At 73.4% G+C, this 43996-nt stretch carries 29 protein-coding genes (1 of these 29 cut by a window edge); 18 read left to right on the top strand and 11 right to left on the bottom strand.

Going from position 1 to position 43996, the window contains the following annotated elements; translation table 11 throughout:
- Positions 1-136: 136 nt before the first annotated feature.
- Entirely contained in the window at positions 137-1339 is a 1203-nt protein-coding gene (locus tag AB0O36_RS04560) for a cytochrome P450 (RefSeq protein WP_365103943.1), read from the bottom strand.
- 307 nt (positions 1340-1646) lie between these two features.
- Between AB0O36_RS04560 and AB0O36_RS04555 the strand changes: the two genes are divergently transcribed.
- Both AB0O36_RS04555 and AB0O36_RS04550 read left to right on the top strand, forming a co-directional pair.
- Positions 1647-1874 carry an MbtH family NRPS accessory protein gene (locus AB0O36_RS04555; protein ID WP_365103941.1) on the top strand — a complete coding sequence of 76 codons (228 nt, stop codon included), beginning with the start codon at positions 1647-1649 and terminating at the stop codon, positions 1872-1874.
- A gap of 95 nt (positions 1875-1969) precedes the next feature.
- Positions 1970-2371 (top strand): winged helix-turn-helix domain-containing protein, encoded by a 402-nt coding sequence (locus tag AB0O36_RS04550; RefSeq protein WP_365103938.1) that lies wholly within the window; start codon positions 1970-1972, stop codon positions 2369-2371.
- Positions 2372-2374: 3 nt separating this feature from the next.
- On the opposite strand, the gene AB0O36_RS04545 is transcribed toward AB0O36_RS04550, so the two are convergent.
- A complete protein-coding gene (locus AB0O36_RS04545; RefSeq protein WP_365103936.1) occupies positions 2375-3094 on the bottom strand; it encodes a tryptophan 2,3-dioxygenase family protein in 720 nt (239 codons plus the stop codon).
- Between the two features lie 151 nt (positions 3095-3245).
- Between AB0O36_RS04545 and AB0O36_RS04540 the strand changes: the two genes are divergently transcribed.
- From AB0O36_RS04540 to asnB, 8 genes are all read left to right on the top strand, one after another.
- Positions 3246-5096 (top strand): non-ribosomal peptide synthetase, encoded by a 1851-nt coding sequence (locus tag AB0O36_RS04540; RefSeq protein ID WP_365103933.1) that lies wholly within the window; start codon positions 3246-3248, stop codon positions 5094-5096.
- Positions 5097-5124: 28 nt separating this feature from the next.
- Positions 5125-9957, top strand: coding sequence for an amino acid adenylation domain-containing protein (locus tag AB0O36_RS04535; RefSeq protein ID WP_365103930.1), 4833 nt, complete (start codon positions 5125-5127; stop codon positions 9955-9957).
- Positions 9954-13994: an amino acid adenylation domain-containing protein gene (locus AB0O36_RS04530; RefSeq protein ID WP_365103927.1), complete on the top strand. Its 4041-nt coding sequence runs from the start codon at positions 9954-9956 to the stop codon at positions 13992-13994. The genes AB0O36_RS04535 and AB0O36_RS04530 overlap by 4 nt, the downstream gene beginning before the upstream one ends.
- A complete protein-coding gene (locus AB0O36_RS04525) occupies positions 13991-15103 on the top strand; it encodes a Gfo/Idh/MocA family oxidoreductase (protein ID WP_365103924.1) in 1113 nt (370 codons plus the stop codon). The genes AB0O36_RS04530 and AB0O36_RS04525 overlap by 4 nt, the downstream gene beginning before the upstream one ends.
- Before the next feature lie 178 nt (positions 15104-15281).
- Positions 15282-17042 (top strand): ABC transporter ATP-binding protein, encoded by a 1761-nt coding sequence (locus AB0O36_RS04520; RefSeq protein ID WP_365103922.1) that lies wholly within the window; start codon positions 15282-15284, stop codon positions 17040-17042.
- The gene (locus tag AB0O36_RS04515; protein ID WP_365103919.1) at positions 17039-18757 is read left to right on the top strand and encodes an ABC transporter ATP-binding protein; all 1719 of its coding nucleotides are present in this window, start codon (positions 17039-17041) and stop codon (positions 18755-18757) included. Before AB0O36_RS04520 ends, AB0O36_RS04515 begins: the two co-directional genes overlap by 4 nt.
- A gap of 5 nt (positions 18758-18762) precedes the next feature.
- On the top strand, positions 18763-19563 hold the full coding sequence (locus AB0O36_RS04510; protein ID WP_365103916.1) for an alpha/beta fold hydrolase: 801 nt from the start codon (positions 18763-18765) through the stop codon (positions 19561-19563).
- Positions 19564-19799: 236 nt separating this feature from the next.
- A complete protein-coding gene (asnB, locus tag AB0O36_RS04505; protein ID WP_365103914.1) occupies positions 19800-21644 on the top strand; it encodes an asparagine synthase (glutamine-hydrolyzing) in 1845 nt (614 codons plus the stop codon).
- 98 nt (positions 21645-21742) lie between these two features.
- Here asnB and AB0O36_RS04500 read toward each other — a convergent pair whose 3' ends face one another.
- From AB0O36_RS04500 to AB0O36_RS04485, 4 genes are all read right to left on the bottom strand, one after another.
- Positions 21743-22837 carry an extracellular solute-binding protein gene (locus AB0O36_RS04500; protein ID WP_365103982.1) on the bottom strand — a complete coding sequence of 365 codons (1095 nt, stop codon included), beginning with the start codon at positions 22835-22837 and terminating at the stop codon, positions 21743-21745.
- A 154-nt stretch (positions 22838-22991) separates the two neighbouring features.
- The gene (locus AB0O36_RS04495; protein WP_365103911.1) at positions 22992-25814 is read right to left on the bottom strand and encodes a SpoIIE family protein phosphatase; all 2823 of its coding nucleotides are present in this window, start codon (positions 25812-25814) and stop codon (positions 22992-22994) included.
- A gap of 81 nt (positions 25815-25895) precedes the next feature.
- Positions 25896-26969 carry a DUF1152 domain-containing protein gene (locus tag AB0O36_RS04490; RefSeq protein ID WP_365103908.1) on the bottom strand — a complete coding sequence of 358 codons (1074 nt, stop codon included), beginning with the start codon at positions 26967-26969 and terminating at the stop codon, positions 25896-25898.
- Positions 26966-28414 carry a radical SAM protein gene (locus AB0O36_RS04485; protein WP_365103905.1) on the bottom strand — a complete coding sequence of 483 codons (1449 nt, stop codon included), beginning with the start codon at positions 28412-28414 and terminating at the stop codon, positions 26966-26968. Before AB0O36_RS04485 ends, AB0O36_RS04490 begins: the two co-directional genes overlap by 4 nt.
- Before the next feature lie 204 nt (positions 28415-28618).
- Between AB0O36_RS04485 and AB0O36_RS04480 the strand changes: the two genes are divergently transcribed.
- The 6 genes from AB0O36_RS04480 to AB0O36_RS04455 all read left to right on the top strand — a co-directional run bounded on the left by AB0O36_RS04480 (position 28619) and on the right by AB0O36_RS04455 (position 36491).
- Complete coding sequence (locus AB0O36_RS04480; RefSeq protein ID WP_365103902.1) at positions 28619-29872, top strand: ATP-grasp domain-containing protein; 1254 nt, start codon at positions 28619-28621, stop codon at positions 29870-29872.
- 5 nt (positions 29873-29877) lie between these two features.
- Positions 29878-31125, top strand: coding sequence for an ATP-grasp domain-containing protein (locus AB0O36_RS04475; RefSeq protein ID WP_365103900.1), 1248 nt, complete (start codon positions 29878-29880; stop codon positions 31123-31125).
- A 2-nt stretch (positions 31126-31127) separates the two neighbouring features.
- Entirely contained in the window at positions 31128-32384 is a 1257-nt protein-coding gene (locus tag AB0O36_RS04470) for an MFS transporter (RefSeq protein WP_365103898.1), read from the top strand.
- A complete protein-coding gene (locus AB0O36_RS04465) occupies positions 32381-33415 on the top strand; it encodes a peptidogalycan biosysnthesis protein (protein ID WP_365103895.1) in 1035 nt (344 codons plus the stop codon). The genes AB0O36_RS04470 and AB0O36_RS04465 overlap by 4 nt, the downstream gene beginning before the upstream one ends.
- Before the next feature lie 98 nt (positions 33416-33513).
- A complete protein-coding gene (locus tag AB0O36_RS04460) occupies positions 33514-34149 on the top strand; it encodes a carbonic anhydrase (protein WP_365103893.1) in 636 nt (211 codons plus the stop codon).
- 863 nt (positions 34150-35012) lie between these two features.
- Entirely contained in the window at positions 35013-36491 is a 1479-nt protein-coding gene (locus AB0O36_RS04455; protein WP_365103890.1) for a nucleobase:cation symporter-2 family protein, read from the top strand.
- An 83-nt stretch (positions 36492-36574) separates the two neighbouring features.
- Here AB0O36_RS04455 and AB0O36_RS04450 read toward each other — a convergent pair whose 3' ends face one another.
- From AB0O36_RS04450 to AB0O36_RS04440, 3 genes are read right to left on the bottom strand one after another with little or no spacing between them, the layout of a single operon-like run.
- Positions 36575-37819 carry an FAD-dependent oxidoreductase gene (locus AB0O36_RS04450; RefSeq protein WP_365103888.1) on the bottom strand — a complete coding sequence of 415 codons (1245 nt, stop codon included), beginning with the start codon at positions 37817-37819 and terminating at the stop codon, positions 36575-36577.
- Positions 37816-39240 (bottom strand): FAD-dependent oxidoreductase, encoded by a 1425-nt coding sequence (locus AB0O36_RS04445; RefSeq protein WP_365103886.1) that lies wholly within the window; start codon positions 39238-39240, stop codon positions 37816-37818. Before AB0O36_RS04445 ends, AB0O36_RS04450 begins: the two co-directional genes overlap by 4 nt.
- The gene (locus tag AB0O36_RS04440) at positions 39237-40673 is read right to left on the bottom strand and encodes an FGGY family carbohydrate kinase (protein WP_365103883.1); all 1437 of its coding nucleotides are present in this window, start codon (positions 40671-40673) and stop codon (positions 39237-39239) included. The genes AB0O36_RS04445 and AB0O36_RS04440 overlap by 4 nt, the downstream gene beginning before the upstream one ends.
- A gap of 336 nt (positions 40674-41009) precedes the next feature.
- Here AB0O36_RS04440 and AB0O36_RS04435 point away from each other — a divergent pair, with 336 nt between their 5' ends.
- Both AB0O36_RS04435 and AB0O36_RS04430 read left to right on the top strand, forming a co-directional pair.
- Positions 41010-41990, top strand: coding sequence for a hypothetical protein (locus AB0O36_RS04435; RefSeq protein ID WP_365103880.1), 981 nt, complete (start codon positions 41010-41012; stop codon positions 41988-41990).
- 142 nt (positions 41991-42132) lie between these two features.
- Positions 42133-43665 (top strand): amino acid permease, encoded by a 1533-nt coding sequence (locus tag AB0O36_RS04430; RefSeq protein ID WP_365103878.1) that lies wholly within the window; start codon positions 42133-42135, stop codon positions 43663-43665.
- Here AB0O36_RS04430 and AB0O36_RS04425 read toward each other — a convergent pair.
- The gene (locus tag AB0O36_RS04425) at positions 43617-43862 is read right to left on the bottom strand and encodes a hypothetical protein (RefSeq protein ID WP_365103876.1); all 246 of its coding nucleotides are present in this window, start codon (positions 43860-43862) and stop codon (positions 43617-43619) included. The two genes, AB0O36_RS04430 and AB0O36_RS04425, sit on opposite strands and share 49 nt — an antisense overlap.
- 36 nt (positions 43863-43898) lie before the next feature.
- Positions 43899-43996 carry the 3' end of a hypothetical protein gene (locus AB0O36_RS04420; protein ID WP_365103873.1) on the bottom strand. 556 nt of this gene lie beyond the right edge of the window, so 98 of the gene's 654 nt are visible here — the last part of the coding sequence; its start codon lies beyond the right edge, outside the window; it ends in the stop codon at positions 43899-43901.

Here is a 43996-nt window from a genome sequence, read left to right as displayed (position 1 = left end):
AGGAGGCGTCGGCGGCCTCGTAGGTGTAGCCCTGGAGCTCCCGCTCCTTGACCCGCTCCACGACCCGGCCGATCAGCTCGCGGTCGCCCTTGAGGAGGGGCCGCCGGACGGCGGCCGCTGCCCCGCGGCCGTGTCTTCAGCGTCCTTCGAAGCGCACCGGCAGGCTCTCGTACCCGTTGAGGAAGTTGGAGTAGATGGGACGGGGCGTCCCGCAGAGCTCCATCCGCGCCACATGGGTCACCAACGCCTCCAGCAGCGACCGGAGTTCGGCCCGGCCCAGGAAGGCGCCCAGGCAGTAGTGCGGTCCGTGGCCGAAGGAGAGGTGCCGGTTGGGGGAGCGGGACAGGGTGAACCGCCGCGGGTCCTCGAAGACCGACTCGTCGTTGTTGGCGGAGATGTTCCACAGCGTGACGATGTCGCCCCGGCGGACCGTGTGCCCGCCGACCTCCAGGTCCGCGACGGCGGTCCGGGCCAGGTGCATCCCCGGGGTGGCCCAGCGGATGATCTCCTCCACCGCCGACTCGTGCGACACCCCGCCGGTCCGCAGTTCGTCCCACTGGCCGGGGTTCCGGATGAGCTCCAGTACGGCGCAGATGGCCGAGAGCCTGGAGGTCTCGTCGCCGCCGAGGATGAGGCTGTAGCAGTTGACGGCGATTTCCTCGACGGTGAGCGGACGGTCCTCCACCTCGGCGGTGGCCAGCATGCTGATGACGTCGTCGCCCGGGCGGTCGCGCCGCTCCTGGGCCAGATCCATGAAATACAGCACGATCTCGTTGCGGGCGCTCAGCGCGTCGAGCTCGGTGCCCTCCGCATGACCCGACGAAAGCGCCGTCTTGCTCCATTCCAGCAGGTCCTTCCGGTCCGCCGGAGGAATGGAGAGGAGGTCGCAGATCGTGTTCATCGGAATCTTCTCGGCGACTTCGGCGGCGAAGTCGAACGGGTCCGCCCCGACGGCCGCCGACACCAGGTCGTGCGCGCGCCGGCCGACCTTCTCCACGACCTCGCCGAGCACCCGCGGTGTGAAGGCGCTGAACATGAGGTTCCGCAGCCGGCGGTGACGCGGGCCGTCGGTGACCGCCAGCATGCTCCCGCCGGCGGAGTCGTCGCCGCGCAGCACGACGTCGAGGACGTTTCCCCGGACGGACGTCAGGGCGGCGTCGAGGTAAAGGGACTGGATGTCGTCATATCGGGAAACCACCCAGAATCCGGGGTTTCCGCCGGTGGGCTCGTGCCAGTGGACGGGACGTTCGGCACGTACGTCCCGCCAGAAGTCGTGGACGTCGTTCTCGACGAACGTGACGGGATCGGTGAGATCCAGGGAACGGACACGGGAAGTCATTGTCCGATCGTGGCAGGGCCCCCGCGGCGGCCGGGGAACTCTTGCCGGTTCCTTTCCGCGGCCCCGCCCGCGCCCGCACGCGTCACGGAATCCGGCCGTCCCGTTCAGCCGGCGGCGCCACCGGTCCCGTCAGTAGGGTCCGGCGGCGCCTTGTCAATATGCAGAACGCACGGCTTCGGGTGTGGAGTGAATCTGTCTGCCGTTATCTCGGACTGGTAACGTCGGCCGTGTTCCCGGGCCCGGCCCGGGCCATGGGAAATCGACTTGCAAAGCAGCGGCCTTTCTGCCCGATGAGGGGAATGTGAGCATGTCCGATCCGTTCGAGGACGACAGCCGGCACTATTTCGCGCTGCGTAACGATGAAGAGCAGTACTCGCTCTGGCCGCAGGACGTGGCAGTGCCCGACGGATGGTCCGTCGCCTACGGGCCGGAATCCCGGGACAATGCCATCGAATACATCGAGCGAACCTGGACCGACATGCGTCCGAAGAGCTTGAAGGATGCCATGTCCGGGCACTGTCGGGGGAACCAGTGAAGGCAGATGTGAAAAACCGGGTCACATTCGTCCGCTGGCCCGCCGAAAGCAGTATTCGCGAACAGTGCAAGGTCCGCGGACAGCTCTGTCTCCTCGTGGTCGAGCACGGAGCGGCTCCGCCGGAGCGCCTCAGCCTCCACGAGGACTGGGTGCGCCCCCCGATCGTCCGCGAAGACCTCCAGGCCCGTCTCCGTCAACTGGCGGACCGGGCCGTTCTCAAGTCGAAGCCCGTACTCGACCCGTCGGGGATCCTCTACTTCAAGGACTCCTCCGTCACGGTCTCCCTGACGCAGTGCGAGATGCTGGCACCGCTGGTCGCCGAATACGGGGAGATCGTCTACCGCACCGAACTGAGGGAGATCCTCGAGAGCTCCGGTGCCAGCTCGTCCAGCAACGCACTGGACCTGCACGTCATGCGGCTGCGCCGGCGCCTCCAGCTCGTCGGTCTCGCGGTGCGCAACGTCTGGGGGCGCGGTTTCGTCCTCGAACCCGTCTGACCGTCAGGTCGACGCCACGCTCAGCCCGATGTGCGCCTTGCTCCGCAGCTCGCGCAGCTCCGCGAAGGGCAGCGTGCAGTGGTTCACCAGGTGATCGGCCCCCGAGGTGCCGCCCGTACCGGCATGGTTGCCCATGATCCGCGTGATCAGACTGATGTGGCTGACCTGCCAGCGCCAGTACCCGTTGCCGATGTCCAGCAGGGCCTCGATGATGCGGTAGTAGACGTCCGCGCCGATGCCGCGCCGGGCGATGTCGGACACGGTGTGCCCCGACCGCGCCACCCAGGCGGCGAACGATTCGTAGAGCGGACCGTCCTGCTCGGCGTTCCCGATGAGCCTGGCCAGCCGGCGGAACTGCTCCGACTGGGCACCGCTCGCCGTCCCCAGCAATTGCCGGAAGACGGCGAAGTCACCCAGCGGCAGCCGGTCGAGCGCGGTCAGCTGGGTGTGCAGGACGCGCACCAGTTCGCCGGCCCGCTGCAGCAGGTCGACGACCCATTCCGCCTGGGACGTGTCGTCGCTCGTCGTGAACGCGTCGATGGCCGCTTCCAGATCGGCGATGATCTGGCGCAGCCAGAGTTCGCTGGCCTGGTGCGCGATGATGAAGAACTGCTCCGATAACACGGCCGACTTCAGGCCCGGGGATGCGGCCGCACGGGGCTTCTGGAGGGACAGCAAAGTATCCAATTCGAGGTAGTTCTGATACTTCAGTTCACCGGTCACTTCGATTCCCTCTCACCGTGACGAAGCCGAACGGGTACGGGCCCGGGCACCGGCCCATCATGGACGGACCGGAGGCCCCGCGTGCATCCGGGGAAAGAGTTCTTTCACGGCGCGGTCGCCCGGCAGAGCTCCGTGACATCGTCCATGGCTGATGGCCGTGTCGGCACTGTGCGCAGGAGGCGGAGCGGAGTTGAAGACTGTTTCGGACCTATTCGAGTCCGTGGTTGCCGGATCGGGTGATGCTCCGTCGGTTGTTTTCGGGGATACCGTCGTCGATTACGCCGAGTTGAACGCGAGCGCCAACCGACTGGCCAGACGGCTCGTCGCGGCCGGCGTCGGCCCCGACACCCTGGTCGCCGTCGCCGTCCCGCGGTCGACGCGCCTGATCGTCGCCGTGCTCGCCGTGCTCAAGGCGGGCGGTGCCTACCTCCCGCTGGACCCGGCGTATCCGGCCGACCGGCTGGCCCACATGGTCGTGGACGCGCGCCCGGTCCTGCTGCTGCGCACCGAGAGCGTGTCCTCGCTGGGACTGGACGTCACCGAAGTGGTCCTCGACGACCCGTCCTTCGAGGACGCGTGCGCGCGGGAGCGCGGCGAGAACGTCGCCGACGGCGAGCGCAGGGCACCGCTGCTGCCCGCCCACCTGATGTACGTCATCTACACTTCCGGCTCGACCGGCGTCCCCAAGGGCGTCGCCGTCAGCCACACCGGTGTGGCCGACCTGGTCTCCACCCAGCAGCGGCTGTACGCGACCGGCCGCGGCGACCGCGTCCTGCAGTGGGCCTCCTTCAGCTTCGACGCCTGGTTCTGGGACTTCGCCCTCGCCCTGCTGAACGGCGCGACCCTGGTGATGGCCGGCCAGGACGACCTGATGCCGGGGGAGTCACTGCGCGAGACCATGCTGAAGCACGAGGTCAACCACGCGGTCCTGCCGCCCGTGGCGCTGGGCATCACCGACAGCGAGGGCCTGCTGGCCGGCGGAACGATCACCTCCACCGGCGACGTCTGCACCCGGTCGCTGGCCGAGGAGTGGTCGAAGGGGCGGCGCCTCTACAACGCCTACGGTCCGACCGAGGTGACCGTGGGCGCCTCGATCGGCGGCCCGGTCCAGGGCGTCCAGGACGAGGTGACCGTGGGGACGCCGTGGGACGGCGGTGCCGTGTACGTCCTCGACGACCACCTGCGGGACCTGAGCGACGGAGGCGAGGGCGAACTGTTCCTGGCGGGCAGCGGAGTGGCCCGCGGCTACCTCAACCGGCCGGGGCTGACCGCGAGCAAGTTCGTCGCCGACCCCTACGGTCCGCCCGGGAGCCGCATGTACCGGTCGGGCGACCGCGGCCGGCACGGGGCCGACGGCCAGCTCTACTTCACCGGCCGGATCGACGGGCAGGTCAAGGTCCGCGGGTTCCGCATCGAACTCGGGGAGATCGAGGCCCGGCTCGAAAGCCACCCGGCCGTGGAGATCGTGGTCGCCGCCGTCGGCGGCGAGGAGGTCGCCACCCAGTACATCGTCGCCTACGTCAAGACCTCGGCCCGCCAGGACGTGTCCGAGGCGGAGCTCCGCGCCCACGCCCGCCTCGCCCTTCCCGAGCACATGGTCCCGTCGCGGATCGAGATGCCCGAGCGGTTCCCGACGATGCCGAACGGCAAGGTCGACCGGCAGGCACTGGCGGACCGGGCACGGCGCACCGAGCCCGCACCGTACGCCGCGTCCGGCGAGGGCGACACCGGCGCGGGCGAGGCGGGGGCAGCGGGCGACGGCGTGGACGGGGCCGGATCCACCGAGCGGATCCTGTGCCGGATGGCCGCCGAGACGCTGCAGGTGGCCGAGGTGACCCCGCAGGACAACTTCTTCGACCTGGGCGGCCATTCGGTGCTCGTCGCCAAGCTGGCGGGCCGGATCCGCAAGGAGCTCGGGGTGACCGTGCCGATGCGCGCGATGTTCGCTGCCGGGACCCTGGCCGAGCTGGCGGAGTTCGTGGCGCAGGGCAAGCAGGACTGAATCCGGAAGCGTGCAAGGGAGCTTGGGAATGTCAACGAACACCGGCATGCACCGGGACGCCCTCCGGGGCGCGGTGTCCGACCTGCTGGGCATCGAACTGACCGAGGCGGACGATGACGGCAACCTCTTCGAACTCGGTCTGCAGTCACTGGAGATGATGCGACTGGCGAACCGGCTCTCCCGGGCCGGCTCCGACGTCACCTTCGCCCAGCTGTCCGAGGACCCGAGGCTGTCCGCCTGGTTCGGCCTGCTCGCGCCCGGCACCGGGACCGGCACGGGAGCGGCACCGGACGCGGGTGCGGCCGAGGTCGCGGCACCGGCCACCGGACCGGAGCCGGGGACGGGCGGCACCCCGGCGGACCCCGCCGGCCGTCCGGACCTGCCCTTCCCGCTCACCCCGGTGCAGCAGGCGTACCTGATCGGCCGGGCCGACGACCAGCCCCTCGGCGGCGTCAGCTGTCACGCCTATCTGGAGTTCGACGCCGAGCAGGTCGACCCCGAGCGCCTGGAGCGGGCCGTCCGCGCCCTCATCGACCGGCACCCCATGCTGCGCGTCGCGTTCGCCGACGACGCCACCCAGCGCGTGCTGCCCGTATCGCCCTGGCCGGGCGTGACCGTCCACGACCACCGCGCACTCCCCGCCGAGCAGGCGGCCGAGCGGGCCGCGGCGCTCCGCGACCGGCTGTCCCACCGGCGCATGGAGGTCCACCGCGGCGAGGTCATCGACGTCCAGGTGACCCTGCTCCCCGGGGGCCGGGACCGCCTCCACTTCAACGTCGACCTCCTGGCATCCGACCTCGCCAGCATCCGGGTGCTGCTCGCCGACCTCGCCGCCCTCTACGACGACCCCGGCGCCCTCGAAGCCCTCGCCCCCACCTTCGCCCGCTACCTCGCGGACCAGGACGTGGTCCGCGGCGCGGAACGCGAACGGGCCCGCGCCTACTGGCAGGGCAGGATCCCCACGCTGCCCGGCGGCCCCAAGCTCCCGCTGGCGGCCGACCCCACCGCGGTGACCCCGCCCCGGTTCACCCGCCGCTCCTGCGGGCTCACCCCGGAGGAATGGGCGGTCATCGAGCGCCGGGCCGGCGAGGCGGGCCTGACGCCCTCGGTGGTCCTGGCCACCGCCTTCGCCCTGGTCCTCGGCCGGTGGAGCGGGGAGGACCGCTTCCTCCTCAACCTTCCGCTGTTCGACCGCGACCTCGACGCGCACCCCCAGATCGACCGGATCGTCGCCGACTTCACCGGACTGGTGCTCCTCGAAGTCGACCTGTCCGGCGACAGCTTCACCGACTGCGCCCGCGCCGTGCAGAAGCAGATGCACGAGGACATCGGCCACGCCGCCTACTCCGGCGTCGACGTGCTCCGCGACTTCGTCCGCAGCGACCTGGACACCCCCCGCACCGCGCCGGTCGTGTTCGCCTGCGACCTGTCGGCACCGCTCGTGCCGGACGGCTTCGCCGCCCGCTTCGGCGAGCCGGCCTGGATGCTCTCCCAGACCCCGCAGATCTGGCTCGACCACCAGGTCTACCGCAACCGCGACGGCGGCGTGCTGCTGGTGTGGGACGCCGTGGACGCACTCTTCCCCGACGGTGTGCTCGACACCATGCTGGCCGCCTACGAGGCCCTGGTCCGCGGTCTGCTCTCCGGCGACTGGGACACCGCGCTCCCCGCCATCCCCCTGCCCGGGGAGCAGCTGGAGCGCCGGCGCACGGTCAACTCCTCGGCCCGCGCGCTGACCGGGAACCTCCTGCACACGGAGTTCTTCGAGCGGGCCGACGAGCGTGCCGGCCGGCCGGCCCTGCTGTGGGGCGACGACGGGGCGATGGCGCACGACGAGCTGGCCCGGCGCGCCCTGGCCGTCGCGGGCGCCCTGGCCCGGCGCGGGGTCGGCCGCGGCGCGTACGTCGCCGTGACCGCCCCGAAGGGCGCCGGGCAGATCGCGGCCGTACTCGGCGTGCTCGCCGCCGGCGCCGCGTACGTCCCGATCGGGGTGGACCAGCCCGCCGAGCGGCGCAGCCGCATCCTCGAACTCAGCGGCGCCCGGCTGGTCCTCGACGGCACCGGCCTCCTGGAACCCGCCGGCACCGGTGTCGAGGTCCTGGACATCGACACGGTCATGAAGGGCCCGCCGCTGCACGCACCCGTGCTCGCCGACCCCGACGACCCCGCCTACGTGATCTTCACCTCGGGTTCCACCGGTCTGCCCAAGGGCGTGGAGCTCAGCCACCGGGCCGCGGTCAACACCGTCGAGGACGTCAACGAGCGCTTCGGCATCGGAGCGGACGACCGGGTCCTGGCGGTGTCCGCACTGGACTTCGACCTCTCGGTCTGGGACGTCTTCGGCTTCCTCGGCGCGGGCGGGGCTGCCGTCCTGGTGGCGGAGTCGGGCCGGCGCGACGCCGCCGAGTGGCTGGACCTGTGCCGGCGGCACGCGGTGACCGTCTGGAACACCGTCCCGGCCCTGCTGGACATGGCGCTGACCTCGTCCGGCGAAGAGCCCTTCCCCGCCGCCCTGCGCCTGGCCCTGCTGTCCGGCGACTGGATCGGCCTCGACCTGCCCGGCAGGCTGGACCGGTCCTCGGACGGCCGGTGCCGGCTGATCGCACTCGGCGGCGCCACCGAGGCCGCCATCTGGTCCAACGCGTACGAGGTCGCCGGGGTGCCGGACGGCTGGCGGTCGATCCCGTACGGGAAGCCCCTGCGCAACCAGAAGTTCCGGGTGGTGGACGGCCGCGGCCGCGACTGCCCCGACTGGGTGCCCGGTGAACTCTGGATCGGCGGCACCGGCGTCGCCCTCGGCTACCGCGGCGACCCGGAGCTGACCGCCGCCCGCTTCCCGCAGCGGGACGGCGAGCGCTGGTACCGCACCGGAGACCTCGGCCGCTACTGGCCCGACGGCAACCTGGAGTTCCTGGGGCGCCTCGACCACCAGGTGAAGATCAACGGATTCCGGGTGGAGCTGGGGGAGATCGAAGCCTGCCTGCAGGCGCATCCGGCGGTGGCGCAGGCCGTGGTCGTACCGTTCACCGAGGGCCGCCGCGAACTCGTCGCCGCGGTCGTCGAGCGCCCGTCCGTAACGGACCCGGGCCAGGAGCAGCCGGCACCCGCCGAGCACGAGGCACCCGCCGAGCACGAGGCACCCGCCGGGACCGCGGCGGGAGCCGGGCACCGGGACAGCCCGTTCCTGCCGCCCGCGCCCGGGGCCGCACCGGAGTCCGATCCCCATCGCGACGAGCACCGGCTGGTGGAGATCCTGCTCGCCGGGGTCCTCGCACCGCTGCTCGGCCCCGACGGCGCCGAGGCCCGCCGCACCTCCGTCTGCGCGCAGCAGCAGCCGGTGGCGGACATCTGGCTCGACCACCTCGCCCGGCGCTCCGTCCTCGTACGCCACCAGGACGGCGCCGGCGACGAGGGCGGGTCCGGGGACGGCCGCCACGGGCACGCCGTCTACGGGCACGGCCCCCGCTGGGGCGAGGTCACCGACCCGGCCTGGATCAAGCAGGCCCGCGAAGCCACCCGCGGCACCTGCCTCGACACCGTCGCCACCGCCCTGGAATGGGCCGGCCCGCTCTTCACCGCCATCCTGGCCGGCGATGCCGACGCCGCCGCCCTGCTGGACGACCCGGTGCTGGCACCCGAAGCACTCAGCGACCTGGTGCCGGGGACCGCCCGCGCCCTGGCGGTGCTCGCACAGGACCTGCGGGAGCGCACCGGCCGGCCGGCGCAGCAGCGGGTGGCGGAGTGGGACGTGGCGGGCGCCCGCGGCACCGCGCGGCTCCTCGCCGCCCTCGCCCCGGACCCGGCACCCGTCCCCGACGCGGACCCCGACCGGGACCCGGACGCGCCCCCGGTCGCGTACACGCTCCTGGGCTCCTCGGCGCCGGCCCTGGCCAAGGCCGCCACCCGCCTGCGGGAGCAGGGCCACGACCCGCACACGGCGCCCCAGGGCACCGGGGCGATCGCCGCGCAGCACGTGCACGTCTTCGACGCCGTCGTGGCGAACAACGTCCTGCACCGGATGCCCGACCCGGAGACGGCCGTGGCGACCACGGCCCTGCTGCTCGCCCCCGGCGGTCGCCTCTACGTGCTGGAGCGGGAACACCCCGCGCCGCTCGCCCTGGTGACCGCCCTGCCCCTGGAGGCCCGCGCGGGCCGGTTCGAGGAGGGCCGGCCGCCGACCGCCTGGCTCCACGGCCGCGACCGGTGGGCCCGGGCCTGCACCGGGGCCGGACTGACCGGAGTCCGCGTCCTGCACGCCGAGGCGACCGGCGAGGTCCTGCTGGTCGCCGAACGGCCCGCGACCGCGCGCGGCATCGACGGGGAGGACCTGCGCCGGTGGACCGCGGACCGGCTGCCCGAGCACATGGTCCCCGGCCACGTCGCCGTGCTGCCGGTGCTGCCGCTGAGCGGCAACGGAAAGGTCGACCGGCGGTCGATACGGACCGTCCTCGAACAGTCCGTCGACCGGCCCCGCGACATGGGCGAGCCGCCGCAGGGCGCGACCGAGACCTTCCTCGCACAGCGGTGGACGGAACTGCTCGGCGTGGACTCGGTGGGCCGGGAGGAGAACTTCTTCCGGCTCGGCGGCGACAGCCTCCTCGCCACGCGCTTCGTGGCCGCGGTCCGCGGGGCCTGGGGCGTGGAACTGCCCATGCGCGAGGTCATGCGCACACCGACCGTCGCCGCACTGGGCGCACTGGCCGACGCGCTGCGCGCCGCCGCCGGCGAACCGGCCGCCGCCGGCGGGGACGAGGGCGGTGACAACGGCGGGGGCAACGGCACGGACGTCCGCCGGGACGACGGCCGCGACGCCCGGGACGGCCGGGACAGCGGGGACGACTGCGAGGAAGGTGCGGTGTGAACGCCAACGATCTGCTGGAGGAGTTCTCGAGCGCCGGCATCCGGCTGTGGCGCGAGGGCGACCGGCTGCGCTTCCGCGCCCCCCGCGGCGTGATGACCGACGAGCGGCTGGCCGGACTGCGCCGTGCCAAGGCGGAGTTGCTGGACCTGGTGCCCGCCGCCGAGCCGGCCCCCGAGGAGGGCCGGCCGGCCGCCGGCGAGCCGCTGTGGCGGGACCGGCCGGAGGAACGCCACCTGCCCTTCCCGCTGACCGACATCCAGTCCGCCTATCTGTTCGGCCGTAACGCGGCCTTCGACTACGGCGGCGTCTCCTGCCACGTCTACCTGGAGTTCGAGTACCCGGCCGACCTCGACCCCGACCGCTTCCAGACGGCCTGGGACGGCCTGGTCCGGCGCCACGAGACCCTGCGGACGGTCATCTCCGAGGACGGCACCCAGCGGGTGCTGCCCGAACTGCACGACACCCGGATCGAGGTCTCCGACCTCCGCGGAGCCCCCGCCGACACCGTCGAGAAGGCCGTCGCCGGGGTGCGCGAGGACCTGTCCCACGCGGTGCACCCCGCGGGCGGCCGCCCCATGTACGAACTCCGGCTGACCCTGGCCGGCGAGCGCACCGTGCTGCACCTGTCGGTGGACTTCATGGCCCTGGACTGGCTGAGCATGCAGCAGGTGCTGGACGAGCTGGACCGCCGCTACCACCGCCCGGACTGCGAACTGCCGCCGGTGGACGTGACCTTCCGGGACTACGTGCTGGCGGAGCGCGCCCTGGCCGACACCCCCCGGTACGCGCGCGACCGCGCCTACTGGTGGGACCGCATCGACGGGCTGCCCGGCGCCCCGGCCCTGCCCCTGCGCGACGACCACGACCCGGCTTCGGCCCCGCCGCTGTTCCGCCGCCTGACGACGACCGTCGACGACACGGTGTGGCAGGCCCTGAAGGAACGCGCGGCCCGGCACGGCAGCACCCCGGCCAACGCGGTGCTGGCGGCGTACGCGGAGACCATCGGCCGGTGGAGCGGCACCGAGCGCTTCTGCCTCGGACTGCCCGTGCTCAACCGGATGCCGCTGCACCCGCACGTGGACCGGCTGCTCGGCGACTTCACCTCGCTCGGCCTGCTCGCCGTCGAGCCGAAGGGCCGGACCAGCTTCGCCGAACGCGCCCGCACCCTGGGCGAGCGGGTCTTCGACGACCTCGACCACCGGCTGTACAGCGGGGTGGAGGTGCTGCGCGAGCTCACCCGCCGCCGCGGGCGCGAGGCGGCGGGCCTGCCCGTGGTGTTCACCGGGAGCATCGGCGTCGGCGGTACCACGGTGTCGCCGGCCGGCCGGAAGCCGCGCCCGGTGTACGGGATCAGCCAGACGCCGCAGGTGTGGATCGACTGTCAGGCCGGCGACCAGTACGGCGGCCTGGACATCAACTGGGACGTGCGCGAGGGCGTCTTCCCCGACGGCATGGTGGACGAGATGTTCACCGCCTTCGAGGGCCTCCTGCGCCGGCTCGCCGCGAGCGACGGCCCGTGGGCGGCGGTGGATCCGCAGCCGCTGCCCGACGGGCAGCGCGTCCGCCGCACCGCGGTGAACGCCACCGGGGCGCCGGCCCCGGACGGCCTGCTGCACGAGCCGCTGGTGGCCTACGCGCGCACCCACCCGGACCGGGTCGCCGTGGTCGACCCGGCCGGCTCGCTGACGTACGCGGAGTGGCTGGGACGCGCCGCCGGCGTCGCCGAGCGGCTGAGGGCGGCCGGCTGCCGTCCCGGCGACTTCGTCGGCGTCCTGATCGACAAGAGCCGGGAACAGGCCGTCGGCGTGCTCGGCGTGCTGCTCGCGGGCGGCGTGTACGTGCCGGTCGACCTCGGCCAGCCCCGGGTCCGCCGCGACCGGATCCTGACCGGCAGCGGAGCCCGCTTCGCGGTCGTCGCCGGCCCCGGGGAGGCGGTCGCCCCGCCGCAGGGCGTCGAGGCCGTGGACGTGAGCGGCGTGCCGGCGCTCCCCCTGGAGTCGGTCCCCGGCGAGGGCCCGGCCGCCCCCGGCGACCTCGCCTACGTCATGCACACCTCGGGTTCCACCGGCGTGCCCAAGGGCGTGATGATCACCCACCACGCCGCCGCGAACACGGTGCACGACATCAACCTGCGCTTCGGCGTCGGCGACCGCGACCGGGTCCTGGGGCTGGCGGCGCTCGGCTTCGACCTGTCGGTCTACGACCTGTTCGGCCCGCCGGCCGTGGGCGCCGCCCTGGTGCTGCCGGACCCCGCCCGCCGCGGCGACCCCTCGCACTGGGCCGCCGTGGTGGCCGGGCACGGCGTCACCCTGTGGAACTCGGTGCCCGCCCAGCTGCAGATGCTGATGCACTACCTCGACGTCGAACCGGCCGACCTGGGCAGCCTGCGGCTTGCCCTGCTGTCGGGGGACTGGATCCCGCTGTCGCTGCCCGCCCACGCCGGACGGCACGTGCCGGACGCGGAACTGGTCAGCCTGGGCGGAGCGACCGAGGCGGCCATCTGGTCGATCCACCACCGCATCGAGGCCGTCGCACCGCACTGGCGGAGCATCCCGTACGGGATCCCGCTGGCCAACCAGCGGTTCCACGTGCTCGACGCCGCCCTGCGCGACCGCCCCGACCTGGTCGTCGGCGAGCTGTTCATCGCCGGCACCGGACTGGCCACCGGCTACCTGAACGACCCCGAGCGGAGCGCCGAGCGGTTCTTCGTGCACCCCGACACGGGGGAGCGGCTCTACCGCACCGGCGACCTCGGCCGCTACCTGCCGGACGGCGAGATCGAGTTCTGCGGCCGCGCGGACCAGCAGGTCAAGATCCGCGGGCACCGGATCGAACTCGGCGAGATCGAGGCCGTCCTCGGCGAACACCCGGAGGTCGGCACCTGCGTGGTGCTGGCGGCCGGCAGCGACGCCTTCGAACGGGCCCTGATCGCCTTCGTGATCCCGAGCCGGCAGCCCGCCTCCGCCGACGGTGCGCAACTCGTGGCCTGGGTGGCCGAAAGGCTGCCCGCCCACATGGTCCCGGCCCGGGTGCGCATCGTCGACACCCTGCCCCTGACCTCCAACGGCAAGGTCGACCGCGCCCGGCTGCTCGCCTCGGCACCGGTGACCGGTGCGCCGCGGCCCACGGCCGCCGAGCCGCCCCGGCCGGGCCCGGAACAGCGGATCGCGTCGATCTGGGGCGAACTGCTCGGCACCGCACCGGCCGGCCGCGACCTGGGGTTCTTCGACGCCGGCGGCAACTCGCTGCTGGCCGCGCAGCTCGTCGGGCAGGTCCGCGAACGCGTCCCCGAGGCCGCCCGGATCCCCTTCGACGTCCTGCTGCGCGCCCTGCTGGACCTGCCCACCGTCGCCGGTCTCGCCGGACGGCTGGAGTCCGCCGCGTCGGCGGTGTCGGAGGGGTCTGCCGCGTCCGCGGCGGAGTCCGCACCGGACACCGGGTCCGGGGACCCCGGACGGCGGTCGCCGCTGGTCCCGCTGGGCGGGTCCGGGCAGGGGCCCGTACGGCTGCTCGTCCACGACGCGTCGGGGAGCCTGGAGCCGTACCGGGCGCTGATCGCCGAACTCGCCTCCGGCGGCCCGCTGTCGGGACTCGCCGTGCCCGCTGGGGACCGGCTGCCCGACCTCACCGCCTCGCCGGAGCTCGCCGAGGAGCTCGGCGCCGTCTACGCCCGCGAGGTGCGGGCCGCCGGACACGGGGAGGTCGAGGTCATCGGCCACGGCTCGGGCGGCCTGCTCGCCCTGGAGCTGGCCCGGGCGCTGGACGAGGCGGACGTGACCGTGCACCGGCTGACCGTGGTGTCCGGCCACGGGGACGGCGGTGGCCCGGCGGACCACGAGCCGCTGCCGTACGCCGGGGACATCACCTTCCTGCGTCCGGCCGGAGTTCCCGCGGAGGCGGCCGGCTTCTGGCGGGACGTGTGCCTGGGCGAGCTGACCGTGGCCGACGTACCGGGCGACCACACGGGCTGCCTCGCGCCGCCGCACGTGGCCGGTACGGCGGAGGCGCTGTCGGGGTCCGCCGGGGAGCGCCGGTGAACGGGGCGGCGCCCGGCCGGCCGATGCGGGTCGTGGTCTGCGGCACCCGGTTCGGCCAGGTGTACCTCTCGGCCCTGGCCCGCGCCGAACCCGGGCGCTTCGAGCTCGCCGGGATCCTGGCCCGGGGCAGCGCCCGTTCCGTCGCGCTCGCCGAGCGGTACGGCGTACCGCTGTACGACAAGGTCGAGCAGCTGCCGGAGGACGTGGACGCGGCCTGCGTCGTGGTGTCCGGCGCGGTCGGCGGCGGGCGGGGCGCCGAGCTGGCCCGGGCCCTGCTGGAGCGCGGCGTCCACGTGCTGCAGGAGCACCCGGTGCACCCGGCCGAGCTGGCGGACTGCCTCCGGGTGGCCCGCCGGACCGGGGTGCAGTACCAGGTGAACACCTTCTACCCGCACCTGGAGCCCGTCCGCCGCTTCATCTCGGCCGCGCGCCGGCTGGTGGAGCTGCGCCGGCCGGTGTTCGTCGACGCCCTGTGCGCGGTGCAGGTCTCCTACGACCTGCTGGACATCCTCGCCGGGATCTTCGACGGGCTGCGGCCCTGGGAACTGGCCCCGGTCACCGGGCAGGCGGGCCGGCCGCTGGTCACCGTGGACGGGACGGTCGCCGGAGTCCCGCTGACGCTCCGGATGGAGAACCGGATGCAGCCGGGGGACGACAGCACCAGCCTGCTGCTGCACCGGATCACCGTCGGCACCGACGCGGGCAACCTGATGCTGGCCAACACCCACGGCCCGGTGATCTGGAGCCCGGTGCTGCGGATGCCGTCGGACGCCACGGGACAGTTCCTGCCCGACCCGTCCGACCCGGCGGACCGGTGGCCGCACGGACAGGGCACCACCGGGGCCTGGGTGGGCGGCCCCGGGACGCCCACCTGGGCGGCCGCGATGCACGAGGTGTGGGCCGAGGGGGTGCTGACCGCGCTGGACGGGCTGCGGGAACGCGCCGCCGCCGGCACCGACCCGCTGCGGGGCAGCCAGCGCCCGCTGGCCGTCGCCCGCGCCTGGAAGGAACTGACCGAGGCGGTGGGGTATCCCGAGCCGGCCGCGCCGGAGGCCGGGGCCCCGCTGTCGGTCGCCGACCTCGTCCCCGGGCCGGAAACAGGCCAATAGTCCACGGTCGGCAACTGTCCGCGCTCCGGTGGTGGTTCGCGGTCCCGGTCCGCGCTACAGTGATATCGGAACATGTTTTGAAATCGATGGGAGAGCGATGAGCGCGATCGATCCCGCTGAGGCGAAGGGGCGGTCCACACCGTTGTCCGATGCCGGTTCCGGGACGGAGCAGGGCGTCATGAAGCGGTTGTTACGCCCGTATGTGTGGAGTTTCGCGACCGTCGTGATCCTCCAGGTGATCGGTGCTCTCGCGGGCCTCGCGCCGCTGCTGGCCGTCGTGGAACTGGGCCGGACCCTGCTCAAGCCGGGCCCCGTCGACCGCGACCACGTGTGGTTCGTCGTCACCGCGGGCGCGATCGGCCTGTCCGTCCGGCTGGTGTTCACCGCCGCCTCGTCGGGCATCGGGCACATCGTCGACGGGAAGGTCCAGCTGGCCTTCCGCCGGCAGCTCGCCGACCGGCTCGGCCGGGTGCCGATCGGCTGGTTCTCCCGCCGCCGCACCGGCGAACTGGCCAAGGTGGTCGGGGAGGACGTGAGCGCGGTCCACCCGTTCATCGCCCACACCCCCGGCGAGCTCGTCTCCGCCTTCGTGGTCCCGCTGGCCTCCCTCGTCTACCTGTTCACCATCGACTGGGTGCTCACCCTGATCACGCTGGTGCCGGTGGTGATGGCCATGGCCCTGGTGCCCCTGCTGATGACGCCGACCCGGACCCGCGAGCAGGAGGAGTTCGACGCGGCCATGGGCAAGATCGCCGGCTCGGTCATCGAATTCGTCCAGGGCATCGCCGTGGTCAAGGCCTTCGGCGGCGGCGGCCGCGCCCACCGCAAGTTCATCACCTCCGCCGACGAGTTCGTCGCCACCTTCCGCCGCTGGGTGCACGGCCTCTCCAGGATCGCCGCGGGGATGCAGCTCGTCCTCTCACCCCCCTTCGTCCTGCTGGTCGTCCTGATCGGCGGCACCTCCCGGATCACCGGCGGCGACCTCGCCCCGGCCGACCTGCTGCCCTTCCTGCTGCTCGGCCTCGGCCTGACCGCCCCGGTCGCCGCCCTCGGCCACGGCTTCGACGAGATGCAGGCCGCCGGCCGGGCCGTCGGCCGGATCCGCGAGGTCCTCGAAGTGCCCTCGCTCCCCGAGCCCGCACGCCCCGCCGCGCCCCAGGGCCACCGGGTCGAACTCCGCGACGTCCGCTTCGGCTACGAGGACGACCGCGAGGTGCTCAAGGGCATCGACCTGGTGCTGGAACCCGGCACCGTCACCGCGGTCGTCGGCCCGTCCGGAAGCGGCAAGTCCACCCTGGTCCAGCTGCTGCCGCGGTTCTTCGACCCCGACCGGGGCTCGGTCACCCTCGGCGGCGTCGACCTGCGCGAACTCGGCAGCCAGGAGCTCTACAGGAAGGTCTCCTTCGTCTTCCAGGACGTCCGCCTGCTGCGCGCCTCCGTCGCCGACAACATCGCCCTGGCGGTCCCGCACGCCGACCGCGAGGACGTGGTGCGCGCGGCCCGCCTGGCCGGCATCCACGAGCGGATCCTGGACATGCCCCGCGGCTACGACGCGGTGATCGGCGAGGACACCAAGCTCTCCGGCGGTGAGGCCCAGCGCGTCTCGCTCGCCCGAGCCCTGCTCGCCGACACCCCCGTCCTGGTGCTCGACGAGGCCACCGCCTTCGCCGACCCGCAGACCGAACAGGCCGTACGCCAGGCCCTGGCCGGCCTGGGCGGCGACCGCACCACCCTGGTCATCGCCCACCGGCTGGAGACCATCGCCGACGCCGACACCGTCGTGATGCTCGACGACGGCGTGATCGTCGAGCAGGGCAGCCCCTCCGAACTGCTCGCGCGGGGCGGCCGGTTCGCCGCGTTCTGGCAGGACCGGCGCGCGGCGGCCACCGAAGAGACCGGCCTCCACGGCGGCGTACTGCAAGGAGACGAGCTCCGATGATTCGCATGCTGCTGAGCGTGCTGGGACGCGAGTACGCCCAGCCGTTACGACGCACCGTGGCCCTGATGACGGCGACCGCCATCGCCGAGGGCCTCTCCTACGCCCTGCTCGTCCCCGTGCTCCGCGAACTGTTCGGCAGCACCCCCGACGACGCCTGGCCCTGGCTGATCGCCTTCGGCGGCGCCTTCGCCCTCTACGCGGCGCTGCGCTACCTCAGCGACCTGTCCGGATTCCACGTCGGAGCCCAGCTGCTCACCGGCCTCTACCACCGGCTCGGCGACCACATGGCCCGCCTGCCCATCGGCTGGTACACCGCGAGCCGCCTCGGCGAGGTGTCCGTCCTCGCCAGCCGCGGCGTCCTGCAGGCCATGAGCGTCATCGCGCACCTGCTGGCCCCGTTCGTCTCCGCCAGCGTGACACCGCTGACGATCGTCGTCGTGATGCTCGCCTTCAACTGGCAGCTGGGCCTGGCCGCCCTGATCGCCGTACCGCTCGTGGCCCTGATCCAGAAGTGGACCGGGCGCCTCACCGCCGCCAACGACGCCGAGCGCGCCGTGCGCGACGAGGAAGCCACCGGCCGGGTCATCGAATACCTCCAGGTCCAGCCGGTCCTGCGGGCCGGCGGCCGCACCGCCGAACGCTTCGGACTGCTCGACGACTCGCTCCAGCAGGTCGAGGCCACCTCCCGGCGCTCCACCCTCTCGGCCCTGCCCGGCGCCGTGGGCCTGGGACTCACCGTGCAGGCCATGTTCACCGGGCTGCTGGTCCTGGGCGCCTACCTCGCCCTCGAAGGGGACGTCGGCGTGGCCGAGGTCCTCACCATCCTGGTGCTGGCCGCCCGCTCGGCGGACCCGCTCCTCTCCCTCACCGACATCAGCGGCAAGCTCCGCGGCGCACGCGCCGTGCTGGCCAAGCTCGACGCGGTGCTGCGCACCGAGCCGCTGCCGCAGCCCGACCGGCCGGTCGTCCCCGAACACCACGACCTGGAACTCGACCACGTCACCTTCCGGCACGGCGAGCGCACCGTATTCGACGACGCCTCCCTGACCGTGCCCCAGGGACAGCGGCTCGCCGTCGTCGGCCCCTCGGGCGCCGGCAAGAGCACCCTGCTCCAGCTCCTCGCCCGGTTCTACGACGTGGACTCCGGTGCGGTCCGGCTCGGCGGCGTGGACGTGCGCGCCGTCGACACCGAGGTGCTGATGTCGCGGATCGCCATCGTCTTCCAGGACGTCTACCTCTTCGACGGCACCATCGAGGAGAACGTACGCCTGGGCCGGCCCGACGCCACCGAGGCCGAGGTCCGTGCCGCGGCCACCGCGGCCCGGCTGGACGAGGTCATCGAGCGGCTGCCCGACGGATGGGCGGCCAACGTCGGCGAGGGCGGCACCCTGCTCTCCGGCGGTGAACGCCAGCGCGTCTCCATCGCACGCGCCCTGCTGAAGGACGCCCCCGTCGTCCTGCTCGACGAGGTCACCTCCGCCCTGGACCCGGTGAACGAAGCCGCCGTCCACGAGGGCATCGAGCGCCTGATGGCGGGCCGCACCGTGGTGATGGTCGCCCACCGCATGCGCACCGTCCAGCGCGCCGACCGCGTCGTCTTCGTCGACGGCGGCAAGGTCGTGGAGGAAGGCAGCCACGACGACCTGCTGGCCCGCGGCGGCCGCTACGCCGAGTTCTGGAACATCGCCATGGCCCCGGCCGCGAGGGAGCGGTAGCCGACATGTCCGTCGAACCCGTTCTGCAGGAAGCGCGCGCCGGAGCGTTCCGGCGCCACGCCCCGAGACCGTACGCCCGCGCCCGGGTCCTGCTGTTCCCGCACGGCGGCGGCAGCGCCAGCCACTACCGGCCCTGGGCCGCGGCGGCACCCTGGGACATCGAGTTCCTCGCCGTCCAGTACCCGGGCCGGGAGGACCGGTACGCCGAACCGGTGCCGGCCGACATCCAGGGGGTGGCCGCCGCCCTGGCCGAGGACCTCCGGGACGACGGGCCGGCCCTGCCGACCGTCGTGTTCGGACACAGCATGGGAGCCCTGGTCGCCTACGAGTTCACCCGCCGCCTCGCCGCGGCGGGCGAACCGCCCGCACGCCTGGTGGTGTCCGGGCACCCCGCACCCCGGCTGACCCGGCCGGGCCGGGTCCACCTCGGCAGCGACGAGGAACTGGTCGGCGAACTGCGCCGGACCGGCGCAACGCATACCGACCTCCTCGACGACGCCTCGCTCATCCAGGCGTTCCTGCCCGTCATCCGGGGCGACTACCGGCTGAGCGAGACCTACCGCCCCCTGCCCGGGGACCGGCTGGACGTCCCGGTCACCGTGCTCTACGGCGACCGCGATCCGGAGATCGACACCCGGGAAGCCGAAGGGTGGCGCGAGGCCACCACCGCGTCCTGCGACTTCCGGGTGTTCGAAGGCGGCCATTTCTACCTGGAGGAACACCGCGCCCCGGTCGTCGAGCTCCTCACGGCGAGCGCGCGCACGGCCTCCGACGCGGCCGCCGTCCCCTGGCCCTCCGCGCCCTGACCGGCACCGCCCGACCACGGCCCACCGACCACCACCCCCTGACGGCCGAACCCCCCTGACGGTCCGTCGGAGAGACCGCCGCCGCCGCGTCGACGACGCGACCGGCGGCGGTTTTTCCGCTTTCCCGGCCGTGCAAAACTCATGTCCCCAGAGGTGGAATGCACGTTGTGGCGCCCGGAACGTGATCGTTACCGTGAGGAATTGGTACGGACCGTTACGGTTTACAGGGGGTTACCATGTGCGGAGTTTCCGGCTGGGTCTCGTTCGACAGCGACCTCACGCAGCGCGGCGAGGTGCTCGACGCGATGACCGGGACGATGGCCTGTCGCGGACCGGACGACTGCGGCACCCACCTCCGCACCCACGTCGGCCTCGGACACCGGCGCCTGGCCGTCATCGACCTGCCCGGCGGAACGCAGCCGATGAGCGTGAGCACGCCGGCCGGCGAGATCACCCTGGTCTACTCCGGCGAGGCGTACAACTTCCGCGAGCTCCGGGACCGCCTCACCTCGCTCGGCCACGCCTTCCGTACCGACAGCGACACCGAGGTCGTGCTCCACGCCTACCTCGAATGGGGCGACGGCCTGGTCGACCGCCTCGACGGCATGTACGCCTTCGCGATCTGGGACGAGCGCGAGCAGCGGCTGCTCCTGGTCCGCGACCGCATGGGCATCAAGCCGCTCTTCTACCACCCGACCCCCGACGGCGTGCTGTTCGGCTCCGAACCCAAGGCGATCCTGGCCAACCCCCTGGTCCGCAAGGCCGTCGACACCGACGGGCTGCGCGAGCTGTTCGCGCAGACCAAGACCCCCGGCTGGGCCCTGTGGAAGGGCGTGCACGAGATGCTGCCCGGCACGCTGATCAGCGTGGACCGCAGCGGCCTCCGGGAGCGGACCTACTGGCGCCTGCAGGCCGCCGAGCACACCGACACCCTCGACGACACCGTGGCGCGGGTACGGGAGATGCTCACCGGCATCGTCGACCGGCAGCTGATCTCGGACGTGCCCCAGTGCGTGCTGCTCTCGGGCGGCCTCGACTCCAGCGCCATCACCGGCCTTGCCGCCGAACGGCTGGGTCTGCGCGGCGAGCAGGTGCGCACCTTCTCGGTCGACTTCGCCGGCCAGGAGGAGAACTTCGTCCCCGACGAGATGCGCGAGACCCCCGACTCGCCGTTCGTCCGCGACGTCGCCGCGCACGTCCGCTCCGCACACCACGACGTGGTGCTCAACCCCGCGGACCTGTCGGACCCCGAGGTGCGCCGCGCCACCGTGGGCGCCCGGGACATCCCCAACGGCTTCGGCGACCTCGACAGCTCCCTCTACCTGCTGTTCAAGGCGATCCGGGAACGGTCGACGGTGGCCCTCTCGGGGGAGTCCGCCGACGAGGTCTTCGGCGGCTACCCCTGGTTCCACGTCGAGGCGCTGACCCGTGCCCAGACCTTCCCCTGGATGGCGGTCATCCCCCCGCTCTCGCTTGCCGCCCGGACCGACCACATCGAGCCCGGCCTGCGCGCCCGCCTCGACGTCGGCGCGTACACCGCCGACCAGTACGCGACGGCGCTCGCCGAGGTCGACCACCTCGACGGCGACTCCGAACCGGAGCGGCGCATGCGCTCCATGTTCCACCTGCACCTGACCCGCTTCGTCCGCAACATGCTCGACCGCAAGGACCGGCTTTCCATGGCCGTGGGCCTGGAGGTGCGCGTCCCGTTCTGCAACCACGAACTCGTCGAGTACGTGTACAACACCCCGTGGGCGATGAAGACCTACGACGGCCGGGAGAAGAGCCTGCTGCGCGGGGCCGCCGCCCACGTGATGCCGCGGTCGGTGGTGGAACGCGTCAAGAGCCCCTACCCGTCCCCGCAGAACCCCGAGTACGCGGCGAACCTCCAGCAGCAGGTCAAGGAGCTCCTCGCCGAGCCGGACGCGCCCGTCTTCGCCCTCGTCGACCGCGCCTGGTCGCAGCAGGTCGCGGCACAGGACCCGGCGGCCATGACGACCGGCGTCCGCGCCGGCCTGGAGCGCGTCCTGGACCTCCACACCTGGCTGGACCTGCACCGCCCCGAACTCCTCCTGGACTGACCGGCCCTCCCGGGGGGAGGGCGCACGACCGGCGGGGGCGAGGCTGCGCCCCGTCCCGGGCGACGGGGCGGGGCGGCGGGGGCCCGGCCGGGGCGGGCTCAGCCCGAAACGGCCTTCGCCCAGTTGCGGTTGACGGTCTCCCGGGCCTTGTCCCGCTGCGCCTGCGTCGGGAACGTGGGCGTGCCCTCGACCGTCGGCAGGTTCTCCGCGGCGACCTTGTCGAGGGTGCCGTCCTTCTCCATGGCGTCCATGAGGACGGGGCGGGCGTAGGCCAGGAGCCGGATGTTCTGGCCCTCCGGGCTGAAGACGTACTCCTGCCACAGCCGCGCCGCCGCGGGGTGCGGGGCCTCTTTGTTCACCGCACTGGCGTAGTACTGGGCGAAGCTGCCGTCGAAGGGGATGGCGGTCCGCCAGTCGACGTCCGCGCCCTTCCTGCGGAACTCGTCGGCGTACCCGAGGTTGAGGAAGTCCCAGTCGATGCTGATCGGGGTCCGGCCGTTCTCGATCGTGGCCGGGGTGGATTCGACGGGGTTGAAGTTCCCGTTCCGGCTGAGCTCGGCGAAGAAGTCGATCCCGGGCTGGATGTCGTCGAAGGAGCCCCCGTTCGCCAGGGCCGCCGCCCATACGCCGGCGAAGGCGGAGCCGGACTTGGTGGGGTCGCCGTTGAGCGCGACCGCACCCTTGTACTCGGGCCTGCGCAGATCGGCGAAGGTGGCGGGGCAGGTCTTGACTCGCTTGGCGTCACAGCCGATCGAGACGTAGCCGCCGTAGTTGTTGGCCCAGCGGGCCCGGGCGTCCTTCTGGTCCTTCGGGATGTCGTCGTACGCGGCGACCTCGTACGGGGCCAGCAGCCCCTGGTCGGCCGCGGCCCGGGCGAAGGAGTCCCCGACGTCGATCACGTCGGGCGCTGAGCCGTCCTTCCGGTGCTCCTTCAGGGCGTTGATCTCTTCCTGGCTGCTGCCCTCCGGGTTCTCCACCGTGACCTTGATCCCGTACTTCTTCCGGAAGCCCTCGATCAGTGCGCCGTAGCCGGCCCAGTCCTCCGGGAGCGCGATCGTGTTGAGCGAGCCCTCCTCCTTCGCCGCCGCGGTCAGGGCAGCCATGCCGCCGGCGTCCGCGGCGGAGGTGGCCACTGCGGGTGCCCGGGGCCCGGCGGCGGGCTCCTCGCCGCATGCGCCGAGGGGTGCCGCCACGCAGACCAGGAGGACGGCGACGGCGACTGTCCTGAGACGGGGTGCGGGCACAAAGGCTCCATAACGGGCGATCGTGTACTGATCGAGACCAGCGTACGTTCGCGGGCCCCGGCAGCGCAGTCCCAGCAGCCGGTGTCCGCCGTGCTCCCGACTGTCAGAGGGGGTCCTCGTCCCAGCCGGCCAGCAGGGCCTCCTCCGAGTCCGCCGCGGACGGGGCGGACCCGTCCTGGAGGGCCTGCTCGGTCCAGATGATCTTTCCGCGGGGGGTGTAGCGGGTGCCCCAGCGCCTGGCGTACTGCGAGACCAGGAACAGGCCGCGGCCGCCCTCGTCGGTGTCCTCGGCCCGGCGCATGTGCGGGGAGGTGCTGGACCCGTCCGAGACCTCGCAGATCAGGCCCCGGTCGTGGAGCAGCCGCACCCGGATGGGCTCGGCCCCGTAGCGGATGGCGTTGGTGATCAGCTCGCTGAGGATGAGCTCCGTGGTGAAGGCGATCTCCTCCAGGCCCCACTCCGCCAGCCGCCGGGCGCAGGCGTTGCGCACCGGGGACACCGCCGCCGGGTCGGGACGCACGTCCCACTCGGCGATCCGCTCCGGGTCCAGCCGGCGGGTACGGGCCACCAGCAGCGCGATGTCGTCGGTGGGCCGGGCGGGCAGCATCGCGTCGACCACGGAGGCGCAGACCTCCTCCGGGGTGCGGCCGGGCCCGGTCAGCGCGGCGCGCAGCGCCGCCAGGCCCGCGTCCGGATCCCGGTCGCGGCTCTCGATCAGGCCGTCGGTGAACAGCGCCAGCATCGAGCCCTCGGGCAGGACCAGCTCCGCGGTCTCCATGGGCAGACCCGCGCCCAGGCCCAGCGGCGGGGAGACCGGTACCTCCGGGAAGGACACGGTCCCGTCGGGGTGGGCCAGCGCCGGGCCCGGATGACCGGCGGACGCCGCCGTGGCCCGCCCCGAGACCGGGTCGTAGACGGCGCACAGGCAGGTGGCCCCGGTGATCCCCTGCCATTCCTGCTCGTCGGTGTCGATGTGGGCGACCAGCTCGTCCAGGTGGCTCAGGAGCTCGTCGGGGGGCAGGTCGAGGCTGGAGAAGTTGTACACGGCGGTGCGCAGCCGGCCCATGGTCGCGGCGGCGTGCAGGCCGTGGCCCACCACGTCGCCGACCACCAGGGCCACCCGGGTGCCGGACAGCGGGATCACGTCGAACCAGTCGCCGCCCACACCGGCCTGTGCGGCCAGGTAGCGGTGGGCGACGTCCACGGCGGACTGCTCCGGCACGGTCCGGGGCAGCAGGCTGCGCTGCAGGGTGACGGCCATGGTGTGCTCGCGGGTGTAGCGGCGGGCGTTGTCGACGGACAGGGCCGCCCGCGCGGTCAGCTCCTCGGCGAAGGACACGTCCTCCTCGTCGAACGGCGGGGACCCCTTCCCGCGCCAGTAGCCGGCCATCCCCAGGACCACGCCCCGGGCCCGCAGGGGCACGGCGATCAGGGAGTGGATGCCGCGCTCCAGGAGCAGCCGGGCGTTGGCCGGGTCCTGGTCCCGCCAGTGGCGGGTGACCCGCAGGTCCGCCTCCAGGACGGCGTGGCCGCCGGCCAGCCCGGCCGCCATGGGGCTGGTGGGCACGAACCGGATCAGCCGGCCGACCGGGTACAGCGGGTGCTGCCCCTCCAGGCCGACCAGGGCGGTGCGGCGCATCTCGGTGTTCTCCCCGGGCGGCTCCTCGCCGTGCAGCACCGGCTCCAGCAGGTCGACCGTCACCACGTCGGCGAACCGGGGGACCGCCACCTCCGCCAGTTCCTCCGCGGTGCGCTCCACGTTCAGCGTGGTGCCCACCCGTACGCCCGCGTCGTAGAGCAGGTTCAGGCGCTCGCGGGCCACCTCGGCCCGGCCGGACAGCGAACGGAGCTCGGTGGTGTCCCGCAGCGTGACGACCGTTCCGGCCTGTCCGTAGGGGGCGGTGGGCCGGATGTTCACCGCCAGCAGCCGGTCGGCCGCCACGTGCAGCCGGTCGGTGGCGGAGCGGCCCGACGCGATCGACTCGGCGAGACCCTCCTCCAGGCCGAGGTCCGCGATGCGCCGTCCCTCCGCGTCCGCCGGCAGGTCCAGCAATCGGCGCGCCTCGTCGTTGGCCAGCAGCAGCCGTCCGCGGTCACCGACGATCAGCACGCCCTCCCGGACCGCGTGCAGCACCGCGTCGTGGTGTTCGTACATCCGTGTCATCTCGGCCGGTCCCAGGCCGTGGGTCCGGCGCAGCAGCCGCCGGCTGACCAGGGCGGTCCCGCCCGCGGACAGGGCGAGTACGGCGGCCGCGCTGCCCAGGACCACCGGAAGCTGCCGGTTCACCATGCTCTGCACGTTCTGGACCGTGACCGGGGAGGAGACGACGGCGACGACCCGGCCGGAGGGGTCCTTGACGGGGACCACCGAGACCACGGACTGCCCCAGGGACCCCTCGAAGGTCTCGGTGAAGGACTTGCCGGCCGCCGCCCTGGAGAACGGGCCGACGACGTGCTTCCCGATCTGCCGGGGGTCGCTGTGGGTGAGGGTGAGCCCGTCGAGCGAGTACACGTTGATGCCGTCCACCCCGGCGATCTTCCGGGCCGCCTCGGCACTCGGCTGCAGGATCGCGCTGGGATGGTCGCTGCGCAGGGCCGCGACGATGCCCGGGGACTCGGCGAACGTCCCGGCGGCGGCGAGCGTGCGGTTGCGGGCGTCCAGCATGGCGGCGCTCCGGCCCTGCACCACCAGCGCCACCACCGCGGCGGCCACGAGCAGCACGACGACGGCCAGCTGCAGGAGGAACACCTCACCGGCCACGCTGCGCGCGCTCAGCAGGGAGGACAGGCGCTGCGGCCGCCGCGCCCCTTCCCCGGAGGGCGCGGCCCGCTTCCCGCGCTCCCGCCCGCGCCCCGGGCGGGGGCGGCGGGGCGGGGCGGAAGCGCTCGTGGTCGAGCGGAGCAGCCATCGCCGGAGGGTGCTCATAATTCATCTTCCAACCTCGGCGCTCCGTCGGCAGTGGGGGAGCGGAGGCGGGCGGCCGTGCCCGGCACACCGGTACGTCGGTCAGACGAGCCGGACCAGCGGGGTCCCGGTGCCGAGCACCTCCCGGAGGGCCGGGATGTCCGTCCAGGCGAGACCGAGGGTGCGCGCGGCGTACCGGAGGGTGACGTGGTCCGCCCCGTCGGCTGCTTCGCGGAGGGTCTTCAGGGCCACGTCCCGGTCGGGGACGGGGGCCCCGCCGGCGGGCGGGTCGTGCCGGGGTGCCGGGGTGCGTTCGTGCTCCAGGCCGTGGATGCCGGTGATCCGGTGGGACACGTCGGCCGCCTCCTGCAGGGTGGCCGGCCGCTCCTCGACGAGGGCCCGCGCCACCGGGTTGTGCGCGATCGCCTCCTCCAGCGGCAGGTGGTAGAGCCGGGCGGAGACGTCGGTGAGGTGCAGGGTGTCGTTGACGGCGCGGACGGTGCCGCGCGCGCCGTGGACGGCGGCCGCCCACAGGGCGGACGCCTCGGAGGGGTGCCAGGCCAGCGCCCCGGCGGCCGCCGAGGCGGCGGCGGTGCCCGGGGTGAGGGGGTGGCATCCGTCCAGGCGTCCGAGGAGGGTCCGCTCGTCGATCTCGCCGTCGAGACCGGGTCCGGCCACGTAGACGGTGGTGGGGATGCCGGTGAGCCTGCAGGCGGCCAGGGTGAGGGCGTCGCCGAACGGGCTGCGCAGCGTGGGCTCGTCGCCGTGGGTGAGGACGTCCCCGCCGATGTCGACGATGCGGATCCGGCCGCCCGCCGCCCGCGCCGTGGCGGCGATCTGCCGGGCCAGCGAGGACAGGCCACCGGAGGGGTCGAGCAGCAGCAGCCGGGCGGGCAGGTCCCGGGCGAGGCCGGGCATGGTGGATCCGGCCGGCGGCCGGGCCCGGGTGCCGGCCGTGAAGGCCGCCGCCGCACCGCTCTCCCCGCCGCCGGGTCCGCGGTCGAGGCCGTCGAAGTCCCCCTCCCCGAGCGGCCTGGGGGTCGGGTCGACCTCGGGACGCTCCCACGCGTAGGTGGCGATCAGCGCCGGGGCCGGGTCGACGGTGACGGTGCGGGCGGCGATCAGCGTGCCGATCGGGTCGCCACCGCCGCCCGCCGCGACGTACAGGTCGGTCACGCGGCTCCCTCGCGCAGGTCGATGCCGGTGATGCGGACCGGGGTCGCCCCCATGTTCTTGCGGGCGCGGGCGTTCGCCGCGTGGAGGTTCTCGTAGTACTCCCGGTCGAGTTCCTTCACGGACGCGGAGTAGAACATCCAGGAGAGGACGTCGCGGTACTTGAAGCCCTTGGGGGTGAGCTGGACCCGTCGGCCGATGCGGTGGAGGAGCCCGTTGGACTCGGCCGCGTCGAGGACGGGTTCGAACTCCGCGGCGTGCTTCTGGTAGCCGAAGCGGTCGAGTTCGGAGAGGTCGAGGTCGAAGGTGTCCAGGACGAGGCGCTTGCGGACGATCTCCTCGCCGGTCAGCTCGATGCCGGTGACCGGGGTGATCTCGTGGTTCCTGGCCTTCTTGATGTAATCGGCTACCTCGGCCGTCGAGGGCTTCACGCTGCCGGTCATGTAGTCGAGCACGCTGGTGTACGAGCGGGCGCCGACGCCGAGTCCGAGCAGCGGGACGCCGTGGAAGGTGAGCACCTTCTGGGCGTAGCCGCCGCGGCCGGGCTTCTTGTAGCGGACGGAGCCCTCCTGGACGTAGCCGTGGTCGAGGAAGACCTGGCGGGCGTAGTCGTAGCGGTCGTACAGCTCGGGCTGCCACATGTACTGGTAGGCGCCGGTCTTGGAGAACCAGGCGTCCGGCCGCACGGTCAGGAAGTAGGTGCTGATGGTGGTGGGCTTGAGCTTGGCCAGCTCGTCCACGCTGTGGCGCCAGGTCTCGGGGGTCTGTCCGGCGAAGCCCATGATCAGGTCGGTGGACAGGTCCGGCAGGCCGAGCTCGTGCGCGGTGTGGATCGCGCGGCGGATGACGTCCTCGTCCTCGCCGCCGCGGCCGGCCTCGCGGATCTCGCGCGGCACCAGGGACTGGATGCCGACGTTGGCGCGGGTCAGGCCCATGTCGATGAGGGCCTTGAACTCGTCGGGGGCGTCGGCGATGGAGGACGGGGTGGCCTCGACGGCGACCTCCTCCACCGTGGAGCGCCAGTTGGGGTAGACCGCGCCGAGGGTGGAGAAGATCTGCTCGAAGTGGCGGGGCTTGAGCAGGGCCGGGGTGCCGCCGCCGATGTAGATCGTCCGCAGGCGCCGGGCCTGGATGATCTCGGCGTGGTCCCGGATCTGCGTACAGAGCGCGTCGGTGTAGGCGTCGAAGACCTCCTCGTCGGTGCTGATGATCGTGTACAGGTTGCAGAAGCCGCACTTGCGGTCGCAGAAGGGCACGTGCAGGTACAGGTTGAGCTCGGGCACCTGGTAGTTGGCCAGGTCCATGGCCCACACCTCCGGGATGCTCCACTTGCCCTCGGCGAGCGGGCGGTACGTGGAGCGCGGCGGGTAGGAGTACTGGTAGGGCGGGATGACGCCCTGCTCGATGTGGTCGGCGAGCTGCTGGTGGAGGCTGGTCACGATGCTCATTCCCGTTCGTCTGGCGGGTGTTGACGTGGCGTGCCGATCCGACCACGGGAGGGTTGTGCGTCTCCATGGGCTATGTGCACCAAATGACCTTGCTCTACTGGCGAGTTGGCTGTGCTTTGATCCAAATGCCCGCGTTGTGAGACGAGTTATTTTCGTCGGTCAGGCCCATAGCCGCCGCTCCCACCTCGCGGTTTTGCTGGGGGAATGACAATCGGTGCGGGCCCGGGCGGGCCGCGAGTGCTGGTGATCGAGCCGATGGGGAACGCGGGACGCTTCCTCGTCGAGGCCGCCGAACGGCTGGGGCTGCGCCTGTACGCGGCCACGCACAAGGACGTCCACGAGGGCTACCCGGACCGGCTGAGAGCGGCCCTCGCGGGCGTGTGCGCGACGGACCTCGCGAACGCCCCGCGGGCCCTGGACGACATGGCGGCCTTCTGCCGGCAGCACGCCATCGAGGGTGTCGTCGGCTGCTTCGAGCTCTTCACCCCGCTGGCCGCGCACCTCGCCGCACGGGTCGGCCTCCCCGGCAACGACCCCCGGCTCGCGCAGGCGGCCAGGAACAAGATCCTCATGGGCGAGGCGTTCGCCGCGGCCGGGATCCCCGCCCCCCGCTGGACGGTCGTACGCGACGGGGCCGAGGCGCACCGGGCGGTGCGGGAGGCCGGGTGGGACTGGCCGCTGGTGGTGAAGCCCGCGGAGCAGGGCGGTTCGTGGGGCGTGTCCGTGGTGGACGGCCCGGACGGGCTCGGCCCCGCCGTCGCCGCGGCCCGGCAGTACACGTACGCCCGGCCGCACGGTCTGGAACTCGACGCGCGCGCCCTGGTACAGGAATACATCGCCGGGGAGGAGTACTCCTGCGACACCGTCGTCGCCGACGGGGTGGCCTACCCGCTGCCGGTCGTCCGCAAGGACACCACCGCGGGCCGGTACCGCATCGAGACCGGACACACCTGCCCCTCCGGCCTGCCCGAGCCGCTCGCCGCCAAGGTGCGGCACACCGCGGCGCGGGCCGCGCTCGCCGTCGGCGTACGCAACGGGATCGCGCACACGGAGGTGAAGATCCCCCCGGGGACGGACACGCCGTATGTGATCGAGACCGGTGCCCGCCTGCCCGGGGACAACCTGTGCGAGGTGGTCGAGGCCGCCACCGGCGTGAGCGAGGCCGTGGCCTGCCTCCAGGCCGTGCTCGGCAGGGTCCCCGACACCGTCGCCACCCGCACCGGCGCGGCTTCGATCCGGTTCCTGCTGCCCGAACGCGGCGGGGTGCTGCGGGAGGTGTCCATCCCGCAAACACCCGGCACGCACGGCGAGTTGCACCTCCGGCCCGGGGAGACCGTACCGGAACCGGCGGATTCGGCCTGCCGGATCGGCCATGTGGTGGCCCGCGCGGAAACGGCCGAGCAGGCACGCGCCCTGGCGGGCCGGGTGGCCGCCGGGTCCCGAGTGGAAGTGGGCTGAAAGCAGTGCGGAAGATTGCGTTCCTGCGGTCGGCCCAGATCCGGCGCGCCGACCCCTACATCCAGCAGGCCGTACGCGGGCTGGCGGCCGAGGGGATCGAGGCCGGGCTGTTCCACACCAGCGGCGCCGGCGACGAGGACTTCCCCGGCCACCGGGTACGGCTCGACCGGGCGGTGACACCGCGGGAACTGGCCGACGCGGTGACCGCCTGGGGCGCGGACGCGGCGGTCTCGATCTCCCTGCCGTGCCACAACGCCCTGCGCGATGCCGCCGCCAAGGCCTTCCTGGAGGCCGAGGGCATCCCGACGGTGATGACGCCGCTCGCCTCGACGCTGCGGCTGGTGGACAAGTGGGAGACCAAGCAGCTGTGCCGGCAGGCCGGGCTGGACGTGCCGGACGGGTTCCGCGCCGACTCCGACCTCCTGGCGGGGCGCGGCCTGCAGGCACCCGGCTACCTGGACGCGCTGCGCGTCCAGGCCGAACGGACCGGCTACCCGCTGATGTCGAAACCCGTGTGGGACTCGGCCAGCACGGGCATCCACACCCTGCGCTCCCGCGCCGACCTCGACGCCCACCTGGCGTCCCCGCCGGAGGTCTCGACGGTGCTGGAGGAGGTCGTCGAAGGAGACCTCTGCAGCGTGGACATCGTGGGACGCCCCGGCTCCTACCAGGTGCTGCCCCTGTGCTGGACCGGACGGGCCGGCGCGGAGCCGGTGTTCACCTTCGCCGACCTGCGCTGGTGCGGGCCCCGCGAGGAGGCCGACACGGCCTTCGCCGAGGTCGCCCGCACCCTGGTCATGCTGTGCGGGGACCTGGGGGTGTGCGGGTCGGTCAACGTCGACATGGTCTACACCGGCGGCCGGTTCGTGGTCCTGGAGGTCAACCCGCGCATCGGCGGTGCCACCAGCCTCTCCTGCGCCGCGTCGGGCACCAACACCTTCACCTCCCTCGCCCGGATGGCGCGCGGCCTGCAGCTGCCCCGCGGCATGGTGCGGCGGACCGGGTGGGCGATCGAGTTCCTCACCGAGGGCGGCATCCCGGCACCGGTGGTGACCGCGCTCAGGGAACGCGTCACGGTGGTCACCTCGCACACGCTGGTCATGGACGGCACCTCCCGCGGAGACATCACCGTCCTCACCCTCGCCGAGGGCGAGGAGGCCCGGACCGTGCGGTCCCTGACCGAACTGCACCACGAGACCGGCTTCCCCGCGGCCGGGGTCCTCGGCAAGATCCGTTCCCTGCTGGGCTCCTGAGCGTGGCCACGGACACCCGCCGGCCCCGCCCCCGGACCGCGGAGCGCCTCGGCCTGCCCGCGCTCCGCGGCCACGGCCTCTTCATCACCGGGAACCTGATCGACTCCGTCGGCAACGGCATGCTCCTGCCGCTGGGGCTGCTGTACTTCACCGAGGTGAAGGGCCTGCCGACGGCAGCCGTGGGCGTGGCGATGACCGTGGGGCAGGCCATCGCCCTGCCGGTCACCTTCCTCGCCGGCCGCCTCATGGACCGGTTCGGGCCCAAACCCGTGGTGGTGTGGGCGAATGTCCTCTCCGCCGCCGGGTTCGTCCTGTTCCTGCTCGTGGGCGAGCTGTGGCACGTCGCAGCCGCCCACGTGCTCGTACAGGCCGGCATCAACATGTACTTCACCGCGCAGCGCACCCTGATCACGCACGTCACCGAACCCGGTCAGCGCCGTACGTGGTTCGCGTTCACCGGCTCGCTGCGCAACGTCGGCCTCGCCGCGGGGGCCGCCGCCGCGGCGGGCGCCCTGACGGTGTTCGGCAAGGGCTCGCTGGGCTGGCTGATCGCCGTCGACGCCGCGACCTACCTGCTGGCCGCCGGCTGTTTCGCCGCGATCACCACCACCCCGCCGCAACCGGAGGGCGGGGGAGCACCACCGGACGCCCGGGGGGCCCGGGCCGACGACACCCGCCGCTACCTGCTGCTCGTGGCCGTGAACGTCCCCTACGTGCTCGCCCAGGCGATGCTCTCCGTACTCGTCGCCCTGTACACCATCCGGGTCCTGGACATGCCCGCGTCGGCGGCGAGCGTGCTGTTCGTCATCAACACCGTCATCGTCTCCGGCTGCTCGACGGTGGTCACCGCGCACCTGGCGCCGAAGGTGCCCCGCCGCGCCGTGGCGGCCGGCTACCTGGTCATGGCGGCGGGGATGAGCGCCTTCGCGCTGCCCGCGCTCCCCTCCCTCGCCGCCGCGGCCTGGGCGGCCCTCGTCCTCGCCATCGTGCTGTTCAGCGTGGCGGAGATCCTCCTCGGCCCGGCGCTGAGCGAACTCTCCGTGAGCCTCACCCCCGACGCGGCCGGCGGGTTCACCCAGGGCCTGTACCAGTTCTCCTGGGCCATCGGGATGGTCGCCGCTCCCGCCCTGTTCACCCTGCTGCTGGAAGGCGGCGCCCTCCTGCCGTGGGGCGTCGAAGCCGCAGCCTGCCTGATCGCCGTGTTCGCCGCGCCCGCCCTGCGGACGCCCGACAGCCGCAGCCGAAGGAAACCGAGTTGATCACGAGCACCGTCGAGTCCGTACGCGCCGTTCCCGAAGCCGCGTGGGAGCGCCTCGCCCGCCCGGCCGGCCTCTACCTCTCCCACCGGTGGCTCGCCGGCCAGGAGGAAGACCCCACCGCCCGGTGCACGTACGCCCTGGTGTGCGACCCCGGCGGCGAGCTGCTTGCCGCCGCACCCCTCCACCTGGTGCGGGAGGAACCCAACGACGCCTACGACCCCGCCGGCGTACTCCCCGTGCACCAGCGCCCCCGGGTGATCGCCGGGGCGCGCCGCGGCTACCACAATGCCCCCCTCACCGCCCCCGGCCTGGACGCCGTACGGCGGGACGCCTGCCTGGTCCTCCTGCGGGACGCCGCACGGGACCTCGCCGACCGGAACGGCACGACGCACTGGTGGCCCTACCTCACGGCCCCCGCCACCGCCCTGCTCGCCCCCCTGTACCCCGAGGGCCCCGCCCACCTGGAGGACGACGCCGTCATCCCCCTCCCCGGCGCCGGCATCGAGGACTGGATCGCCTCCCTGCCCTCACAGCGCCGCGTCGGCATCCGCCGCGAGCGCCGCACCTTCGCCGCCGCCGGCCTCGACGTCCGCCACCAGGTGCTCGCGGACTGCTTCCGGGACGCCGGAGCGCTGCTCGCCGGACACCAGCAGCACCACGGGCACGACCGGGACGGCACCGACGCGATGACCGGCCTGCTGGAGCGGCAGGCGGCCGCGATGGGCGACGAGGCCCGGGTGGTCGCCGCCTACGACGGGAAGCGGATGGCCGGCTTCTGCCTCTACTACCACTACGGGACCACCACCTGGATCCGCGCGGTCGCCGTCGACCGGTGGCATCCGGCGCCCCACCTGTACTTCAACCTCATGTACTACCTGCCCGCCGAAGCCGGATACGCCCACGGCACGACCGCCCTGCACGCCGGCATGACGGCGATCGAGGCCAAGGCGCGCCGCGGCGCCGTGGTCTCGGGCCTGTACGCGCTCGTCGACCGGCCCGGCACGGGCCCGGAACCCTCGGGGCGCGGCTGACCGCCGGGTCACGGGCCCCGCGCGGGCGGGCCCGGCCGGCACCCACCTTCGGCTGCCCCCGTGCGGTGACCGCCCCGCGGGGGCCGTAGCCTGCGGTCATGAGCCACGCACCCTCCCCGACCCCGTCCGAAGCACTCGAACTGCTGCTGTCCGGCAACCGGCGGTTCACCGCGGGTACGCCCGAGCACCCCAACCAGGACGCGGCGCGCCGCGCCGAGACGGCACCCGCCCAGCGGCCGTTCGCGGTGCTGTTCGGTTGCTCGGACTCCCGCCTCGCCGCCGAGATCATCTTCGACCGGGGCCTGGGCGACCTGTTCGTGGTGCGCACCGCGGGCCATGTGGCGGGGGCGGAGGTGCTCGGCAGCATCGAGTACGCCGTCAGCGTGCTGGACTGCCCGCTGGTCGTCGTACTGGGCCACGACACGTGCGGGGCGGTCGCCGCGACCCGCACCGCGCTGACCGACGGTGTGAACGTCACCGGGTACGTACGCGACGTCATCGAGCGCGTCACGCCCAGCGTGCTGGCCGCCCGGGCCGCCGGGCTCACCGAGGAGGACGACATCATCGCCGAGCACATACGGCAGACCGTCGACCTGCTCCTCGACCGCTCGCGGGTGCTCGCCGACCAGGTGGCCGCCGGCCGGACCGCCGTGGTGGGCCTGTCCTACCGGCTGGCGGACGGCAGCGCCCGCCTGGTCACCACGCACGGCCTGCCGACCGGCGTCACGCGCTGACCCGTTCGGCCGGGTCGTGGCCCGGCGACCGGGCGTAGGGGGCTTGGGGGCGGCGTGGACCGGGGCGGGCGCGGGGGCGCATGAGGATCCTTCCGGTGGCCGCCCGGCCCGGAGGGCCGGGGTCGGGCGGATCGGGCGGGACGGTGGGGCGGGGCGAGTCGGGTGGTGCAGGGGAGCGCGGTACGGGCGGACGGGCCCGCACCGCTGACATCCGGGATCCGTCCGCGGGCGGCGCAGGGTAGGCCGCGACCGCGGGGGTTCCGTGATGTGGAAAGAAACTTCCGCTGTGGACTGCGCTCGGACTCTAGGAAGCCCCTCCTCGGTACGTCAACTCCCACAAGCGGAAGTCCGTAAATTCGCCAAATTTTTGGCTGAACGTACGAAGGTGATCGCCTGGTGCATCGCACGGCCCGGTGCATCACACGGGAAGGGGCGAGGCGTGCGGGCCACCGCGACCGATGGCCGGCCCCGCCCTTCCTCGCGCCCAACCAACCGCAGTTGGCGGGTTCTTGACACGGACGTGAAACCGTGAGGAACTGACCCGGCCCGGTGATACCGGTGCCGCGCTTCCGTCACGTGGACTGAACGGCGAGCGGCTCCGGCACGACGGCCCCGCGCGGGGGACACGATCCCCCGTCCCGGCCCTCCGTCGCCGCCGCCCGTGCTCGTCACACCTCCCGCTCGCGCCGGACTCCCGGCGATCCGCGCCCTGTCGGGCCGCCCTTCCGGGCGGCATCCGGCACCCGCGCACCCCTGCACCACTTCAACGGTTCGATCCGGCTCGATGCCCGCCGGCGCCGCCGCGTGCCCCCGTACGCCCCGCCGGGTCCCCGACCACGTTCAGTCCAGGAGACGCCACACCCATGTCCGAGCCCCAAGGCCCCGAGCAGACCCCGCGCCCGCCGGCGCCGACGTCGACGTCCACCGCCGAGCCGAACCCGGCCGCCGCCGAGCCGAACCCGGCCGCCGCCGCGCCGGACGCGGCCGGGGACGCCGGCAAGCACCCGGTCGACCAGACCCTCCCGCCGGGCAGGCTGATCGGCGCCGGCCTGCAGCACGTGGCCGCCATGTACGCGGGCGTCGTCGCCCCGCCCCTGGTCGTCGGCATCGGCGTGGGCCTGTCCACCGGCGAGATCGCGTTCCTGATGAGCGCGAGCCTGTTCACCTCCGGCATCGCCACCCTGCTGCAGACCCTCGGCTTCTGGAAGGTCGGCGCCAGGCTCCCCTTCATCAACGGCGTCTCGTTCGCCGGCGTCGCCCCGATGCTCGCGATCGCGAAGGCGGAGGGGCCCGACGACGCCCTTCCGGTCATCTACGGCGCCGTCATCGTGGCCGGGATCTTCGGCTTCCTCCTCGCGCCCTGGTTCTGCAAGCTCATCCGCTTCTTCCCGCCGGTCGTCACCGGAACGGTCATCACCCTCATCGGCGTGTCCCTCCTGCCGGTCGCCTTCAACTGGTCCCAGGGCGGCAACCGGCAGGCCGCCGACTACGGAAGCCTGGCCAACATCGGCCTGGCCGGGGCGAGTCTGCTGATCACGGTGGTGCTCCGCCGGGTGCTGAGCGGGTTCCTCAAGCAGATAGCGATCCTGCTCGGCCTCGCCGCCGGCACCCTGATCGCCGTACTGGTCGGCAAGGCCGACTTCAGCGGTGTCACCGACGCCGACGTGATCGGCTTCCCCACCCCGTTCCACTTCGGCGCCCCGCAGTTCGCCGCGGCAGCGATCATTTCCATGTGCGTCGTCATGCTGGTGTCGATGACCGAGTCCACGGCCGACGTCCTCGCCCTGGGCGAGATCGTCGAGCGCCCGGCGGACGAGGAGACCCTCGCCGCGGCCCTGCGCGCGGACGCCCTCGGCACCGCCGTCAGCCCCTTCTTCAACGGGTTCGCGGCCAGCGCCTTCGCCCAGAACGTCGGCCTGGTCGCCATCACCAAGGTGCGCAGCCGCTTCGTCGTGGCGGCGGCCGGCGGCATCCTGATCCTGCTCGGACTCTGTCCCATGCTCGCCTCGCTGGTCGCGCTCATCCCGCAGCCCGTCCTCGGAGGCGTCGGCATCGCCCTGTTCGGCACGGTCGCCGCCAGCGGTATCCAGACCCTCGTCGGGGCGTCGCTCGAACGCGGGGACAACGTCCTGATCGTGGCGATCTCGCTCGGCGTCGGCATCATCCCGATGGCGGCCCCGAACTTCTACCACGCCTTCCCGGAGAGCGCCCGGATCGTCCTCGACTCCGGCATCAGCACCGGCTGTGTGGTCGCCGTCCTGCTCAACCTCGCCTTCAACCACCTGGGCCGCCGGCCGGAGTCCCAGCCGGACCCGGCCGCCGTGCCGCACGCGGTCCACTGACCGTCCACTGACCGGCTGTCCACCGATGCGCCGTACGGCACCGCCCCGGACGAGGCGGTGCCGTACGGCGCGTCGTTCCGCCCTCAGTGGGCGCGGACCACGACCGGGCCGCCCGCCGGGTCGACCCGGGCCGTCCACCCCGGCGGCAGCCGCAGCGACCGGGACGGGGACACCGGACCCGCGTACCGCCGCCGCCACAGCAGCCGGCCGTCCTGACCCACCGTCACCACCGGGCCGGACAAAGGCTCCCCGGACCGCAGCAGGAACGGCCGCCCGGCGGTGCCCGTGAGGCGGTTCGGTGCCACCCACACGAGGGGCGCCCGGACGATCAGGTCCGGACCCCGCTCCGGCCAGGGGGCGCCCGCCAGGTGGGCCAGCACCGGGGCTGCCGCGGCGACGCCTTCGCGGGCCGCGGTGCCGGCGCGCTCGATGCCGTGGAGGGCGTTGCCGACCGCGAAGACGCCCGGCGCCGACGTACGGAAGGACGGGTCCACGCGGGGCCCCCGGGTTCCGGGGTCCAGGACGATGCCACCGCGGCGGGCCAGTTCGTGGTCGGGGACCCAGTCGCCGGTGAAGACCACCGTGTCGCAGGCGAGGAGCCCCGACCGGCCGTCCTCGTGGCGGACGGCCACGCCCGACAGGCGGCCCCGGCCGCGCAGTTCGTCCACCGTCGTCGCCGTGAGCAGCGGGACGCCCGGTACGGCGCGGGCGCGCGGCCGCTCGGTGACCATCGCCACCACCGCCGCACCGGACCGGCGCAGCGTGGCCACCGCGTGGCGGGCCACCGGTTCGGCGCCCACGACCACGGCACGCCGGCCGACGGGCCGCCCGTACAGGTGGACCGACTGCTGGAGCTCCCCGGTGGTCAGCACGCCCGCCGGGCGGGAGCCCGGCACCAGCCGGGCGCTGCGGGGGCGTTCCCGGGCGCCCGTGGCCAGGACCACGGCGCGGGCCGTGATCCGCTCCAGGCCCGCCGGGCTGGTGGTCTCCAGGGACAGCGGGCCGGCCCAGCCGGTGGCGGTCACGCCGGTGCGGACCGAGGCTCCGGCGGCCACCGCAGCCTCCACCGAACGCCGCGCGTACTCCGGACCGTGCAGCCACGGGAGCGGGACCGGGCCGCCGATGCCGGTGAAGGCGCCGACACCGCCGAAGCCCCCGAAGCCGCCGTGCAGGCAGTGGCGGGGGACCCCGCCCGCCTCCTGCTCGCGTTCCAGCACCTCGACCCGCCCCGCGCCCGCCCCGGCGAGCCCGGCGGCCAGCGCCAGCCCGGCGGGGCCGGCGCCGACGACCAGGACGTCCACGCACACGTCCGTACGCCCCGGGCTCACCGGCGGCCTTCCTCGAACAGCGCGCGGACGGCGGCCCCGCAGTGGAAGCCCTGGCACCGGCCGGCCCCGGCACGGGTACGCCGCCGCAGGCCGGCCGGCGAACCGGGCGGGACGGTGCCGGCGAGCGCGTCGCGGATCTCACCGCGGGTCACCCGCTCGCAGTGGCAGACGATCCTGCCGTACTCCGGGTCCGCCGCGATCATCGCCGCGTCCCGGTACGGCCGCGGGAACGCCTCGCCCAGGTTCGGCATGCGCACCGGCTCCAGCTCCCGTGCGCCGGACACCGGCAGACCGCCTTCGGCGAGCAGGTCCACCACATGGGCGGCGATCGCCATCGAGGCGGTCAGGCCCGTCGAGCGGATCCCGCCCACGGTCACGTACCGCTGCCCGGGGTGGGCCCGGATCGCATAGTCCTCCTGCCCCGTGGCCGCCCGCAGACCCGCGTACACGGCGGTGACCTCCTCGTCCAGCAGGGCCGGCAGGATCCGCCGGCCCTTCTCCCGCAGCAGGGCGAGCCCGGCGGCGGTCGACTCGGTGGCCGACTTGTCCGAGAGGTCCTCGGCGGTCGGACCGAGCAGCACGTTCCCGTACACCGTCGGCGACACCAGCACACCCTTGCCGCGCGCGTCCGGTACGGGCAGCAGGATGTGCCGGACCAGGCCGCGGGCGAGCTCGTCGAAGACGATCAGCTGGCCGCGCCGGGGGGTCACGCCGAAGTCCGCACGGCCCAGGAGCCGGTCGATCTCGTCGGCGTACAGGCCCGCCGCATTGACCAGGTGGCGGGTGCGCAGCGGCCCCCGGCCGGTGGTCAGCGTGTGCGGCTCACCGGGGTCGCCCGGTCTGCCCGCACTGCCCGGGGTGACGGCCCGCACCGGGCAGTTGAGGTGGAGGTCGACCCCGGCGCGCACGGCCTGGGTCGCGTACGCGAGGGTGGTCGTCCAGGGACAGATGACGGATTCTCCCGGCACGTGGAGCGCCCCCAGCACCCCGGGCCCGAGCTCCGGCTCGCGGGCCCGCACCTGCTCGGCCGGAAGGACACGGGCCGAACGGTAGCCGTTGCGCTCGGACTTGTCGGCGAGGCCCGCCAACGCGGCCCGCTGTTCCCCGTTCCAGGCCACGAGCAGCGCCCCGACCGGCTCCACCGGGATACCGCTCTCGGCGGCGTACGCGCCCAGCAGCCGCTGTCCCTCCCGCACCAGTCGCGACTCCAGGGAGCCGGGTACGGCGTCGAAACCTGTGTGCAGGATGGCCGTGTTGGCCTTGGAGGTGCCGTTGCCGACGTCGTCGGAGGACTCGACGAGGGCGATGCGCAGGGGGAGCCGGGCCAGTTCGCGGGCGATCGCCGCGCCGACCACACCGGCGCCGATCACCGTCACGTCGTACGTGCCGCCGGGCAGGCCGCCGCTCGTGGTGACGGTCATGCCGGGCCGTCGAGCAGGGCCGACACGGCGGCGCCGAAGCGCGCGCGGCGCTCCGCCGCCTGGTCGGCGCCGGCCCTCGGCTCGTAGACGGCGGACGGCATCCACTCCGGGACGGCCTCGTGGACGGTGAGCGAGGGATCGAACCCGAGCCGGGCGACCGCGCCGACGCCGAGAGCGGTGGCGTCAGGCAGCGCCGACACCTCCACCGGGATCCGGAGCAGATCGGCCTGGGCCTGCATGAGCAGTGCGGACCGCGTCAGCCCGCCGTCCACGCGCAGCGCGGTGAGCGGCGCGCCCAGGTCGGCGGCGACCGCGTCGGCGAGCTCCGCCACCTGCGCGGCCACTCCGTCGCACAGCGCCCGCACCAGGTGCCCGGGCGTGGTGTCGAGGCCGAGGCCGGTGATCGAGCCCCGGAGGTCGCCGCGCCACCACGGGGCGGCGAGTCCGGCGAGCGCCGGGACGAAGGTGACCCCGCCGGCGTCCGGTGCGGTTCCCCCCACGGTGTCGATGTCCGCGGCGCCGGAGATCACGCCGAGGTCGGTGAGCCAGCGCACGGCGGAGGCGGCCGTGTACACCTGCCCGTCGAGGCAGTAGCTGGTCTCTCCGGCGAGCCGCCAGGCGACGCAGCCCACCAGGCCCGAGGCGCTCCGGCGGGGGAGCGGGCCGCTCTGCGCGAGCAGGAACGCCCCCGTGCCGTACGTGCACTTGGCGGTGCCGGGTTCGGTGACGCGCTGTGCGAGGAGCGCGGCCTGCTGGTCGACGAGCAGGCCCGTCAGCGGCAGCGGGGGGCCGAAGGCCGTGGTGGTGCCGACGGCGGTGTCCGCGTCCACGACCTCCGGAAGCCGCTCGTCGGCGAGGCCGAAGGCGTCCAGCGCCTCCCGCGACCAGTGGACGGAGTCGAGGTCGAGCAGCTGGGTGCGGCCGGCGGTCGCCGCGTCGGTGACGAACGCGCCGGTGAGCCGGTGCACGAGCCACACGTCGCTGGTCGTCACCACGCCCTCCCGGGTCAGCCGACGACGTATCCAGGCCATCTTGGGGGCGGCGAAATACGGGTCCAGCGGCAGACCGGTCCGCTCCCTCAACCACTCCGCGTGCGGGGCGAGTTCGGTGCAGAGCTCCTCGGCGCGCCGGTCCTGCCAGACGATCGCGTCGGTCAGCGGCTCACCGCTCACCGGGTCCCAGGCGAGCACCGTCTCGCCCTGGTTGGCCAGACCGACCGCGACCACCGGCTCACCGGCCGCGGCCAGGGCGGAGCGCCCGGCGCCGAGGACCGATTCCAGCAGCTCACGGGGGTCGACCTCGACCCGGCCGCCCGGCAGGTACCGGGGGCGTACGGGGGCGGAGGCGGAGCCGATGACCCCGCGCACCGGACAGATGACGAGGGCCTTGGTTCCCGACGTGCCCTGGTCGACAGCGAGCACCGGGCCCGTCATGGCCACTCCGTCCTTCGTTCCTGCAGGGATGACCGATCGGTGATCGACCGGTGATCCACCGGTGATGGTCGGTACCGAAGCCTTCACCAGCGGAGATGACCCGTCAAGATCCGACCGGTGTCGAAGCGTTCGAACTGACGCAAGTTCATCTGCCTTGTGTGGCTTGATACTTGTGTTCGAGCGCCGTCCGGGATGCGGACGGCCTTCCTCGCCCTATAGTGATCGCCGATCTACAGGGCGCGACGGCCATGCGATGAGAGGAACGATGACCACGACCACCGCACGACGCGCCCGTCCCCGTCCCCGGACCTGTCGCCGGCCGATCGGCGCGAGGTGATGGCCGGGCACGATTTCCGGCCCGTCTACCACCCTGCCGGTCATGACGACGAACTGCGCGTCGCCGTCCAGGACCTGCGCACCGGGCGGTGGCTGTCGATGGCACGGTTGCTCGAACGGACGGACAACTGGGGGCTGTGGACCCAGCGCACCCAGGTCCTCGCCGCGGTCGCCGCCGGATCCGACGTGGTCCTCGCATGGCGGGCCGAACAGCCGCACAGCGTCGCCGCGACCGTGATGCACACCCGTGTCACCGTCGAACGGGCCATCCGCGCCCACCGTGCACAGCACCCCCGCACGCACGAACTCTGGCAGGAGGCATGGGCGGCCTGCCGGGACACCGCGGACATCAGCCCGGCCGACCCCGTGCCCTGGATCTGCCTGCTGGCCCTCGCCCTCCTCGACGACGACCGCTCGATGGACGGGCACCGGCTCCGGCCGCCCGCCCCGATGCTGCCGCCCGGGCCCTGGGGCATCCTGGCGCAAGCCGACGAACGCGACCCGTACAACCGGGAGGCGTACCACCGGATGCTCCAGTTCATGATCGCCGGCTCCTCCGGACCGCTCGCCGAGGCCGCCAACTTCGCGCACTGGGCCGCCGGTTCGGCCCCGCCCGGCTCCGCCGTCCACCTCCTGCCGCTCTACCTGAGCGTCGAGCGCTACCGCCGCGAAGGCGGCCAGGAGAAGGCGCTCGACCTCCACTGGGTCGCCGGGGACGCCGTCCGTGACGCCGGCCACGCCCTGGACGCCTGGTTCCGGTACGCCGACCTCCACCGCGCCTCGCCGGTCGACCTCAACCATCTGGCCCACGCACTGTGGGGAGCGCACCGGTTCGCCGACGCGGCCGGGGTCTTCGACGCGATGGGCCGCTACTGGACCGTCCTGCCGTGGTCCCGCCGCACCCGCGACCCGGCCGACCAGGCACTGGCCGAGGAGGTCTTCCTGCGGGCCAGGTCCCGCAGCCTGGCCGAGCGCGCCTGATCCGCGCACGCCGCGGCCCCGCCCCCGTACGGCGCGCCCCCTGCGGAGCCCGGCCGGACCCGTCCCCGGCCGGACCCCCGCCACCCACGTCCCCTCGCCACCCCCGTCCCCCACGCTCCACGACCCCCGGAGGAACCCCGCCATGTCCCGAACCGCGCCGGCCGCCCGCCCGGACCACAAGGCCCCACCCCTGCAGGACGAGGAGGAGCGGCTCAGAGAACTGGGCTACCGGCCCGTCCTCGCCCGCCGGATGGGCGGCTTCGGCAACTTCGCCATCAGCTTCTCGGTCATCTCCGTCCTGTCCGGCTGCATGACCCTGTACGGCTTCGGCCTCGGCACCGGTGGTCCGGCCGTGATGCTGTGGGGCTGGGCCGGTGTGGGCCTCTTCGTACTCTGCGTGGGTCTCGCCCTCGCCGAGGTCACCAGCGCCTATCCCACCTCGGGCGCCCTCTACTACATGGCCGACCGGCTCGGCGGCCGCCGCTGGGGCTGGTACACCGGCTGGCTGAACCTGCTGGGCCTGCTCGGCGCCATCGCCGGCATCGACTACGGCGCCGCCCTCTTCACCGGCGCCTTCCTCAACCTCCAGTTCGGCTTCACGCCCACCTCCGGCTCGACGTTCCTGATCTTCCTGGCCATCCTGCTGCTGCACGCCGCGCTCAACCTCTTCGGCGTCCGCCTCGTCAGCGTGCTCAACTCCATCAGCGTCTGGTGGCACCTGGCCGGCGTGGCCGTGATCGTCGGCGCCCTGGCCTTCGTACCCGACCACCACCAGTCGCCGTCGTTCGTCTTCACCGAGTTCGTCAACGACACCGGCTGGGCCAACCCCTTCTACGTGGCGGCCGTCGGCCTCCTGCTCGCCCAGTACACCTTCTCCGGTTACGACGCCTCCGCCCACCTCTCGGAGGAGACCTCCAACGCCTCCGTCTCCGCCGCCAAGGGCATCGTCCGGGCCATCTGGGTCTCCTGGATCGCCGGATTCGCGCTGCTCGCGGGCCTCACCTTCGCCATCGAGGACTACGCGGCCGTCCAGGCCACCGACACCGGCGTCCCGCCCGCGCAGATCTTCCTCGACGCCCTGGGCTCCGGCGGCGCCACCGCCCTCCTCCTCGTCGTGATCGTCGCGCAGATCTTCTGCGGCAACGCCGAGGTCGCCGCGGCCAGCCGGATGGTCTTCGCGTTCAGCCGTGACAACGCGCTCCCCGGCTCCGCCCTGTGGCGCAAGGTGAGCAGCCGTACGCAGACACCGGTCCCGGCCGTATGGCTCTCCGTGGGAGCCGCCGCCGTCCTGGCGCTCCCCTCGCTCTACTCCGCCACCGCCTACGGCGCCGTGACCGCCATCAACGTCATCGGCATCACCCCGGCCTACGCCATCCCGGTGTACCTGCGCCTGCGCGCCGGAAACCGCTTCGAACCCGGCCCGTGGAACCTGGGCCGCTGGAGCAAGCCGATCGGCTGGATCGCCGTCGTCTGGGTCGCCGTCGTCACCGTCCTGTTCTGCCTCCCGCAGAAGTCCCCGGTCACCGTCGACTCGATGAACTACGCCGTGATCGCCCTGGCGGTGGTCCTGGCCCTCGCCAGCGCCTGGTGGTACGCCGCCCGCGACTCCTACGGCACCCCCTCCGCCTACGGCAACGCCCGCGAACAGGCGGAGATAGCCGAGGACATCGTCTGACCGACCGGCACGACCACCCCCGGGCGGACCACGACCGGCTCCCGGGGGCGGTCGTGCCGGGTGGACTGCCGGGAGGCAGGTCCGCAGAGGGCTGCCGCTTCGCCGGTCATCAGGGCCCAGCAGCGCTCGACGAAGGACCGGTGCCACCACTCCGTGCCGTAGTCGACCAGTCCTGCGGTGGTGAGCGCGTCGCTCAAGGCCGCACGGTGCGGCCGGGCTTGGCGGGGACGTCCTCAGCTCCTCCGCGGTCCGGTCGGCCTGGGCCGCGCGCAGCTCGGCGCGTACTTCTCGAAGCACCGCTGCTGCAGCGCCGGCGGCCGGAACCGCTCGA

The organism is Streptomyces sp. NPDC089799 (assembly GCF_040684755.1).
In the GTDB taxonomy this organism is placed as follows: domain Bacteria; phylum Actinomycetota; class Actinomycetes; order Streptomycetales; family Streptomycetaceae; genus Streptomyces.
The sequence above is the reverse complement of the archived record's forward strand: the minus strand, read 5'-3'. Positions and strand labels throughout refer to the sequence as shown.

What these genes read in the sequence shown, in the direction of transcription:
- asnB (WP_365103914.1), top strand. Translation starts at nt 19,800, where the DNA reads ATGTGCGGAGTTTCCGGCTGGGTCTCGTTCGACAGCGACCTCACGCAG.
- AB0O36_RS04520 (WP_365103922.1), top strand. Translation starts at nt 15,282, where the DNA reads ATGAAGCGGTTGTTACGCCCGTATGTGTGGAGTTTCGCGACCGTCGTG.
- AB0O36_RS04540 (WP_365103933.1), top strand. Translation starts at nt 3,246, where the DNA reads ATGGCCGTGTCGGCACTGTGCGCAGGAGGCGGAGCGGAGTTGAAGACT.
- AB0O36_RS04455 (WP_365103890.1), top strand. Translation starts at nt 35,013, where the DNA reads ATGTCCGAGCCCCAAGGCCCCGAGCAGACCCCGCGCCCGCCGGCGCCG.
- AB0O36_RS04445 (WP_365103886.1), bottom strand. Translation starts at nt 39,240, where the DNA reads ATGACCGTCACCACGAGCGGCGGCCTGCCCGGCGGCACGTACGACGTG.
- AB0O36_RS04460 (WP_365103893.1), top strand. Translation starts at nt 33,514, where the DNA reads ATGAGCCACGCACCCTCCCCGACCCCGTCCGAAGCACTCGAACTGCTG.
- AB0O36_RS04480 (WP_365103902.1), top strand. Translation starts at nt 28,619, where the DNA reads ATGACAATCGGTGCGGGCCCGGGCGGGCCGCGAGTGCTGGTGATCGAG.
- AB0O36_RS04485 (WP_365103905.1), bottom strand. Translation starts at nt 28,414, where the DNA reads ATGAGCATCGTGACCAGCCTCCACCAGCAGCTCGCCGACCACATCGAG.
- AB0O36_RS04535 (WP_365103930.1), top strand. Translation starts at nt 5,125, where the DNA reads ATGTCAACGAACACCGGCATGCACCGGGACGCCCTCCGGGGCGCGGTG.
- AB0O36_RS04495 (WP_365103911.1), bottom strand. Translation starts at nt 25,814, where the DNA reads ATGAGCACCCTCCGGCGATGGCTGCTCCGCTCGACCACGAGCGCTTCC.
- AB0O36_RS04560 (WP_365103943.1), bottom strand. Translation starts at nt 1,339, where the DNA reads ATGACTTCCCGTGTCCGTTCCCTGGATCTCACCGATCCCGTCACGTTC.
- AB0O36_RS04435 (WP_365103880.1), top strand. Translation starts at nt 41,010, where the DNA reads ATGGCCGGGCACGATTTCCGGCCCGTCTACCACCCTGCCGGTCATGAC.
- AB0O36_RS04430 (WP_365103878.1), top strand. Translation starts at nt 42,133, where the DNA reads ATGTCCCGAACCGCGCCGGCCGCCCGCCCGGACCACAAGGCCCCACCC.
- AB0O36_RS04440 (WP_365103883.1), bottom strand. Translation starts at nt 40,673, where the DNA reads ATGACGGGCCCGGTGCTCGCTGTCGACCAGGGCACGTCGGGAACCAAG.
- AB0O36_RS04510 (WP_365103916.1), top strand. Translation starts at nt 18,763, where the DNA reads ATGTCCGTCGAACCCGTTCTGCAGGAAGCGCGCGCCGGAGCGTTCCGG.
- AB0O36_RS04515 (WP_365103919.1), top strand. Translation starts at nt 17,039, where the DNA reads ATGATTCGCATGCTGCTGAGCGTGCTGGGACGCGAGTACGCCCAGCCG.
- AB0O36_RS04555 (WP_365103941.1), top strand. Translation starts at nt 1,647, where the DNA reads ATGTCCGATCCGTTCGAGGACGACAGCCGGCACTATTTCGCGCTGCGT.